Annotated in this window: 47 protein-coding genes and 3 pseudogenes (2 of these 50 only partly in view); 31 read left to right on the top strand and 19 right to left on the bottom strand. The window is 63.1% G+C overall.

Going from position 1 to position 57,671, the window contains the following annotated elements; all coding sequences use genetic code 11:
* Together accB and JQ632_RS00545 are read right to left on the bottom strand one after the other, a co-directional pair.
* On the bottom strand, window positions 1-294 hold the 5' portion of the coding sequence (gene accB / locus JQ632_RS40210; protein ID WP_212400271.1) for an acetyl-CoA carboxylase biotin carboxyl carrier protein. The gene continues 177 nt to the left of window position 1, outside the view; 294 of the gene's 471 nt are visible here — the first part of the coding sequence; its start codon is at window positions 292-294; its stop codon lies off the left edge, out of view.
* 47 nt (window positions 295-341) lie between these two features.
* Complete coding sequence (locus JQ632_RS00545) at window positions 342-1,100, bottom strand: SDR family oxidoreductase (protein WP_212400272.1); 759 nt, start codon at window positions 1,098-1,100, stop codon at window positions 342-344.
* 185 nt (window positions 1,101-1,285) lie between these two features.
* Between JQ632_RS00545 and JQ632_RS00550 the strand changes: the two genes are divergently transcribed.
* From JQ632_RS00550 to JQ632_RS00560, 3 genes are all read left to right on the top strand, one after another.
* Window positions 1,286-2,239 (top strand): LysR substrate-binding domain-containing protein, encoded by a 954-nt coding sequence (locus JQ632_RS00550; protein ID WP_212400273.1) that lies wholly within the window; start codon window positions 1,286-1,288, stop codon window positions 2,237-2,239.
* Window positions 2,240-2,335: 96 nt separating this feature from the next.
* Window positions 2,336-3,007, top strand: coding sequence for a 4-carboxy-4-hydroxy-2-oxoadipate aldolase/oxaloacetate decarboxylase (locus JQ632_RS00555; protein ID WP_212400274.1), 672 nt, complete (start codon window positions 2,336-2,338; stop codon window positions 3,005-3,007).
* Window positions 3,008-3,046: 39 nt separating this feature from the next.
* On the top strand, window positions 3,047-4,033 hold the full coding sequence (locus JQ632_RS00560) for a peptidyl-alpha-hydroxyglycine alpha-amidating lyase family protein (protein ID WP_212400275.1): 987 nt from the start codon (window positions 3,047-3,049) through the stop codon (window positions 4,031-4,033).
* A 30-nt stretch (window positions 4,034-4,063) separates the two neighbouring features.
* Here JQ632_RS00560 and JQ632_RS00565 read toward each other — a convergent pair.
* The 5 genes and pseudogenes from JQ632_RS00565 to JQ632_RS00585 form a co-directional block, all read right to left on the bottom strand.
* Window positions 4,064-4,968, bottom strand: a pseudogene (locus JQ632_RS00565) (Gfo/Idh/MocA family oxidoreductase).
* A 15-nt stretch (window positions 4,969-4,983) separates the two neighbouring features.
* Complete coding sequence (gene nagA / locus JQ632_RS00570; protein WP_212400276.1) at window positions 4,984-6,153, bottom strand: N-acetylglucosamine-6-phosphate deacetylase; 1,170 nt, start codon at window positions 6,151-6,153, stop codon at window positions 4,984-4,986.
* Complete coding sequence (locus JQ632_RS00575) at window positions 6,153-7,166, bottom strand: SIS domain-containing protein (protein WP_249151178.1); 1,014 nt, start codon at window positions 7,164-7,166, stop codon at window positions 6,153-6,155. The genes nagA and JQ632_RS00575 overlap by 1 nt, the downstream gene beginning before the upstream one ends.
* Window positions 7,167-7,174: 8 nt before the next feature.
* Window positions 7,175-7,930, bottom strand: a complete 756-nt coding sequence (locus JQ632_RS00580; RefSeq protein ID WP_249151179.1) for a GntR family transcriptional regulator — start codon at window positions 7,928-7,930, stop codon at window positions 7,175-7,177.
* On the bottom strand, window positions 7,921-8,799 hold the full coding sequence (locus JQ632_RS00585; protein WP_212400278.1) for a BadF/BadG/BcrA/BcrD ATPase family protein: 879 nt from the start codon (window positions 8,797-8,799) through the stop codon (window positions 7,921-7,923). The genes JQ632_RS00580 and JQ632_RS00585 overlap by 10 nt, the downstream gene beginning before the upstream one ends.
* A gap of 93 nt (window positions 8,800-8,892) precedes the next feature.
* On the opposite strand from JQ632_RS00585, the gene JQ632_RS00590 reads away from it, so the two are divergent.
* The 7 genes and pseudogenes from JQ632_RS00590 to dinB all read left to right on the top strand — a co-directional run bounded on the left by JQ632_RS00590 (window position 8,893) and on the right by dinB (window position 16,192).
* Complete coding sequence (locus JQ632_RS00590) at window positions 8,893-9,837, top strand: N-acetylmuramic acid 6-phosphate etherase (RefSeq protein WP_212400279.1); 945 nt, start codon at window positions 8,893-8,895, stop codon at window positions 9,835-9,837.
* A gap of 1 nt (window position 9,838) precedes the next feature.
* On the top strand, window positions 9,839-11,101 hold the full coding sequence (locus JQ632_RS00595; protein ID WP_212400280.1) for an ABC transporter substrate-binding protein: 1,263 nt from the start codon (window positions 9,839-9,841) through the stop codon (window positions 11,099-11,101).
* A 173-nt stretch (window positions 11,102-11,274) separates the two neighbouring features.
* Window positions 11,275-12,192: a carbohydrate ABC transporter permease gene (locus JQ632_RS00600; protein WP_212400512.1), complete on the top strand. Its 918-nt coding sequence runs from the start codon at window positions 11,275-11,277 to the stop codon at window positions 12,190-12,192.
* An 8-nt stretch (window positions 12,193-12,200) separates the two neighbouring features.
* A complete protein-coding gene (locus tag JQ632_RS00605) occupies window positions 12,201-13,034 on the top strand; it encodes a carbohydrate ABC transporter permease (RefSeq protein ID WP_212400281.1) in 834 nt (277 codons plus the stop codon).
* A 9-nt stretch (window positions 13,035-13,043) separates the two neighbouring features.
* Complete coding sequence (locus JQ632_RS00610) at window positions 13,044-14,132, top strand: ABC transporter ATP-binding protein (protein WP_212400282.1); 1,089 nt, start codon at window positions 13,044-13,046, stop codon at window positions 14,130-14,132.
* Between the two features lie 171 nt (window positions 14,133-14,303).
* Window positions 14,304-14,765, top strand: coding sequence for a histidine phosphatase family protein (locus JQ632_RS00615; RefSeq protein ID WP_312015550.1), 462 nt, complete (start codon window positions 14,304-14,306; stop codon window positions 14,763-14,765).
* 180 nt (window positions 14,766-14,945) lie between these two features.
* Window positions 14,946-16,192 (top strand): annotated as a pseudogene (gene dinB, locus JQ632_RS00620) (DNA polymerase IV).
* 56 nt (window positions 16,193-16,248) lie between these two features.
* Here dinB and lipA read toward each other — a convergent pair.
* Window positions 16,249-17,217 (bottom strand): lipoyl synthase, encoded by a 969-nt coding sequence (lipA, locus tag JQ632_RS00625; protein WP_212400284.1) that lies wholly within the window; start codon window positions 17,215-17,217, stop codon window positions 16,249-16,251.
* A gap of 601 nt (window positions 17,218-17,818) precedes the next feature.
* Between lipA and aceE the strand changes: the two genes are divergently transcribed.
* From aceE to dusA, 15 genes and pseudogenes are all read left to right on the top strand, one after another.
* Window positions 17,819-20,506: a pyruvate dehydrogenase (acetyl-transferring), homodimeric type gene (aceE, locus tag JQ632_RS00630; RefSeq protein WP_409363459.1), complete on the top strand. Its 2,688-nt coding sequence runs from the start codon at window positions 17,819-17,821 to the stop codon at window positions 20,504-20,506.
* A 24-nt stretch (window positions 20,507-20,530) separates the two neighbouring features.
* Window positions 20,531-22,099 carry a dihydrolipoyllysine-residue acetyltransferase gene (locus JQ632_RS00635; protein ID WP_212400286.1) on the top strand — a complete coding sequence of 523 codons (1,569 nt, stop codon included), beginning with the start codon at window positions 20,531-20,533 and terminating at the stop codon, window positions 22,097-22,099.
* 16 nt (window positions 22,100-22,115) lie between these two features.
* Window positions 22,116-23,861 carry a dihydrolipoyl dehydrogenase gene (gene lpdA / locus JQ632_RS00640; protein ID WP_212400287.1) on the top strand — a complete coding sequence of 582 codons (1,746 nt, stop codon included), beginning with the start codon at window positions 22,116-22,118 and terminating at the stop codon, window positions 23,859-23,861.
* A gap of 47 nt (window positions 23,862-23,908) precedes the next feature.
* Complete coding sequence (locus JQ632_RS00645) at window positions 23,909-25,237, top strand: dicarboxylate/amino acid:cation symporter (RefSeq protein WP_212400288.1); 1,329 nt, start codon at window positions 23,909-23,911, stop codon at window positions 25,235-25,237.
* A 42-nt stretch (window positions 25,238-25,279) separates the two neighbouring features.
* Window positions 25,280-26,452, top strand: a complete 1,173-nt coding sequence (locus JQ632_RS00650; RefSeq protein WP_212400289.1) for an acetyl-CoA C-acetyltransferase — start codon at window positions 25,280-25,282, stop codon at window positions 26,450-26,452.
* 111 nt (window positions 26,453-26,563) lie between these two features.
* A complete protein-coding gene (gene phbB / locus JQ632_RS00655; protein WP_212400290.1) occupies window positions 26,564-27,289 on the top strand; it encodes an acetoacetyl-CoA reductase in 726 nt (241 codons plus the stop codon).
* 9 nt (window positions 27,290-27,298) lie between these two features.
* A pseudogene (locus JQ632_RS00660) lies at window positions 27,299-27,571 on the top strand (acyl-CoA thioesterase); the annotation flags it as partial.
* A 95-nt stretch (window positions 27,572-27,666) separates the two neighbouring features.
* On the top strand, window positions 27,667-29,943 hold the full coding sequence (locus JQ632_RS00665; RefSeq protein ID WP_212400292.1) for an NADP-dependent malic enzyme: 2,277 nt from the start codon (window positions 27,667-27,669) through the stop codon (window positions 29,941-29,943).
* A 50-nt stretch (window positions 29,944-29,993) separates the two neighbouring features.
* A complete protein-coding gene (locus tag JQ632_RS00670; RefSeq protein WP_212400293.1) occupies window positions 29,994-31,316 on the top strand; it encodes an NAD(P)/FAD-dependent oxidoreductase in 1,323 nt (440 codons plus the stop codon).
* A gap of 50 nt (window positions 31,317-31,366) precedes the next feature.
* The gene (locus tag JQ632_RS00675; protein ID WP_249151181.1) at window positions 31,367-32,758 is read left to right on the top strand and encodes a cytochrome ubiquinol oxidase subunit I; all 1,392 of its coding nucleotides are present in this window, start codon (window positions 31,367-31,369) and stop codon (window positions 32,756-32,758) included.
* Window positions 32,755-33,759 carry a cytochrome d ubiquinol oxidase subunit II gene (locus JQ632_RS00680; RefSeq protein WP_212400295.1) on the top strand — a complete coding sequence of 335 codons (1,005 nt, stop codon included), beginning with the start codon at window positions 32,755-32,757 and terminating at the stop codon, window positions 33,757-33,759. Before JQ632_RS00675 ends, JQ632_RS00680 begins: the two co-directional genes overlap by 4 nt.
* Window positions 33,752-35,647, top strand: a complete 1,896-nt coding sequence (locus tag JQ632_RS00685) for an ATP-binding protein (RefSeq protein WP_212400296.1) — start codon at window positions 33,752-33,754, stop codon at window positions 35,645-35,647. Before JQ632_RS00680 ends, JQ632_RS00685 begins: the two co-directional genes overlap by 8 nt.
* Window positions 35,637-37,013, top strand: coding sequence for a sigma-54 dependent transcriptional regulator (locus tag JQ632_RS00690; RefSeq protein ID WP_212400297.1), 1,377 nt, complete (start codon window positions 35,637-35,639; stop codon window positions 37,011-37,013). Before JQ632_RS00685 ends, JQ632_RS00690 begins: the two co-directional genes overlap by 11 nt.
* A 138-nt stretch (window positions 37,014-37,151) precedes the next feature.
* A complete protein-coding gene (gene phaC, locus JQ632_RS00695; RefSeq protein ID WP_212400298.1) occupies window positions 37,152-38,870 on the top strand; it encodes a class I poly(R)-hydroxyalkanoic acid synthase in 1,719 nt (572 codons plus the stop codon).
* Window positions 38,871-39,285: 415 nt separating this feature from the next.
* Window positions 39,286-40,281 (top strand): tRNA dihydrouridine(20/20a) synthase DusA, encoded by a 996-nt coding sequence (gene dusA, locus JQ632_RS00700; RefSeq protein ID WP_212400299.1) that lies wholly within the window; start codon window positions 39,286-39,288, stop codon window positions 40,279-40,281.
* Window positions 40,282-40,286: 5 nt separating this feature from the next.
* Here the strand turns inward: dusA and JQ632_RS00705 are convergent, their stop codons facing one another.
* From JQ632_RS00705 to JQ632_RS00725, 5 genes are all read right to left on the bottom strand, one after another.
* On the bottom strand, window positions 40,287-40,799 hold the full coding sequence (locus tag JQ632_RS00705) for a TIGR02281 family clan AA aspartic protease (protein ID WP_212400300.1): 513 nt from the start codon (window positions 40,797-40,799) through the stop codon (window positions 40,287-40,289).
* Between the two features lie 25 nt (window positions 40,800-40,824).
* Window positions 40,825-41,022: a DUF1289 domain-containing protein gene (locus JQ632_RS00710; protein WP_212400301.1), complete on the bottom strand. Its 198-nt coding sequence runs from the start codon at window positions 41,020-41,022 to the stop codon at window positions 40,825-40,827.
* Window positions 41,023-41,065: 43 nt separating this feature from the next.
* A complete protein-coding gene (locus JQ632_RS00715; protein WP_212400302.1) occupies window positions 41,066-42,661 on the bottom strand; it encodes a HAMP domain-containing sensor histidine kinase in 1,596 nt (531 codons plus the stop codon).
* A 151-nt stretch (window positions 42,662-42,812) separates the two neighbouring features.
* A complete protein-coding gene (gene nhaD / locus JQ632_RS00720) occupies window positions 42,813-44,090 on the bottom strand; it encodes a sodium:proton antiporter NhaD (RefSeq protein WP_212400303.1) in 1,278 nt (425 codons plus the stop codon).
* A gap of 22 nt (window positions 44,091-44,112) precedes the next feature.
* Window positions 44,113-44,985, bottom strand: coding sequence for an NAD(P)-dependent oxidoreductase (locus tag JQ632_RS00725; RefSeq protein ID WP_212400304.1), 873 nt, complete (start codon window positions 44,983-44,985; stop codon window positions 44,113-44,115).
* 214 nt (window positions 44,986-45,199) lie between these two features.
* On the opposite strand from JQ632_RS00725, the gene JQ632_RS00730 reads away from it, so the two are divergent.
* From JQ632_RS00730 to JQ632_RS00755, 6 genes are all read left to right on the top strand, one after another.
* Window positions 45,200-45,634 carry a VOC family protein gene (locus tag JQ632_RS00730; RefSeq protein WP_212400305.1) on the top strand — a complete coding sequence of 145 codons (435 nt, stop codon included), beginning with the start codon at window positions 45,200-45,202 and terminating at the stop codon, window positions 45,632-45,634.
* A 55-nt stretch (window positions 45,635-45,689) separates the two neighbouring features.
* Window positions 45,690-46,811 carry an Mrp/NBP35 family ATP-binding protein gene (locus JQ632_RS00735; RefSeq protein WP_212400306.1) on the top strand — a complete coding sequence of 374 codons (1,122 nt, stop codon included), beginning with the start codon at window positions 45,690-45,692 and terminating at the stop codon, window positions 46,809-46,811.
* Between the two features lie 190 nt (window positions 46,812-47,001).
* Window positions 47,002-48,093: a TRAP transporter substrate-binding protein gene (locus JQ632_RS00740; RefSeq protein WP_212400307.1), complete on the top strand. Its 1,092-nt coding sequence runs from the start codon at window positions 47,002-47,004 to the stop codon at window positions 48,091-48,093.
* Window positions 48,094-48,257: 164 nt separating this feature from the next.
* Entirely contained in the window at window positions 48,258-49,346 is a 1,089-nt protein-coding gene (locus JQ632_RS00745) for a TRAP transporter substrate-binding protein (protein WP_212400308.1), read from the top strand.
* Window positions 49,347-49,468: 122 nt separating this feature from the next.
* Window positions 49,469-50,143 carry a response regulator transcription factor gene (locus JQ632_RS00750; protein WP_212400309.1) on the top strand — a complete coding sequence of 225 codons (675 nt, stop codon included), beginning with the start codon at window positions 49,469-49,471 and terminating at the stop codon, window positions 50,141-50,143.
* Between the two features lies 1 nt (window position 50,144).
* Window positions 50,145-51,479, top strand: coding sequence for an ATP-binding protein (locus JQ632_RS00755; protein WP_212400310.1), 1,335 nt, complete (start codon window positions 50,145-50,147; stop codon window positions 51,477-51,479).
* A 114-nt stretch (window positions 51,480-51,593) separates the two neighbouring features.
* On the opposite strand, the gene JQ632_RS00760 is transcribed toward JQ632_RS00755, so the two are convergent.
* From JQ632_RS00760 to JQ632_RS00785, 6 genes are all read right to left on the bottom strand, one after another.
* Window positions 51,594-52,883 carry a M20/M25/M40 family metallo-hydrolase gene (locus JQ632_RS00760; protein WP_212400311.1) on the bottom strand — a complete coding sequence of 430 codons (1,290 nt, stop codon included), beginning with the start codon at window positions 52,881-52,883 and terminating at the stop codon, window positions 51,594-51,596.
* A 121-nt stretch (window positions 52,884-53,004) separates the two neighbouring features.
* Window positions 53,005-54,606, bottom strand: coding sequence for a TRAP transporter large permease subunit (locus JQ632_RS00765; protein WP_212400312.1), 1,602 nt, complete (start codon window positions 54,604-54,606; stop codon window positions 53,005-53,007).
* On the bottom strand, window positions 54,603-55,142 hold the full coding sequence (locus tag JQ632_RS00770) for a TRAP transporter small permease subunit (RefSeq protein ID WP_212400313.1): 540 nt from the start codon (window positions 55,140-55,142) through the stop codon (window positions 54,603-54,605). The genes JQ632_RS00765 and JQ632_RS00770 overlap by 4 nt, the downstream gene beginning before the upstream one ends.
* A gap of 395 nt (window positions 55,143-55,537) precedes the next feature.
* Window positions 55,538-56,572, bottom strand: a complete 1,035-nt coding sequence (moaA, locus tag JQ632_RS00775; protein ID WP_212400314.1) for a GTP 3',8-cyclase MoaA — start codon at window positions 56,570-56,572, stop codon at window positions 55,538-55,540.
* A gap of 97 nt (window positions 56,573-56,669) precedes the next feature.
* A complete protein-coding gene (locus JQ632_RS00780; RefSeq protein ID WP_212400513.1) occupies window positions 56,670-57,143 on the bottom strand; it encodes a hypothetical protein in 474 nt (157 codons plus the stop codon).
* Window positions 57,144-57,288: 145 nt separating this feature from the next.
* Window positions 57,289-57,671, bottom strand: partial view of an HAD family hydrolase gene (locus JQ632_RS00785; protein ID WP_212400514.1) — the 3' portion only. 304 nt of this gene lie beyond the right edge of the window; the window shows 383 of its 687 coding nt (coding positions 305-687); its start codon lies beyond the right edge, outside the window; the stop codon is at window positions 57,289-57,291.

A 57,671-nucleotide genomic window follows, 5' to 3' on the forward strand; every position in this document is an offset into this window, starting at 1 on the left:
GACAAGCGGCGGCTCGTCCGGCGCTGCGGCCCGGTAGAACACACCGTGCATCGGTGCGGGCACGACAATGTCGGCGATGGCCGAAGCGGTAGCATCGCGAGGAGGGCTCTCTTGGTGATTGGGGGTGGGGGCCTGCGCACTGCCTCCACTTGTGGGATGGGCCGGGACTGGCGGCGCTCCCGCAGACGTGCGCTTGAGGATGCGGATGCGGGTTCCGTCCTGCGTCAGGTCCAGCTCCGCGATGGCGGAGCGCGCAACCAGATCCACGAGTTGTTCGATTTTGGGGAGGTCCACAGTCACGTTCCGCGTTGACGGCCTATCGAGTTCGGGGCGTTCATGCGTCACTCTGCCGGCGGCCGGCTCTTCTGTGCGAAATTGAGGCCGCCGACGACTTGCTGGGTCGGCAGGACTTCCATGAAGGCGACATTCATGCGCGCCGGCGATCCAACCGCAAATGCGATCGAATTGGCGATGTCCTCGGGTTGGAGTGAATCATAGTCGTCGAAGAAGCGGCGCTTGGCTTCGGCCAGATCGCCCAGCAGCCGTCCGAAGACTTCAGTCTCGACCCGGGCCGGCGATATCTCGGTGACGCGAACCCGGGTTCCGAAGAGGTCGACGCGCAGTTGCTGCGACAGCGAGTGAATGCCCGCTTTCGTGGCATGATACACGGTGTTCCCGCCGCCAAACGCGTAGTGGCCGGCGATGGAGGAGATGTTGACGACATGACCGCGGTCGCGGCGCGCCATGCCCGGCACGATGAGCCGCGTCAGATGCAGCACCGCGCGCAGATTGACGTCGACGAGCGCGTCGACATCCTCCGGCGTCGTGTCCAGGATATTGCCACGCCGCGACTGTCCGGCGTTGTTAACGAGGACGTCGAACTCGGACGACTTCGCCAGGGCCGCAAGTGCGTCGAGGTCGCTGATATCAACGGCGCAGGGGCGGCACCCGGTTTCCGCGGACAAGGCGCTCAGGCGGGCCGCGTCGCGGGCCACAGCGTGGACTTCAAGCCCTTCCGCACTCAGGCGGCGAACCGTCGCAGCCCCGATCCCCGAGGACGCGCCCGTCACGAGGGCCGTTCGATAGTCCGAAAATCCCATCCACAGGGCTCCTCTGCTACCGTCCAACCACCCAATGGCGTCGGCTGCAACGCGAGCGGCGGACGAGTCCAGCACTACCTATAGGCCCCTCAGGTTCCAAGTGGTAAGAACATTTCCTTCTGATCCCATAGCTTCAGCCTATTGCTGCTGCATTGCTCCCTGTCTGGATATCCGGAGGCGCCGTATTGGATACGAAACGTTTGGAGGCATTCATCAAGGTCGTGGATCTCGGCAGCATGACGAGCGCGGCAAAGGTGCTGAATGTCGCGCAGCCGGCGCTCAGCCAGCACATTGCGAGCCTGGAAGCGGATTTCAAGTGCAAGCTGCTCGATCGCAGCGCCCGCGGCGTCAAGCCCACTGAGGCCGGACGAATCCTCTATCGCTATGCCAAGTCGATCCAGCGGCAGATTGAAGAGGCCCGGCGCACCATTCTGGACAACAAGCCGGAGTTGACCGGTAACGTGACGATCGGCCTCGCCCCGCTCAGCTCGGCGGCATTGCTCGCGACCCCGCTCCTGATGCAGATTCGCGAACGCTATCCCGGCGTCGTACCACACATTTACGATAGCTCCGGGGTCATGCTCAGCGAAATGATGCTGAAGGGAAGCATGGATATGGCCGTCCTCTACGGCGAACGCCCGGTGACCGGTCTCGATTACAAGCCGCTGATGCGCGAATATTTTTACCTTGTCGCGCCTCGCAGCATGTATCCGGAGCAGATGCCTCCGGAGGAAGTTTCGGCGGCGGAGGTCGCGCAATTCGACCTGCTTCTTCCATATCGGGAATCCTTCCTGCGACAGACGGTCGAGCGGGTCTGCGCCGAGGTGGGACTCCGCCCGCGCATCGTCGCCGAGATCCATTCCCAATCGACCCTGTCTTCGGCGATTGCAGCCGGAGTGGGGGCGGCCGTGCTGCCCATGTCGATCGCAAAGGAGTTGCCGAACCTCGACGAGCTCTGCATTCGGCGGATCAATGCGCCGTCGGCCTCGCAGCAGCTGTCGCTATGCATTTCCGATAACGCTGCCTTGTCCGATGCCGCATTCGCTGTCTACAAGATATTGCTTGAGATCATCGTCAAGACCTGGGGGCCGTTCGATTTCCCTCCCGGCGTGGTTGCGATCGCGAAGGATGAGCCATAACGAAATGCGATGCGGCAATCCTAAAATCTGAATTTGCCGCCTCAAGGCGGTTGGTTATGGAGGTGTAACGGCGATCGCGGCCGCAAGGAGGATATCATGGTGCATGTGATCAGGACATTCGATCGGCCCGCCGCCGACCTTGTCGAGCGCATCAAGAAGTTTCCTCCGTCCACCCTGCACGAGGCGCAGGGGCGATCGGGCGCACTGACCTCCCGGATCAAGCCGATCTATTCCGGGATGCGCGCCTGCGGACCGGCGCTGACGGTGAGCTGCCATCCGGGCGACAATATGATGCTGATCACGGCGATTTCGCTGGCCAAGCCGGGCGACGTGCTCGTGGTGAGCGCAGGCGATCATCCCGAGCAGGGCGGCTTCGGCGAGGTGCTGGCGACGGCCTGCGTCGCCAAGGGCATCGTCGGCCTGGTCACGGATGCCGGCGTTCGCGACGGACTGGCGGTGCGTGACACCGGCTTCAACGTCTTCTCCTACGGCCTGTGCATGAAGGGCACGGTCAAGGAGACCCTCGGCTACATCAATCAGCCGATCGTTATCGGCGGAATTTCCGTCCGCCCCGGCGATATCGTGAGTGCCGACGACGACGGTGTCGTCATCGTGCCGAAGGAGAACATTGCCGACGTTTGCGTCAAGTCCGCGGCGCGCGAGGAGAAGGAAGCCGGCGTGATGAAGGCGCTCAAGGCCGGCGGGGACATCCTCGAACTCTCCGGCATCGGCAAGGTGCTGGAGTCCAAGGGCTGCACCTTCGCCTGAGCGGTCACGCGCCGCAAGCAGGCAATGACGGGAGATCAGGTGTCAGCCATTCTGGGCACGGGGGAGCATCGCTACCGCGTCGTAGACAACTGGGCAAAGCTGCCGGACGGCTGGCAGCTGACCGACGTCGCTTCCGTCGCCGTCGACAGCAAGGACCGGATCTACGTCTTCAACCGCGGCGCCCATCCGATGGTGGTGCTCGACCGCGACGGCAACTTCTTGCGGAGCTGGGGCGAGGGACTGTTCAACCGCGCACACGGCCTGGATATCGATGCCGACGATAATCTCTACTGCACCGACGACGGCGACCACACCGTGCGCAAGTGCACGACCGACGGCAAGGTTTTGCTGACTATCGGCGTTCCCGAAAAACCCGTGCCTTTTATGAGCGGCGATCCCTTCCATCGCTGCACCCACACCGCGCTGTCCCCGAAGGGCGAGATCTACGTCTCGGACGGCTACGGCAACGCCCGTGTTCACAAATTCACGCCCGATGGCAAGCTGATCAAGAGCTGGGGCGAGCCCGGCACCGACCCTGGCCAGTTCAATATCGTGCACAATATCGTCACTGATGCGGATGGCTGGGTCTATGTCGCCGACCGCGAGAATCATCGCGTGCAGGTGTTCGACGGGAACGGCAAATACGAGACGCAGTGGAACAACCTGCACCGGCCGTGCGCGCTGTGCTGTTGCGGCGGCGGCAAGAGCCCGACCTTCGTGATCGGCGAGCTGGGTCCCGCCATGCCGGTCAACCGCAAGGTGCCCAATCTCGGCCCGCGGCTGTCGATTGTGGACGCCAAGGGCAAGCGCCTCGCGCGGCTCGGCGGCGAGGATGGCCCCGGTCTTGCGAGCGGCAAATTCCTCGCGCCGCACGGCATCGCGCTGGATTCGAGGGGCGACATGTATGTCGGCGAGGTCGGCGTTACCGACTGGAAGACGAATTTTCCGGACGAGGACATGCCGGCCGTGGTTCGCACTACGCGTTGCTTGCAGAAGCTGGAGCGCGTGGCGGACGATCCGCGCTAGAGGCGCGCGGCGCATTCGATCGGTGCAGATTTACAGGCGGACGACTTCCCCGCTCCGAACGCTCTCATCGGCGGCAAAGACGATGCGGAGTGAGTTGATCGCGTCCTCGTGATGCTCGGATAGGTCGATCTCGCCACGGATCGCGCTCAGAAACAGCCGCTGCTCGCGCTCGCACAGCTCCTGATGGCCGGGTTCGTCTGCTGTCGAGATCAACTCGTCCGGCTTCGCAAAGCGGTCTTCGGTGTCGCGCGCCGCGTGATGGATGCGAAGGGCGTTGGTCCGCGTATGCGTGTCATGGTCCGCCGAATGCGCGCCCGCATCGGTGCTCTCCTTCGCGACGATCGACACACTGCCGTTCGGGCCGATCAAGTCCTTCACGAAATGAGCGGTCTCGCTCATCATCGGACCCCAGCCGACCTCGTACCAGCCGACGGATCCATCGTCGAACGTGATGTGAAGATGGCCGTAATTGTACATGGCCGGCGCGATCTCGCTCGTCAATCGCGCCCCGACCGCGTGGACCGCGACAGGACGCGCTCGCGTCACCTGGCACATGATGTCGACGTAATGGACGCCGCAATCGACGATCGGCGAAGTCGACCGCATGAGCTTCTTATGAACCTCCCAGAAGGAGCCCGCAGACTGCTGGTTGAGATTCATGCGCATCACGAGCGGCTTTCCGAGCGTCCGGCCGATCTCGACGAAGCGCGACCGGGACGCAAGCTCGTGAGCGCCTCGTCGAAGCTTTCGAAGCGCGGAAGAGCGGGAAACTCGGCCTCGAGATCGTCGCGATCCGCTGCGCGGGAGGTGCAAAGACCGACGAGCTCAAATCCCTCGACCGATCTGTAGGCGTGAGCATGGCTGGTTCCCATGGTGCCGAGGCCAACCACGAGAACGCGAACATTCTGTGCGGTCGAAATGGAGGGCGAGGACATTGCTCGATCGGTCCCTCAGTCAGGTGTTGCCTGCCAGCTCGTCGCGCTTGGAGCGTCGGCGGTTGCACGGCCCTCGATCCAAGTTTCGAGCACGCGCAAACGGTCGTCGAGATGTACGAGGCTCGCGAGATAGCCTGGTGCGATACGGCCAAGTTCCGCGTCGCGCCGGAGAAACGTCGCCGGAACGCGCGACGCCATCGCGAGGGCGTCGGTGAGATCGAGTCGCACGACGTTGACGGCATAGCGTACGGCTTCGTCCATGGTTAGAACCGAGCCTGCGAGCGTTCCATCCTCGAGCCGCAGGCAGCCGTCTGCACGAGACACGCGGCGGCCCTGTAGATCGAATTGATCGGGCCCGCCGGCCGCCGGTGGCATTGCATCCGTAATCAGCATGAAACGATCGTGGCGCTTGGCGGCGAAGGCGATACGCAAGTTCGCCTCGTGCACGTGATGACCATCCGCGATGATTCCAACGAAAGCCTCGGTGAGATCGAGCGCGGCGCCGACCATGCCTGGCTCGCGCCCGGCGGGCGCACTCATGGCATTGAACAGATGGGTAAACGCCTGTGCGCCGGCTTCGACAGCCGCGCATGCCTCCGCGTAGCTTGCATCGGAGTGGCCGAGCGAGACGAGCACACCATGCCGCGCGAGTTCGACAATACTCTCGACGCGGACCCGATTGGGCGCGAGCGTCAGCATGACCGCCCCGCAATTCGCATTGGCGATGGTCGCGAGGTCGCCGGGCTCGAGGTCGCGGATGTATCGGAGCTCATGCGCGCCCTTGCGGTGCGGGTCCAGAAAGGGCCCTTCCAGATGGATGCCGAGGGTCGCCGGGGTCAGATGCCGCGCCTCGCGCGCGGCGGCGATCGCCGCCGCCATCACCTGCGGCGTGTCGGTCACCAGCGTCGGCAGCAGCCCGACGGTGCCGTGCTTGCGATGGGCAGCTGCAATGCGGGCGATGCCTGCGGCTGTCGGGTCCTCGTTGAACAGGACGCCACCGCCGCCATTGACCTGCACATCGATATAGCCGGGCGCGAGCAGGCCGCCGCCGAGATCGCGCACGGCGCCCTGAGGTCTCTCGGAGTGAGGAACGATTGCCGCGATGCGCCCGCCTTCGACGACGACTGAGTGGTCATCGAGAAAACGCTCACCATCGAAAATCCGCGCGCCGGACAGAATGGTCATTAAACAGTCTCCGTCACCTTGCGCAGGTTGCGCGGGCGGTCGGGATCGCGCCCGAGCCGGAGCGCAAGCGCCTCGGCAAGGCGGTAGAAGCGGTGGATCATGACGATGGGCTCCAGCAGCGTCGCTTCGGCTTTCGCCGTAGCGAGACGATCTGCCTCGTCAGCGCCGCCCGCTTCGATTGCAATCACCGTCGCGCCGGCATTGGCCAGCGCCGTGAGCGTCGGCAGCATGCCTTCGCGGGCTGCGTCGGACGGCAGGAAGGCGATGACGGGAAAGTCCGAGGCCACAAGCTCGGCCGGGCCATGCAGCACCTCGGCCGCGGAATAGGCCTCGGCGTGAATCGCGCAGGTTTCCTTGAGCTTCAGAGCCGCCTCCGCGGCGATCGCAAGCGTCGCGCCGCGACCGAGCACGAAAGCGCTGCGGGCATTTGCGAGCCTCTCGAGCATCGCCGCGGGCGGCGGCGTTCCTTGCCCGCGGAGGAGGTCCGGCAGACCGGTGAGGGCGTCTGCGAGCTGCCGATCCTCGCGCCAGGCCGCGACGAGGCTCGCGCCCGCGGCGAGACCTGCAACCATCGATTTGGTTGCGGCGACGGAACGTTCCGTGCCTGCGCACAACGGCAGCAGCAGTTCGGCCTCTTGCGCGAGCGGCGCGGCCACGTCGTTGACCAGTGCGACGGCCAGCGCACCGCCGCGTCGTGCGGAGCGCTGCATTTCGACGATGTCTGGGCTGCGTCCCGATTGCGAGATCGCGACGGAAACGCCGCCTTCGAGCCGCATCGGCGTACGATAAAGTGTCGCGATGGAGGGGCCGATGGAGGCACAGGGCACGCCCGAAACGATCTCGACGAGGTATTTCAGATAGAGCGCGCAGCAATCCGACGAGCCGCGAGCGATGGTTGCGACGAGCGGCGGATCGAGGGCGCGCAGACGCGCCCCAAGTTCAGCGAGCCGCTCCGCGTTCTGGCCAAGCTGGCGCGCGACCGCTTCGCCTGCCTCGCCAATCTCCTGAAGCATGTGAGTCGTCATCGGTGCGCCTTTCGGGCCGGTGGCGACAGCGTGAGTTCGGAAACGAAGTCATAGGCGTCGGCGCGGTACCAGGATTTCGTGAACTCGACGCAGGATCCGTCGGCGAGATAAGCGATACGCTGGATATAGAGCGCCGGGCTGTCCGGTGCGACGCCGAGCAGTTCCGCATCCGCATTATCGACGAGGGTCGCACGCAAGCGCTGCAGGCCGCGGGTGGGCTTGAAGCCCTTCGCCGAGAGCGCCTCGTAAAGCGAGCCGCCGACCGAATTCTGTTCAGGAAGAAAGCGTATCGGCACGGCGGCGCGCTCGATCGCCATGGGCGAACCGTCGGCCAGGCGCAAGCGTCCCAGCCGGAACACGCGTTCGTTCGGCCTTACGCCAAGCATCATGGCCTCTTCCGGCGTCGGCAGGAACACGCCGCGCTCAAGTTCACGCGAGCTCGCCTCCAATCCGCGCAGCCGCATGTCTTCCGTGAAACTCGTAAGACGCGACGAGGGCTGTTCGACGCGCGGCGTTGCGCGATGGATGAAGGTACCGGCGCCATGGCGGTGAAACAGCACGCCTTCGGCGATCAGATCGGCAATCGCCTTGCGCAGCGTGGTGCGCGATACGTCGAGCAGCTCGCACAATACGCGCTCGGCCGGAAGCAATTGCGTCTCCGCGAAGCGTCCGGTCTCGATCTCGCGCCGAAGCGCGTCGACCACGGCACGATAGAGCTTCTGGCCCGGCGCGGTTTCGACCGTCATGGACATGCCGCGTCCTCCGCGAGCGTTCCGCCAGCGAGCAGGATTGCGCCGTCGACTGCGTCCCGCTGCGGCGGGGCGAGGCGCTTGGCCACATCAGGCGGCAAAAAGGGGCGCAAGGGCTCACCGAAGCCGCCAGCGAGCGCAATGCGCTCGGCGCCAAGCGCAGCCAGCGCATTCGCAAGCGCCGCTATCGCGCTGGCTGCTTCGCCGACAATTTCGCGCGCGCGCATATCTCCGGACCTGGCGACCTCCAGGATCGGGGGTGCGAACGCGCCGTAGTCTCTGGGCCTCGCGTCTGCTGCCCAGCGGCTCATCCGCAATGGGTCGTCATCGAAATGGCGCGCGAGCGCTTGCGCGAGTCCGCTCATCGGTTCGAGGCCATCGATCGCACGCAGCGTCGCGCGTAACGCCGACTCGCCGAGGCGCGCGGCCGATCCGTCGTCGCCGAGCCAGAAACCGCGTCCGCCGATGATAGTCGTTCTACCTCCCACGCGAGCGATGCCCGCCGAGCCCGTGCCAGCGATGATCAGGCCGCCGTCGCTGAGGCCGTTGGCACCGACGCAGGCGGCGATGGCATCATTGACAGCCACGATGCGCGCAAAGCCGGGCAGGGCGGCGGAGACACGCTCTGCTTCCTCGTCGTCCGAAAGCCCGGCAAGGCTAAGGCCGACCGCGATCTCCTGCCTTGGCGCACCGGCGGCGATCGCGGACTCGATCGTTTCACGGACGACCCGCATGGCCTCGTCAAAATCGAGATAGATATTCGAAGCCGGCCCGAGGCCGCGCCCGAGCTCGCGGCCCGACGAGTCCCGCAGTCTCGCGCGGCAACGGGTCGCGCCGCCGTCCACACCGAGGAAGAACTGGGCCGTCGCCAAGGGGCCTCCTAAAAAAATTCTTAACGCCTCTAGACAAGTGGTATGTCACGTGGCTAAAACAAATACAAGAGGTATCTACCATTGGTATTCACGATGTCGGTACTGACGAGCTTGGAGACGGACGCAGAGAGGTGGCGCGACACCGGCGGTGTCGTGGTGGTCGATGAGGCGATGTTCGCGGAGGCGATGCTCGCATCCTACCGCCGGGCGATTGCTTCGGTCGCGGCTGCCTCCGAAGACATCCGCGCGGCCGCGCTTCGCCTCGCCGCGATCTGGCGAGCAGGCGGGCGTCTGGTCTATGCGGGTGCAGGCTCCTCCGGTCTTGCGGCGGCCGAAGATGCTGCCGAGCTTCCCGGAACGTTTGGCCTTGAGCTGAGCCGCATCGCAATTGTCCTGCCCGGCGGGACCGCCGAGCCATTCCGCATTGATGGAGCCGCTGAGGACGACGCCGCAGCCGGTGAGCGGGCCATAACCGCGTTCGGTGATCTCTCCCGCGACGCCGTGATCGCCGTATCGGCGAGCGGCTCGACGCCGTTCACCGTCGCAGCCGCCGCCGAGGCGCGCCGCTGTGGCGCCTTCGTGATCGGCATTGCGCACCGTCCAGGTTCGCCCCTGCTCGTTGGCGCCGACGCCTCGATCATGCTCGAAAGCGGGGAGGAGGCGCTGCGCGGCTCGACCCGACTCGCAGCCGGGGCTGCGCAGAAGGCCGCGCTCGGCATGCTCTCATCATTGATGGGATTCGAGCTCGGTCACATCCATCAGGGCCTGATGGTCAATCTGAAGGCCGATAATGCGAAATTGCGCGAGCGGGCGCGCGGGATCGTCGCAACAATCGCCGGAGTCAGCAATGCCAAAGCAGAAGCGGCGCTGCGTGAGGCCGCCGGCGAGGTCAAGCCAGCGATCCTGATTGCCTGCGGGATCGTCAGCATGAGCGAAGCCGTCACGTGGCTCGCTGCTGCGGAAGGCCGGATAGACGATGCATTGCGCCGCGCAGGCGTCCACGGGATCAAGGGCGAAGGCCCGAATAAGGGAGCGTAGCATGAGACGGACATTCAAGGCTGCAAAGGGAGCTGGGGTTGCCGCGTTGGCGTTGCTTGCGGGGCTTGCGTCGGCCGAGGCAGGCTCGTTGAAGATCGAGAGCTGGCGCAATGACGACGCCGACATCTGGAACTCGAAGATCATTCCCGCCTTCAACAAGCATTATCCCGACATCAAGATCGAGTTCGCGCCTTCGGCGCCCAAGGAATACAACGCCGCCCTCAACGCGCGGCTCGATGGCGGCACTGCCGGCGATCTCATCACGTGCCGTCCTTTCGACGCCTCGCTCGCGCTCTATCAAAAGCGCCAGCTCGACGGGGTCGACGGCCTCAAGGGCATGGACAATTTCTCCGATGTCGCGAAGGCCGCATGGCAAACGGATGACGGCAAAACCACCTTCTGTGTTCCGATCGCCTCCGTCATCGCCGGGTTCATCTACAACAAGGAAGCTTTCGCCAAGGTCGGCGTGTCCGAGCCAAAGACGCTCGATGAATTCCACGCCGTACTCGAGAAGCTGAAGAAGGACGGGACCTACGTCCCACTGGTGATGGGCACGGCTGACCAGTGGGAGGCCGCGACCATGGGCTTCCAGAACGTCGGTCCCGACTATTGGAAGGGCGAGACTGGTCGCGCCAATCTGATTGCCGGCAAGGAGAAGCTGACCGACCCGCAATACGTCGCGGCCTTCAAGGAGATCGCGAGCTGGGCGCCGTATCTCGGATCGGGCTTCCAGGCACAGACCTACGCCGACAGTCAGAACCTGTTCTCGCTCGGCAAGGGCGCGATCTATGCGGCCGGCTCGTGGGATATCTCGACGTTCCGCGGCCAGGCGAAATTCGCCATGGGTGCATTCCCACCGCCCCAGCCGGCCGGCACGACGGATTGCTATATCTCCGATCACACCGACATCGCGATGGGCGTCAACGCAGCGTCGAAGAATAAGGAAGACGCAAAGAAGTTCCTGGAATGGCTGACGACGCCGGAATTCGCAACGATCTACGCCAATGCGCTTCCCGGCTTTTTCCCCCTTGCCAAGACTCCGGTGAAGGTGGACGACGATGTCGCCGCGACGATGGTCGGATGGCGCCAGACCTGCAAGTCAACGATCCGCAACTCGTATCAGGTCCTGTCGCGCGGCACGCCGAATCTGGAAAACGAGCTCTGGAACGTGTCCGCGCAGGTCGTCAACGGCAAGCTGACGCCCGATGCTGCGGGCAAGCAGCTCCAGGACGGCCTCGACAAGTGGTACAAGCCCGCCAAGTGACGCCAGCCCCTCTCTCCGCTTTCGCGAGGAGAGGGACTTTCCTTGTTTTTCGATAGCTATGCATACTCCGCTAACACATGGCGCGAGCCTAAAGAGCGGAGAGGGACGATAACGCACGGTAGGTTCAATCTCTTTCCGTCATGCCCGAAACGGTCTCGAACATCACCGCTCAGATGCCTCGCGCAAAACTCGCGGGCCTTCTGCTGTTCTTTCTCGGACCGGCGGTCGTGATCTACACCCTGTTCTCGATCTATCCGCTCGTCGCGACGATGGCGCTTTCCACCTACACGAGCGATCCGTCCGGGGCCCGGTATTTCGTCGGGCTTGCCAACTTCGAAACGCTGCTCGGTGACGCGCTCTGGTCGAAGCCGTTCTGGAATGCCCTCGGCAACAATCTGATATTCTTCGCAGTGCACATGTGTGTGCAGAATCCGATCGGTATCGCGCTCGCAGGATTGCTGAGCCTGCCAGGCCTGAGGCTCAAGGGCTTTTATCGCACCGTCATGTTTCTCCCGACGATGCTTTCGGTTGTCATCGTCGGCTTCTCCTGGAACCTGATCCTGTCTCCGCTCTGGGGCGTAGCTGCCGGCGCTTTGAAGGCCGTGGGGTTGGGCTCCCTGTTTGCTCCCTGGCTGGGGCTCGAATCGAGCGCGCTCGTAACCCTGTCCCTCATTTCCGTCTGGCAATTCGTCGGCATCCCGATGATGTTGATCTATGCGGCGCTGCTCAACATCCCCGAAGAGTTAATCGACGCAGCACGCGTCGACGGGCTCGGACATTTCCGCATCTTTTTCCACATCAAGCTTCCGCTCGTCCTGCCGACGATCAGCCTGGTCTCGGTCTTGACCTTCGTCGCCAACTTCAACGCTTTCGATCTGATCTATTCGGTCAAGGGCGCGCTTGCCGGGCCGAATTTCGCGACCGATATTCTCGGCACGTTCTTCTATCGCACCTTCTTCGGTAACCAACTGCAGCTCGGCAATCCGACGATGGGCGCCGCAGTCGCGACTGTCATGTTCTTCATCATCCTCGTCGGCCTCTGCCTCTATCTCTTCCTCGTGCAGCGGCGCATCCGCCGTTACGCTTTCTAGGAGGCGGCATGGCGGCGGAGCAGCGCGCAAGGAGCCTTGGCGTCCATCTCGTCCTGATCGCCTACAGCCTGCTTGCGGTAGGTCCAATCCTCCTGGTGGTGATGAATTCGTTCAAGGTGCGCAGCGCCATCTTCGGTAGCCCGCTCGCGCTGCCGGACGCTGCGACCTTCAGCCTCGTCGGCTATGAGAAGGTTTTTCGCTCCTCTCATATCCTGACCTACTATTCGAATTCGCTGATCGTGACCCTCGTCAGCATGGCGCTCGTGCTGCTGTTTGGCGCGATGGCGGCTTGGGCGCTGACCGAATACCGCTTTCGCGGTTCGACGGCGCTCGCACTGTTTCTGTCAATCGGCATCATGGTGCCGATCCGGCTTGGTTCTGTCGCGATCCTCAACATGATGCGGTCTTCGGGCCTCAACGACACACTGACGGCCTTGATCCTCGTCTACGTAGCGCAAGGTCTGCCGATGTCGATCTTCATATTGAGCGAGTTCATCCAGCAGATCCCTAGGGACTTACGCGACGCCGCGCGCTGCGACGGCGTGCCGGAAACTCGCATCTTCTTCGAAGTGGTCGCCCCTCTGCTGCGCCCGGCGATCGCGACTGTGGCCGTCTTCACCATCGTGCCGATCTGGAACGACCTCTGGTTTCCGCTGATCCTGACGTCAAGCGACTCGACCCATACGGTCACGCTCGGCGTGCAACAGTTTCTAGGCCAATACATCACCGACTGGAATTCCGTGCTGGCCGCGCTGTCGATGGCGATCCTGCCGGTCGTCGTGATCTACGTGATCCTCTCGCGCCAACTCATCGCGGGCCTTACCTCCGGCGCAGTCAAATAGGTTGTCAGAATGGCCAATCTGCGCATCGAGCACCTCAACAAGCGCTATGGCGCGACGACAGTTCTCAACGATGTCAACCTGAACATCGAGGACGGTGAATTCGTCGTTCTTGTCGGCCCCTCAGGCTGTGGCAAGTCGACGCTTCTGCGCTTGATTGCCGGGCTCGATGGCGCATCGGGCGGCGACATCCATATCGCCGGCAAGCTGGTCAACACGCTCGCGCCTGCCGAGCGCGGCATCGCGATGGTGTTCCAGTCCTACGCGCTCTATCCGCACATGAATGTGCGTAAGAACATGACGTTCGGGCTGAAGTTCACCGGAGTGCCGCCCGCCGAACGCGAGCGGCGCGTCACGGAGGCGGCCCGCATGCTGCGGCTCGAGGAGTTGCTCGAGCGCTATCCGCGCGATCTCTCCGGCGGCCAGCGTCAGCGCGTTGCGATCGGCCGCGCGATCGTGCGCGAGCCCGCCGTTTTCCTTTTCGACGAGCCGCTCTCCAATCTCGATGCAGCTTTGCGCGTCTCGACACGCGTCGAGATCGCGAATTTGCATAGGCTGCTGAAATCGACGATCGTCTATGTCACGCACGACCAGGTCGAGGCGATGACGCTCGCGGATCGCATCGTCGTGATGAACAAGGGCTGCATCGAGCAGGTCGGCAGGCCGCTCGATCTCTACTATTCGCCCGCCAATCTGTTCGTCGCCGGATTCATTGGCTCGCCCGCGATGAATTTCTTCGAAGCCAAGGTTGGCAGTGTAGAGCGCGGATGCGCACGTGTGGCTGGACCTGGCTTTCGCAGCTTCGAGTTGCCGGCGACCTCATTGAAGGCTGGCGATGTGCTGACGGTCGGTGTCCGTCCGGAGCATCTTGGCCGGGGCGTCGACGGTCCCTTCGCCGTCGAAGGCATCGTCGAGCTGGTCGAACGGCTTGGCGAGGCCTCCTTCGCCTATGTGCGCGGCGTCGACGGCAGGATGTTCGTTGCAGAGGTCCGCGGCCGCCGGACGCCGTCGCCGGGCGAGACGGTGACGCTCGTTGCGGCGACTCCCGACATGCACGTCTTCGACGCCTCCGGCCTGCGTGTTCCAACACAAGCCGATTGACGGAGGCGACACGATGCCGATTGCAAGCAGGCCTGAGAGCGTGATCATTCAATCATGACGAATGTCGTGCGCTATCTGACCCATCCTCAGGTGAATATCGATCCGTCGATTCCCGTTCCGTGCTGGGGCCTCAGTGAGGTCGGGAAAGCGCGTACGGAAGCCGTGACGACCATGGGACGGCTGTCGGGTACCACGCAGGTCATCTCCAGCGGCGAGCGAAAGGCGATCGAGACCGCTGCGATCATTGCCGCAAAGCTGGGCGTCGACATAGAGGTGCGCGAGGAGATGCACGAGAACGACCGATCGGCCACAGGCTTCCTCGTCCCCGACGAGTTCGAGGCGGTGGCCAATCAGTTCTTCGGGCAACCCCACATCAGCATTCGTGGCTGGGAACGAGCGGTTGACGCCCAGCGGCGCATTGTTGGCGAGGTCGAGCACGTGCTGGCGCGCAATAGGCCGGGCGACGTGCTCTTTGTCGGCCACGGTGGCGTGGGTACTCTTTTGTACTGCCATTATTCCGGCTTGGAGATTGATCGCGGCCATGACCAACCCGCCGGCGGAGGTTGCTTCTTCGCGTTCAGCTCGCATGGCCGTCGCGTGCTGCACGCGTGGCGTCGCCTCGAAGAGCTGTGAGTTCGCGAAGATCAATCCCGCTTGGACGATCTGTCGAGGCCGATACACCACTCCTTGAGAAACCAGCCGCGCGGTACGTATTGCTTCGATCGCACTCTGTAGCTTGACACCCGCCACGAATGTTCTCATTATGTTCTTGGTGCTGCAACGTCCTCGAAACGCCACGGGCAAACGATCGGGATGGCTACGACAGCCACCATCCTGCATGCGGACCTGGACGCCTTCTATGCCTCGGTAGAGCAGCTGCTTGACCCGTCGTTGCGCGGCAAACCAGTCGCCGTCGGAAGTGGCGTTGTGCTTGCCGCTTCTTACGAGGCCAAGGCCTTCGGAGTGCGCGGGGGCATGCCGGGACGACAGGCGCGCGAACTCTGCCCGCAACTCATGTTTGTCGGCGGGCATTTTGGGGAATACCAACGGCTGGGCGACGCCGCCATCAAGGTGATCGGCGATTTCACGCCGCTTGTGGAACGCATTTCCATTGACGAAGCCTTTGCTGACGTTGTGGGCTGCACCCATCTCTTCGGTTCACCTGCCGAAATTGCCGGCGCAATCCGCCAGCGGGTGCGCACTGAGCTTGGCCTTCCGATCTCAGTTGGTGTGGCGCGCACCAAGCATCTGGCAAAAATCGCCTCGCAAGTTGCCAAGCCCGACGGGCTAGTGGTCGTCGATCCCGGCACCGAACTGGAATTCCTCCACCGCCTGCCCGTCGAACTCATGTGGGGAGTGGGCCCAGTCACGAGCACACGGCTCGCCGAGATCGGCGTGCTAACCATCGGCCAACTGGCACAGACACCGGGATGGTCGCTTGAACGGCTGCTCGGTCCCGCGGCAGGAGAGAAACTTGCCGCACTGGCGTGGAACCGCGATCCAAGGGAAATCAAGCCTCACCGCCGGGCCCGATCGGCAGGAGCGCAATCGGCAATTGGCAGGAAGCCTGCCGAAGAGGACGTTTTTCGCCCAACCCTGCTTCACCTCGCTGACCGAATCGGCTCCCGGCTCCGTGCTAAATCCAGGCCTGGTCGCACCGTGACGGTCCGCGTTCGCTTCGCAAATCTGAACTCGGCCACCCGGTCGGTCACGCTCGACGCACCAATCTTCGCGACCGTTATCCTTGCCGAGATCGCCGAGGATCTCGTGCGCGCTGTCCTCGCAGAACACCCTGATCAGAAGACGATTTCGCTCCTGGCGATCTCTGTGTCGCATCTCGAAGAGCGCTGGGATCTGGAGCTCGAACTTCCACTTGGACTTCAAGATGAACGCCGCCGCCCCGGAACCAAGATAGGCATGGCACGATTGGCGGCCGATCGTGCCATCGACAAGATTCGCGGTCGCTTCGGATGGGACGCGATTGGATACGGCTCGGTGGCGCTGGGCATCTCTCGCTCCGTTCCCACGAGTTTCGCGAACTCGCCGAAAAGGAGCTGTGACCGTGCGCCGAGTGATTCAAACCGCGCTCCGGTGCTCGGCTGTGCGTCTCCGGTCGTTAACCGCGCCGGCGTTCGCGGAGCTTGCGAAAGTCGTCTCCGGCGTGGTGCGAGGAGCGTGTCAGCGGCGTGGCCGATACCAGCAGAAAGCCCTTGCCATAAGCGACCTTCTCATAGGCTTCAAATTCGTCCGGAGGTACGAAGCGTACGACAGCGTGATGCTTGCGCGTGGGTTGCAGATACTGACCGATGGTCAGGAAATCGACATCGGCGGAACGAAGGTCGTCCATCAATTGCAGCACCTCGCTCCGGCCTTCGCCGAGGCCGACCATGATACCAGACTTGGTGAATATCTGCGGATCGAGCTCCTTCACGCGTTGCAGCAGCCGGACCGAATGGAAATAACGTGCGCCGGGCCGCACCGTCAGATATTTCGACGGCACCGTCTCCAGATTGTGGTTGAACACGTCGGGCTTCGCAGCAACGACCTCTTCGAGTGCGCTGCTCTTGCGCAGGAAATCCGGAGTGAGGATTTCGATCGTCGTACCCGGACTCGCTGCGCGAATGGCCGCAATCGTCGCAGCGAAATGCGCTGCGCCTCCGTCAGCGAGGTCGTCGCGATCGACTGAGGTGACGACCACGTGTTCTAGCCCAAGCTTGGCGACCGCTTCGGCAACCTTGGCCGGCTCATCGGCGTCGAGCGGGCCCGGCAGGCCGGTGCGCACGTTGCAGAAGGCGCAGGCGCGCGTGCAGGTGTCGCCCATGATCATGAAGGTCGCGTGCTTCTTCGCCCAGCACTCGCCGATGTTGGGGCAGCCAGCTTCCTCGCAAACGGTCACGAGTTTGTTCTCGCGCACGATGCGCCTGGTCTCGGCCCACTCTGCCGAGCCAGGAGCCTTCACCCGAATCCACGTGGGCTTGCTCTGTATCGGCGTATCGGGGCGGTTCGCCTTTTCGGGGTGACGCGGCACCTCGGGCCGTCCCTTCGCCCGTGGATCGTTGCCGAGGAGATCAAGTATGACGGTCATTTGGTCAAGCCCTGTGATGTGCGAGAGCCGAGGATGATGCGTAGCGAAACCACTTGTAATCGCACCGCTCGCGCCGCTGCGCGCTCGAAAATGCAAGAGAATGCCGGTCGCGGACATTCGCGGTCCGAATGAAGCTAGTCAACTCGATTTGTCACACTCGCGCTTGTGCTCGCGGCACGGCGCTTTCGGCCGGGCTGTTGGAAGTTCAAGCGGTCGACACGCGGCGTCATTTGGTGCTCCGCCTGATGATCCGATCTTTCGGGCGGAACCTGTTGGCTGTTTTCCGGAGGGCCAGACAAGTCGCGGGCCGAATATGCCAGATGCCTCGATCAGATGCCCGACAAACCGCAGCAAAATGAATGGCATGGGCATGAACGGCTTGCCCTTCCGGTGGATGGCACGAATGCTGCTTAACAAGCTGCAAAAGAAAAGCAGTTCTTAGAAGCAATGCGAGGGGACGTTCAGATGCCAGCCAACACTCAATCTTTCACCTAGAGCGACGAGCGATATCGCCTGCGCGACATTGCGCGCTTCCGCCTGACCGCGGGGCGCAATGATCAGTGACGTCTGGACTTCGGCTTGGCATGCAATGGAGAGGGTAATGAAAGTTGCGGACGCGCACGATCTGGATCCGCAGGAGACCCGGGAATGGCTCGACGCGCTATCTGCCATCCGGGGTCACCGCGGCAGCGAACGAGCCGAATTCGTCGTCAATACGATGATTGACGCCGCCCGTAGCGGCGGCCTCAATATTCAGCAGACGCTGACGACGCCTTATTGCAACACGATTCCTCTGGACCAGCAGCCGCCGTTGCCCGGCGACCGTGCCATCGAGCACAAGCTGCGCTCGATCATCCGCTGGAACGCGCTTGCCATAGTTCTGCGCGCCAACAAGGAGAGCTCGGAGCTCGGCGGCCACATCGCGAGCTTCCAGTCCGCTGCCACGCTCTACGACATCGGCTTTGGCCATTTCTGGCATGCGCCGACGGAAGATCATGGCGGTGATCTGATTTTCGTCCAGGGCCACTGTTCGCCCGGCATTTACGCGCGCGCCTTTCTCGAGGGCCGGCTGAGCGAGGAGCAGCTTCTCGGCTTCAGACAGGAGACCGGCGGCCAGGGCCTGTCGAGCTATCCGCACCCCTGGCTGATGCCGGATTTCTGGCAGTTCCCGACGGTGTCGATGGGACTGGGGCCGCTGATGGCGATCTATCAGGCGCGTTTCCTGAAGTATCTCCAGAACCACAAGCTGGCCGAGACTTCCAATCGCAAGGTCTGGGCTTTCATGGGCGACGGCGAAACGGACGAGCCGGAATCGCTCGGCGCGATTTCGCTCGCCGGTCGCGAAAATCTCGACAATCTGATCTTCGTCATCAACTGCAACCTGCAGCGGCTCGACGGGCCCGTTCGTGGAAATGGCAAGATTGTCCAGGAGCTCGAAAGCGTTTTTCGCGGTGCCGGCTGGAACGTCATCAAGGTGCTCTGGGGGGCGGGCTGGGACCGCCTGCTGCAGAAGGACAAGAGCGGGCTCTTGCTGAAGCGCATGGAGGAATGCGTCGACGGCGAGTACCAGGACTTCAAGAGCAAGAGTGGCGCCTATATCCGCGAGCACTTCTTCGGCAAGTATGACGAGCTGAAACAGCTCGTCGCCGACATGAGCGACGACGAGATCTGGCAGCTGGCACGCGGCGGTCACGATCCGGAAAAGGTCTTCGCGGCCTATGCAGCGGCGGTGAACCACAAGGGCCAGCCGACAGTGATCCTGCCGAAGACCGTCAAGGGCTACGGCATGGGGGAATCTGGCGAAGGTCAGATGATTGCGCATCAGGCCAAGAAGATGACGCAGGACGCGCTGCGCGGCTTCCGCGATCGCTTTCAGGTGCCGGTCGCAGACGCGGAACTGGCGAAGGTTCCCTTCATCAAGCTGCCGGAAGACAGTCCGGAGATGAAGTACTTCCGAGCCCAACGCCAAAAGCTGGGGGGAAGCCTGCCGCAGCGCCGGCGCAAATCCGCCTCGTTGCAAATTCCGCCGCTGTCGACGTTTCAGCGGCTGCTCGACGCCACCGGCGAGCGTGAAATCTCGACCACGATGGCGTTCGTGCAGATGCTAGGCGCCCTCGTGCGCGACAAGGCAATCGGCAAGCACATTGTGCCGATCGTGCCGGATGAATCCCGCACCTTCGGCATGGAGGGCATGTTCCGCCAGCTCGGCATCTACTCGTCGGTGGGCCAGCTCTACCGGCCGCAGGACGCCGATCAGCTGATGTACTACCGCGAAGACAAGAGCGGTCAGGTGCTTCAGGAAGGCATCAACGAAGGCGGCGCGATGTCGAGCTGGATCGTCGCGGCGACGTCCTACAGCACGAGCAACGTGCCGATGATCCCGTTCTACATCTACTATTCGATGTTCGGCCTGCAGCGCGTCGGCGATCTCGCCTGGCTCGCGGGTGACATGCGTGCCCGCGGATTCCTGCTCGGCGGTACGGCCGGCCGCACCACGTTGAACGGCGAAGGCTTGCAGCATGAGGATGGCCACAGCCACGTGTTGGCCGGCACCATCCCGAACTGCATCTCTTACGATCCGACCTTTGCCTATGAGGTCGTGACGATTGTGCGCGAAGGCATGCGCCGCATGTACGAGGCGCAGGAGGACGTCTACTACTACATCACCTTGATGAACGAGAATTATCCGCATCCCGCGCTCGCCGACGCCGGCGAGGGCGCGGAGGAGGGTATTCTCAAGGGACTCTATCTCCTCAAGAATGGCGGCGAAAGCGCGAAGAAGGGGCTGCGCGTCCAGCTCGTCGGTTCGGGCACGATCCTGCGCGAAGTGATCGCGGCCGCCGATCTGCTCAAGGCGGACTTCGGCGTGACGGCGGACGTGTGGAGCGCGACCAGCTTCAACGAACTGCGCCGTAATGGCATGGCAGCGGAGCGCTGGAACCTGCTGCATCCAACCGAGCCGCGTCGCAAGAGCTGGGTCGAAAACCAGCTTGAGGGCCATGCGGGTCCGGTCGTGGCATCGACCGACTACATGCGCAACTACCCTGATCAGATCCGGGAATACGTCCAGGCGGCCGGGCGGCGCTACGTCGTGCTCGGCACGGACGGGTTCGGCCGGAGCGACTACCGGGTGAAGCTGCGCAAGTTCTTCGAGGTCGATCGGCACTACGTCGCCGTCGCTGCGCTCAAGGCGCTCGCCGACGAAGGCGCAATCAAGCTGGCGGTCGTGGCCGAGGCCATCGCCAAATATCAGATCGACGCCGGGCGCGCTGCGCCCTGGACCGTGTAAGGCAGCGGAGCCGAGGGCAGAGCGATGAGCGGTGTGATCGACATCAAGGTTCCAGATATCGGCGACTTCAAGGAAGTCCCGGTGATCGAGATATTCGTCAAGCCGGGCGACAAGGTGAAGGCTGAGGATCCCCTCGTTGCGCTGGAGTCCGACAAGGCGACCATGGAGGTGCCGTCGCCGCGGGATGGCGTGGTGAAGTCCGTGGTCGTCAAGGTGGGCGACAAGGTGAGCGAAGGCGCCGTGATCGTGCAGTTCGTGGGCGCTGGCGCCGAGCAGGCCGAGGCTCGCCCGGTCGTCAGCGCGCCGCCATCGCCTGTCAGCGCGCCGGCTGGTGTCGCCGAGGTACGCGTCCCCGACATCGGTGACTTCAAGGACGTTCCGGTGATCGAAATCTTCGTCAAGCCCGGCGACAGCGTCAAGGCCGAGGATCCGCTGATCGCGCTCGAGTCGGACAAGGCGACCATGGAAGTGCCGGCGCCGCTCTCGGGCACCGTGCGCGAGATCAAGGTGAAGACGGGCGACAAGGTCAGCGAGGGCGCGATCATCCTCCTGCTCGCGACCAGCGATACATCGGCGGCGGCCAGCTCGGTGGCGCCTTCGCCTGTAGCCCCGTCGTCGGCGCCCGCCGCGGCTCCTGTGGCGCACCCCGGTGGGGTCGACGAAAAGGCGTTCGCGCTCGCCTATGCCGGACCGGCTGTCCGCAAGCTGGCGCGCGAGCTGGCTGCGGATCTCGGCAAGATCAGGGGCAGCGGCAATCATGGCCGCATCCTGCGCGAAGATGTCGAAGCCTTCATCAAGGGCGGGGCGGCAGCTGCCAAGCCGCAGGCCGCGGCTGCAAGCGGAAGCGGAGTCGGCGGCATCGATCTCTTGCCCTGGCCCAAGATCGATTTCGCGAAATTCGGCCCGGTCGAGCGCAAGGAACTCGGCCGCATCAAGAAGATTTCCGCCGCCAATCTTCACCGCAACTGGGTCGTCATTCCGCACGTCACGACCCACGACGAGGCCGACATCACCGATCTCGAGCAGTTCAGGGTGAAGATGAACAAGGAGCTGGAGAAGAGCGGCGTGAAGCTCTCGCTCCTGCCGTTCATGGTGAAGGCCGCTGTCTGTACGCTGAAGAAATTTCCGGAGTTCAACGCGAGCCTCGATGGCGACACGCTCGTCTACAAGAACTACTGGCACATCGGCTTTGCCGCGGACACCCCGAATGGGTTGATGGTGCCCGTGATCCGGGACGCCGACAAGAAGTCGGTGCCGGAGATCGCCAAGGAGATGAATGAGCTCGCCAAGCTGGCGCGCGAAGGCAAGATCAAGCCCGACCAGATGCAGGGGGGAACGTTCTCGATTTCCTCGCTCGGTGGCATCGGCGGCATCTACTTCACGCCGATCATCAACGCGCCAGAAGTCGCGATCATGGGTGTCTGTAAGGGCCATTGGAAGCAGCATTCGGCTGATGGCAAGACCTGGGCCTCGCGTCTGACTCTGCCGCTATCGCTGTCCTGGGATCATCGCGTCATCGATGGCGCGGCGGCCGCGCGTTTCAACGTCCATTTTGCCAACGTGCTCGCCGATCTGCGGCGCGTGCTGTTCTGAGAGGGGAGGGAGCAGCATGGCTCAGCAGATCGAAGTGAAGGTCCCGGATATCGGCGACTTCAAGGACGTTGCGGTGATCGAGGTCATGGTGAAGGCGGGCGAGACCGTCGCGGTCGACACCAGCCTGATCATGGTCGAGTCCGACAAGGCATCGATGGAGATTCCATCCTCGCACGCGGGCGTGGTCAAGGACGTGAAGGTCAAGACCGGCGACAAGGTCAGCGAAGGGACGATCATTCTCGTGCTGGAAGCCACGGGAGAGGTTGCCGCCCCCAAGCCCGCGTCTGCAGCTCCGGCCAAAGCCGCTCCGCCCGTCGCCGCGCCCTCGGCATCATCCTATTCGGGCAAGGCGGATCTCGAATGCGATATGGTGGTGCTGGGTGCTGGGCCCGGCGGCTACTCGGCTGCCTTCCGTGCCGCCGATCTCGGCATGAAGACCGTACTCGTCGAACGTTACGACACGCTCGGCGGGGTCTGTCTCAACGTCGGTTGCATCCCGAGCAAAGCGCTCTTGCATACGGCATCGGTGATCGATGAAGTCAAGCATCTGCCTGATCACGGCATTTCCTTCGGTGCGCTGCAGGTCGACCTCGGCAAGTTGCGCGGCTTCAAGGATGGCGTAATCAAGAAGCTGACCGGCGGCCTTGCCGGGATGGCCAAGGCCCGCAAGGTCGAGGTCGTGAACGGCGTGGGTGCCTTCCTCGATCCGCATCATCTCGAAGTGGTCTCGGCGGGCGGGAAGAAAACGATCAAGTTCGCCAAAGCCATCATCGCAGCCGGCAGCCAGGCCGTGAAACTGCCATTCCTGCCCGAGGACCCGCGCATCGTCGATTCGACCGGCGCATTGCAGCTGAAGTCGATCCCCAAGCGCATGCTGGTGATCGGCGGCGGCATCATCGGGCTCGAAATGGCAACGGTGTATTCGACGCTCGGCGCGCGCATTGATGTCGTCGAGATGCTCGACGGCCTGATGCAAGGGGCCGACCGCGACCTGGTCAAGGTCTGGGAGAAGACGAACGCAGGCCGTTTCGACAAGGTCATGCTGAAGACCAAAACGGTGGGTGCAAAGGCAACCGAAGCCGGGATCGAGGTGAGCTTCGAGGGCGCGCAGGCGCCTGCCGGGCCGCAGGTCTATGACCTCGTTCTCGTGTCGGTCGGCCGCAGCCCGAATGGCAAGAAAATCGGCGCGGAAAGGGCCGGTGTCGCGGTGACCGATCGAGGCTTCATTGACGTCGACAAGCAGATGCGCACCAACGTGGCACACATCTTTGCGATCGGAGACGTCGTGGGGCAGCCGATGCTGGCGCACAAGGCCGTGCATGAAGGCCATGTCGCGGCGGAAGTCGCCCACGGCGAAAAATCCTGTTTCGATGCACGGCAGATTCCGTCCGTCGCCTACACCGATCCCGAAGTCGCCTGGGCCGGCAAGACCGAAGACCAGTGCAAGGCCGAGGGCATCAAATTCGGGAAGGCGGTCTTCCCCTGGGCAGCCTCCGGCCGCGCCATCGCCAATGGTCGCGACGAGGGATTCACAAAGCTGCTGTTCGACACGGCAACGCACCGCGTCATCGGTGGCGGCATCGTCGGCACGCATGCGGGCGATCTCATCAGCGAGATCTGCCTGGCGGTCGAGATGGGATGCGAGCCCGCCGACATCGGCAAGACCATTCATCCACATCCGACGCTCGGTGAATCCATTGGCATGGCGGCCGAGGTGTTCGAGGGCCACTGCACGGACCTTCCGCCGCAGAAGAAAAAATAGTCCCTGCCGCCGACACGGGCAGATGCAACGAGATCAAGGAGGAGACGATGTCTGGAACGATCGCTGTGACGACGACGCAGAAGAAACCTTTCTACCGGATTTTGTATGTCCAGGTGATCGCGGCGATTGTGCTCGGCATTATCGTAGGCTGGATTTCCCCCGAACTCGGCAAGAACGAGTGGATCAAGGCGATGGGCGACGGCTTCGTCAAGCTCATCAAGATGGTGATTGCGCCAATCATTTTCTGCACCGTCGTCTCCGGCATCGCCCACATCTCCGAAGTGAAGAAAGTCGGCCGGGTAGCGATCAAGGCGCTGATCTATTTCGAGATCGTGTCGACGCTTGCACTGGCACTCGGCTTGATCGTCGGCAACGTGGTGCAGCCTGGAGCAGGCTTTCAGGGTCAATCCAACGCCGCTGCTGTCGCGGGCTATGCCAAGCAGGCGAGCGAAATGAAGTCGGTCGATTTCGTCCTGCACGTCATCCCGGACACCGTTGTGGGTGCGTTTGCACAGGGCGAAATCCTGCAGGTCCTGCTGTTCGCAATCCTGTTCGGCTTTGCGTTGATGGGGCTCGGTGAGCGCGCTCATACCGTGCGCGCGTTCATCGATGATGTGGCTCACGCAATGTTCGGCGTCATCTCGATCATTGTGAAGGCGGCCCCGATCGGTGCGTTCGGTGCAATGGCCTATACAATCGGGCGGTATGGTCCGCAGGCACTGGGCAATCTCGCCGGGCTTATTGCAACCTTCTATATCACCGCGCTCCTGTTCGTCTTTGTGGTGCTTGGTCTGATCGCCCGCTTCGCCGGATTCTCGATCTTCAAGTTCCTCAGATATCTGAAGGATGAATTGCTGATCGTGCTTGGCACGTCATCCTCGGAGAGCGCGCTTCCGCAGATGATGGAGAAGCTCGAGCGCCTCGGCTGCTCTAAGCCGGTCGTCGGCCTCGTCGTGCCGACCGGCTACTCCTTCAATCTGGACGGCACCAACATCTACATGACGCTGGCGACGCTGTTCATTGCGCAGGCGATGAACGTGCAGCTCAGCTTCGGCGAGCAGTTGACGATTCTCATCGTCGCCATGCTCACCTCGAAGGGCGCATCGGGCATCACGGGTGCCGGCTTCATTACGCTCGCAGGCACGCTCGCCGCCGTCAGGCCGGAGCTGCTTCCCGGCATGGCGATCGTGCTCGGCATCGACAAGTTCATGAGCGAATGCCGCGCTCTGACCAATCTCTGCGGTAATGGCGTCGCCTGCGTGGTGGTGGCCTGGTGGGAGGGCGAACTCGACCGCGAGAAGCTGCGTGTCGGACTCCAGCGCGAAATTGACCCAACGGACTTCGAGACCGCCGTGGCGGAGGGCAGGGGCTTCTGACAATCGGATTGCGAGAGAACGAACGTAAAAGAGGAATTGGTCATGACTGATGTAGTGATTGTGTCCGCCGCGCGGACGCCGGTTGGCTCTTTTAATGGGGCGTTCGGATCGCTGACCGCCCATGAGCTCGGGGCCGTGGCGATCAAGGGCGCCCTTGAGCGCGCCAAGGTCTCGCCTGAAGATGTCGACGAAGTCATCCTGGGCCAGGTCCTGGCCGGTGGCGAGGGGCAAAACCCGGCGCGCCAGGCTGCGATGGCGGCCGGCATTCCGCAGGAGAAGACGGCGTGGGGCATGAATCAGCTTTGCGGGTCGGGCCTGCGCTCGGTCGCCCTGGGCTTGCAGCAGATCGCCAACGGCGATGCGAAGGTCATCGTCGCAGGCGGCATGGAGTCCATGTCGATGGCGCCGCATCTCTCGCATTTGCGGAACGGCACCAAGATGGGCGACGTCAAGTTCGTCGACTCCATGTTGAAGGACGGCCTGATGGACGCCTTCCACGGCTATCACATGGGGGTCACTGCGGAGAACATAGCCGCCAAATGGCAGATCACCCGTGCGGAGCAGGATGCGTTCGCCACCAGCTCGCAGAACAAGGCCGAGGATGCGCAAAGGGCCGGCAGGTTCAACGACGAAATCGTTCCCGTCACCGTCAAGACCCGGAAGGGCGACGTCATCGTCGACCAGGATGAATACATCCGTCCGGGGACGACGCTCGATGCGCTTGCGAAGCTCAAGCCTGCCTTCAACAAGGAGGGTACGGTCACCGCCGGCAACGCCTCGGGGATCAATGATGGCGCGGCCGCTCTCGTACTGATGAGCGCGGACGAAGCCAAGAAGCGCGGCCTTACCCCGCTCGCGAAGATTGTCTCCTGGGCCACGGCGGGCGTCGATCCCGCCGTCATGGGCTCAGGGCCGATCCCGGCCTCCCGCAAGGCCCTCGAAAAGGCCGGCTGGAAGGTTGGCGATCTGGATCTGGTCGAAGCCAATGAAGCGTTCGCGGCGCAGGCGATCGCCGTCAACAAGGACATGGGCTGGGATCCGTCGATCGTCAATGTCAACGGCGGCGCCATCGCCATCGGCCATCCGATCGGTGCGTCAGGCGCGCGCGTTTTGACGACACTCCTGTTCGAGATGCAGAAGCGCGGCGCGAAGAAGGGCCTCGCCACGCTCTGTATTGGCGGCGGCATGGGCGTTGCCCTGACGGTCGAGCGCTAGGGGGCAATCGCTGCGACCAAAGCATTGGCGTGGGCGGCACCAGCCGCCTGCGAGGAACGCCGGCTCCCGAGAGCCGGCGAATACAAGGTCAATCCAGTTCAGGAGGAGAGCATGTCCAGGGTTGCAGTGGTAACTGGCGGAACGCGCGGCATCGGAGAAGCCATCTCGATCGCGCTCAAGGCGGCCGGCTATAAGGTGGCCGCGAGCTATGCCGGTAATGATGAAGCCGCCGCGAAGTTCAAGAGCGAGACCGGAATCAATGTCTACAAGTGGGACGTCTCGAAATATGAGGCGTGCGTCGCAGGCCTGAAGCAGGTCGAAGCCGACCTGGGGCCAGTGGATGTACTGGTCAACAATGCGGGCATCACCAAGGACGGCATGTTCCACAAGATGACGCCCGACCAGTGGTACGCGGTCATCAACACTAATCTGAACTCGCTCTTCAACATGACGAGGCCGGTGTGGGAGGGCATGCGTGAGCGCAAGTCCGGCCGCGTGATTTGCATCTCCTCGATCAACGGCCAGAAGGGCCAGATGGGTCAGGTCAACTATTCCGCCGCCAAGGCGGGTGATATCGGCTTCGTGAAGGCGCTGGCGCAGGAGGGCGCGCGTGCGGGCATCACCGTCAACGCGATCTGCCCCGGCTATATCGCCACCGAAATGGTCAAGGCGATCAACCCGGAGGTCGTGGCCAAGAGCATCCTGTCGCAGATTCCGGTCGGGCGTTTGGGCGAACCTCACGAGATTGCGCGCACTGTCGTCTTCCTGGCCTCGGACGATGCCGGCTTCATCACGGGTTCGACGATTTCGGCGAATGGCGGCCAGAGCATGATCTGAGCCACCGCCATGTCGATCCAACCACGAGGCGACCTCACGACACGGACACTCGCCATGTCGGCGGATGCGAACCCGAGCGGCGATATCTTCGGGGGCTGGGTGCTTTCGCAGATGGATATCGCCGGCGGAATCCATGCCAGACAGCACTCACAGCGGCGCGTTGCGACGGTTGCAGTCGAGGTGATGCATTTCATCAAGCCGGTCTATGTCGGGGATGTTCTGTGCGTCTACGCAGCGCCCGAGCGGGTGGGACGCGTCGAGATATTGCGCCGGCGTTTCGAAGACAGAACGGCACGCGATGCGCACGCGTGGCGGAAACACCTGACAGGCGAGCGGCGCATCCGCCGCCCGAACAAAGATTAGAATCGGGGAATACGATGGACCAGGATCTGAGGGAAGCCGCACTCGAATATCACCGTCTGCCGAGGCCGGGAAAGATTTCCGTGGTGCCCACCACGGCCATGGCGACGCAGCGCGACCTGTCGCTGGCGTATTCGCCCGGCGTGGCCGAGCCTTGCCTGGTCATCGCCAAGGATCCACTCAAGGCCGATGAGTTGACGGCGCGCAGCAACCTCGTGGCTGTCGTGACCAACGGTACCGCGGTGCTTGGTCTTGGCAACATCGGCCCGCTGGCGGGCAAGCCCGTCATGGAAGGCAAGGCGTGCCTGTTCAAGAAGTTCGCGGGGATCGACGTCTTCGATATTGAGCTGGCCGAGGAGGACCCGGACGCATTGGTCGAAACCATCGCGAGGATGGAGCCGACGTTCGGCGGGATCAATCTGGAGGATATCAAGGCGCCGGAATGCTTCTACATCGAACAGAAGCTGCGCGCCCGAATGAAGATTCCGGTCTTTCACGATGACCAGCACGGGACCGCGATCATCGCCGCGGCTGCGATCCTCAACGGGTTGAAGCTGGTCAAGAAGGACATCGCGGACGTCAAGCTGGTTTGCTCCGGCGCCGGCGCCGCGGCGCTGGCTTGTCTCGACCTCATCGTCAGCCTTGGCTTGCGCCACGATCGAATCATCGTGACCGACGCAAAGGGCGTCGTTTATGCCGGCCGTACGGACGGCATGGACGACAACAAAGCGCGCTATGCGGTGAAAACGGAGGCACGAAAGCTCGACGAGATCATCCAAGAGGCGGACATCTTTCTGGGCCTGTCGGCGGGCAATGTGCTGACGCAAGACATGGTCAAGAAGATGGCGCGCGATCCCTTGATCTTTGCGATGGCCAACCCGATCCCGGAAATCATGCCTGAAGACGCGCTGGCGGTTCGCCCCGATGCAATCATCGGCACGGGACGGTCGGACTATCCCAACCAGATCAATAACGTCCTCTGCTTTCCGTTCATCTTCAGGGGCGCGCTCGATTGCGGAGCCACCACAATCAATGAGGAGATGAAGCTCGCGACAGTGCGCGCACTGGCCGATCTGGCCATGGCGGAAGTGCCCGAGGTGGTGGCCGCTGCGTATAAGGGCGAGAAGCTCCGCTTCGGTCGCGACTATCTCATTCCAAAGCCGCTCGACCCGCGTCTCATCGAGGTCGTGGCACCCGCGGTCGCCAAATCTGCGGCCGACAGCGGCGTCGCCAAGCGTCCGATCGCGGACATGGAAGCCTATCGGCAGCAACTGAGCCGGTTCGTCTATCATTCCGGCAACGCGATGCAACCGGTCTTCTCGGTGGCGAAGGGAAGCGGAAAATCATTGCTGCTGGCGGAGGGCGAGGACGAGCGCGTGCTGCGCGCCGCGCAGGTGGTCGTTGACGAGAGGATTGCAAGACCCTTGCTGGTCGGTCGGCCCTCGGCGATCGAGGAGCGGATCAAGTCTTTCGATCTTCGGCTGAAGCCTGGCAAGGACTGCGAGATCGTTGATCCACATGATGCGGAAATCTATTCCAAATGCGCGGAAGTGTACCATTCGCGGCGGAAGCGCGACGGCGTATCGGCCTCGCTGGCGCTCTCCGAGACCCGGAGCGATGCGACCGTGCTCGCCTCGCTTCTCCTCGAAAGAGGTATCGGCGATGCGATGCTGTGCGGCGTCATCGGCAGGACTGCCGACCACCTGACCGCGATCCGCAACGTGATCGGCACCCGCGATGGCGTGCGGACGCTGGCCGTGATGCAGATGCTCATCCTGCAGCAGCATCAGCTGTTCATTTGCGACACCCATTGCCACATCAACCCGACCGCACAGCAGGTCGCCGACATCGCCTTGCTGGCGGCGGCGGAGGTCAGGCGGTTCGGCATCACGCCGCGGGTAGCGTTGCTGTCGCATTCGAGCTTCGGCAGCTCTGCGGTCCCGGAAGCGAGCAAGATGCGGGAGGCGCGGGCGATCATTCGCGAGCGAGCGCCCGATCTGGCGATCGAGGGCGAGATGCGCGGTGATGCGGCGCTATCGCCATCCGTGCTTCACCACGAGTTTCCCGACTCCGGTTTCGAGGGACCGGCGAATGTGCTTGTCATGCCGAATCTCGACGCCGCCAATATCTCCTACAATCTGCTGCGGATGGCGGCGGGGCAGGGACTGACTGTCGGCGGCATCCTGCTCGGGGCGGCAAAGCCGGCTCACATCCTCACGCCATCGTCCACGGTGCGGCGCATCGTGAACATGGCGGCGGTCGCGGTCGCCGACGCCGTCTCCGAGAGAGCCTGATCAGGGGGATGCGCTCGGACGGTTTGTGAACTTGATTGGTCGAGGCCATCATGGGTAAGCCGCAATTGGGAACACCCCGGATCGTGATCGTCGGAGGCGGAGCCGGCGGCCTGGAGCTGGCGACCCGCCTCGGCGACAAATACGGGCGTAAGGGTAAGCTCGACGTCACGCTGATCGAGCGCAATCGCACGCATGTGTGGAAGCCAAAGCTGCACGAAATCGCCGCCGGCAGCATGGACATCTCCGCCCACGAGGTTGACTACCTCGCGCAATCCTACTGGCATGGGTTCCGCTACCGCATTGGGGACATGATCGGGATAGATCGGGATCGGCGTCAGGTGCAGGTGGCACCGTATTTCGACAGCGAAGGTCGTGAAGTCACGCCGAAGCGAACTTTCGACTATGACGCCCTCGTCGTGGCCATCGGAAGCCAGAACAACGATTTTGGCACGCCTGGCGTCGTGGACCACGCAATCAAGCTTGAATCACAGGCCGATGCGAGGCGGTTCCATGAACGCATGGTCAATGCCTGTATTCGCGCGCATGCCCAATCGGCGCCTCTGGGGGCGCACCAGTTGAAGGTCGTGATCATCGGTGCCGGCGCGACCGGTGTCGAACTTGCGGCCGAACTGCACAGAACGACGCGCGAGGTCGTGGCGTATGGCCTCGATCAGGTCGATCCTCAGAAGGACATCAGGATCACGCTGATTGAAGCCGCTGACCGTGTGCTGCCCGCGCTACCAGAACGTGTTTCAAAAGAGACGGAAAAACTGCTCGCCAGGTTGGGGGTTAATGTTCTGGTCGGCGCCAAAGTTGCCGAGGTCGGTCCCGACCGCGTGAGCCTGACCGACGGCCGGACCATCCCTGCCGAACTGATCGTCTGGGCAGCGGGCGTCAAGGCGCCCGATTTCCTGAAAGATATCGCCGGGCTGGAGACCAACCGCATCAATCAGCTCGTCGTCAAGCCAACGCTGCAGACGACGCGCGACGATAGCATCTTCGCTATCGGCGACTGCTCGGCCTGCCAGTGGGGCGAACGCGGCAACGTTCCGCCGCGCGCGCAGGCGGCGCATCAGCAGGCCTCCCATCTCTATCTACAGATTCCGCGCCATCTGCGCGGCGAGCCGCTCAAGGACTATCGTTACAGGGACTTCGGATCCCTGGTCTCGCTCGGTGAATTCAGCACGGTCGGCTCGATGATGGGAGCGCTCGTGGGTGGCAGCCTCGTTTTCGAAGGCCTCTTTGCACGGATGATGTACCTGTCGCTCTACAAGATGCACGAACACGCGCTGCACGGTTCGGTGAAGGTAGCGCTCGACACGCTGGCCCGCCTGATCACCCGGCGCACCGAGCCGCACGTGAAGCTGCATTGATGCGCATTTGAGTCACGCTGGAGGTGCTGCGTGAACCCGGAGGAATGATGATGGACGCCGTGTTCCTTGCGCGCATGCAGTTCGCCGCCAACATCACGTTCCACATCCTGTTTCCATCGATCTCGATTGCACTGGGCTGGGTGCTTCTGTTCTTCCGGCTGAAGCACCTGCGCGCGACTGATCCCCAGCAGAAACTCGATTGGCTCCGCGCCTACCGCCTGTGGACCAAGGTGTTCGCCCTGACGTTCGCGCTCGGAGTGGTCAGCGGCGTCACCATGAGTTTTCAATTCGGTACGAACTGGCCGGGCTATATGGAGCGTGTGGGCAACATCGCCGGCCCTCTGCTCGGTTATGAAGTGCTGACCGCGTTCTTTCTGGAAGCGGGCTTTCTCGGCGTGATGCTGTTCGGCCATCGCCGCGTCGGCGAGATGGTTCACCTTGGGGCGACCTTTCTGGTGGCGCTGGGCACGCTGATGAGTGCGTTCTGGATCCTCGCGCTCAATTCGTGGATGCAGACGCCGGCGGGATACGAGATTGTCGATGGCCAGTTCCACGCACGGAGTTGGCTGGAGATCGTCTTCAATCCGTCCTTTCCCTACCGCTTCGTCCACATGGTGCTTGCGTCGTCGCTGACCTGCGCGTTCCTGCTGATCGGGATCAGCGCCTGGCAGCTCCTGAAGGGCGTCGCGACGACGAACGCCTCGCGGGTCTTGCGAACCGGGCTCGTGCTCGCGGCCCTGGCCGCGCCCGCCCAGATGGTGGCCGGTGATTTCCACGGGCTCAATACGCTCAAGCATCAGCCGCAGAAGATCGCGGCGGTTGAAGGCATCTGGGAGACGACGCGTGGCGCGCCGCTGCTCCTGTTCGCGATTCCGGACGATGCGACCCGGTCGAACCGTTTCGAACTGCCGGTGCCGAAACTCGCGAGCCTGATCCTCCGCCACGATCCTGACGGGGAACTCAAGGGGCTGAACGAGTTCCCGTCGGCGCATCCGCCGGTGCTGCCGCTATTCTGGTCGTTCCGGATCATGGTGGGAACGGGCATTCTGATGTTGCTCGTCAGCTGGGTCGGCCTCTGGAGGCATTGGCGCGACGGTTGGGAGTTTTCCCTTATGCCGCGACCATTGCTCAAACTGTTCGCGGGAATGACCTTTGCCGGATGGGTTGCAACCATCGCGGGATGGTACGTCACGGAGATCGGACGGCAACCGTTCATCGTTTCCGGCCTTATCCGAACAAGCGAGGTCGCTTCGCGCGTTCCATCGGCGAGTATCGCGCTGACCCTGGCAATCTACGTGACCCTCTATGTGGGCTTGCTGGTGGCCTATGTCGGCGTGCTGAAATACATGTCGGAGAAGCCGGAAAAGAGCTCGGCGGCCGTCACGTCGGAGGATCTTGCACAGGACCCGCTTCGCTATCAGAGCCGCGGAGAGTTCGCATGATGTTGATGTCCTTCGACGAGCTTTTGCCGCTGATCTTCATCGGGCTGATGGGCGTATCTCTCCTCGTCTATGTCGTGAGCGACGGCTACGATCTCGGGGTCGGCATGCTGATGCATCGGGCGACGCCTGACGAGCGGGATACCATGGTCGCCTCGATCGGCCCCTTCTGGGACGCGAATGAAACCTGGCTCGTTCTCGGCGTCGGCCTTCTCCTCGTCGCCTTCCCCAAGGCGCATGGACTGGTCCTGTCGGAATTGTACTTGCCGACCGCCCTCATGCTGGTCGGCCTGACCCTGCGCGGAGCTGCCTTTGATTTCCGGGTCAAGGCGAAGGCCGACCGGAAGGCGATGTGGGATCGCATGTTCATTGCCGGATCGATGCTGGCGTCCGTATGCCAGGGCTGGATGCTCGGTCGCTATATCAGCGGTTTTGGCGAGGGTTGGAATTATCCGATCTTCGCCGGCGCTATCGCGATCGCGTTGCCGACGGCCTATGCGCTGCTCGGCGCGACATGGCTCGTTATGAAGACGCATGGCGAGCTGCAGGAGAAGGCGATCGAGTGGAGCAAGATCGCCTGGGCACCCATGGTCCTGGGCCTGATCCTGATCTCGATGGCAACGCCGTGGATCAGCGAGACGGTCCGCCTCAGGTGGTTCACCCTGCCGGCGATGATCGCGGTGGCCTCGATCCCGATCACGACCAGCGTTGCGCTGCTGACAGTCCGCCTTTTGCTGGGGGCGCCGGCCGTGCGCGGCGCGCTGTGCTGGCTGCCCTTCGCATTGCTGGTTCTCGTGTTCTTCCTGAGTTTCCTGGGTCTCAGCTACAGCATCTACCCCTATGTCGTGATCGACCGGCTCACGGTCTGGCAGGCCGCCAGCAGTCCGGAGTCGCTCCGAGTCATATTGATCGGGGTCTGCGTGACGCTGCCGGTGATCATCGCTTACACCGGATTTTCCTATCGCGTATTCCGGGGCAAGACCATAGAGTTGGACTATGCGTGAGTGGCCTGCCGCGATTGCCGGCGCTCCCGGGTTTGTGCTGGTTCACAAGATGACGGAGCTTTCATCCCTGGTGAACGTCAAGGAGCCTGCCAAGGTCGGTTCGGTGGCGCCTTCTTCCACGCGTTGGTTCATCCGCGGCGCATTTGCCCTTGCGTTGGTCGCGGCGGCAGCGTGGCTCGGATATGCGGTCACGTTCCGCCGGGGACTGGACCATTTGCACGCTGCGGCCCAGCAGCGGTTGGCCGTCGAGGCCGCCAGGCTCGACGGCCATCTTTCGAGATTTGAATATCTTCCGTCTCTCCTGGAGACGTCACCCGGTGTGTTCCGGTTGCTCGAGGCGCCCAGCGATCCCGCACTGCAACAAGCCGTCAGCCTCTATCTGAAATCGATCAACCTGCTGGCGGGGGCCGACAACCTCTATGTTCTCGGGGTCACCGGCGCGACGCTGGCCGCGGCTGATTTCGACCAGCCCGGGACACCCTTCGGCGAAAACCTGTCGTATCGTCCCTATGTGAGCGAAGCTCTCGCGAATGGTCGCGGCGCATTCTTCGGTGTCGGTATCACCACCGCGCGTGCCGGCTATTATCTGTCCTATGCCCTGAAGGACAGCGGGACGACGAAGGGGATCGCGACCGTCAAGGTCAATCTGGATTCGTTCGAGCGGGCGTGGCGCAACACCGACAACGACATTCTACTGGTCGACGAGCGCAAGGTGACGATACTCGCCTCCCGCGACGAGTGGCGCTATCGCCCGATGGCGCCGCTGTCGGTTCAAACACGCGATGACATTGCGCGATCCAAACCTTATGGAAACCACGATCTCGCGCCGCTCGGATGGACCTTCGTCGCCCAGTCCGACAACGGCACTGCACGGATCACCGTGGAAAACGGCACCGCCTATACCGTCAGCGAGCTTCCAATCAACCGCGGTCTGTGGAAACTCGTGCTTCTCGACGACGAGGCGCCCACGCGGGAGACCGCGCTCGTCATCGGGGTCATATCGGGACTCGCTGCCCTCGTCGCGCTGCTGGCGCTTGGTCTTGTCGAGCAACGCCGTAGAGAGATCAAGCAGCGGTTGGCGAGCCAAGCCGCGTTGCAGGCGGCGAACGACATGCTCGAAACCAGGGTGCAGGAGCGCACCGCCGAATTGCGCGCTGCGCAGGATGAGCTCGTTCATGCCGGCAAGCTGGCCGCGCTCGGCCAGATGTCGGCGGGCATCGTGCACGAACTGAACCAGCCGCTGGCGGCCTTGCAGACCGCCGCCGACAATGCAGTTTTGCTGGTCGACCGCGGATCAATCGGCGATGCCCGTGGAAATCTCACCCGAATTGGCGAGCTGGTGCGGCGGCTCGGACGCTTGACCGGCCAGTTGCGGGTGTTCGCATACAAGTCGAGCAGCCCGCTCGGCGCGGTTTCCGTTGAGCAGGCCGCCGCTGAATCGCTCAAAATACTTTCCGGGCGCGTCAAGGAAGGCGGGGTCGCCGTCGCGACGGACATTGACGCGAAGCTCTGCGTCGTTGCCGATCAGACGCGGCTTGAGCAGCTGCTGTGCAACATCGTGGCAAATGCGCTGGATGCCGTGGAGAGCGTCGAGCGAAAGTCGATCCTGATCCGGGCGACCCGGGAGCAGGGACAGGCGGCCCGCTGCCGCATCGCCATCAGCAACAGCGGTCCGGCGATCGCGTCCGATGTTCTGCAGCGGATGTTCGAGCCATTTGTGACGACCAAGCCTGCGGGCAAGGGGCTCGGCCTCGGCTTGATGCTCTCCAACCACATTGCGCGTTCCTTTGGCGGCGAATTGCGTGCGCGAAACCTTCCTGATGGCGCCGAATTTGTCGTGATCCTTCCATTGGCTGAGATGACAGAGGTGGCTTCGCATGGGCGATGACCAATCTATTGGTGTGATCTATGTCGAGGACGACGAGGATGTTCGCATTGGTGGCGTTCAAGCCCTCGAACTTGCAGGTTTTTCGGTCTCGGGATTTGCTTCCGTCGAGACTGCTGGCGTGTCCGTACGCTCGGACATGCCCTTCGTCGTGGTTTGCGACGTGCGCCTGCGCGGCAAGAGCGGCCTTGAGTGGCAGGCCGACCTGCGCAGGTTGGATCAGGATCTGCCGGTGATCCTCATCACCGGGCATGGTGATATCTCCATGGCCGTGCAAGCGATGCGCAACGGTGCCTATGATTTCATCGAGAAGCCGTGCTCCTCGGAACAGCTGATCTCGGTGGTGCGCAGAGCCGCGGAGAAGAGGCGCCTCACACTGGAAGTCCGCTCGCTGCGGTCGGCCTTGGCGGACCGCCAGGGAATCGAGGCGAGCCTGCTCGGCCGATCGCCGCAGATTCAGGAGGTGCGTCGGCTCGTTTCCACGTTGGCTGCGACCAATGTCGACGTCACGATCTATGGCGAGACCGGAACCGGCAAGGATGTCGTCGCGCGCTGCCTCCACAATCATAGCGGTCGCCGCGCCGGCAATTATGTCGCGGTGAACTGTGGCGGCCTGCCGGAGTCGCTGGTCGAAAGCGAGTTGTTCGGTCACGAGGTCGGCGCATTCACCGGCGCCACCCGCCAACGTATCGGAAAGATCGAGTATGCCAATGGCGGAACGCTGTTCCTCGACGAAATCGAGAGCATGCCGCTGAGCGTCCAGGTGAAGTTGCTGCGATCGCTGCAGGACCGGTCCATCGAGCGCGTCGGAACCAACAAGCCGATCTCAGTGGATTGCCGCGTCGTGGCCGCGAGCAAGACCAATTTGTTCGAGTTGAGCGAAAAGAAGCTGTTTCGCGCCGATCTCTACTATCGCCTCGGCGTCGCATTCATAGAACTGCCGCCGCTTCGAGAGCGACGTGAGGACATTCCTCTCCTGTTCGAGCACTTCACGCTGGACGCCGCGAGACGCTTCGAGCGCGATGCGCCGATACTGGACGATCAGACGATGTCGGCCCTGCTGGCTTACTCCTGGCCGGGAAACGTGCGCGAGCTCCGCAACGTCGCCGACCGCTTCGTGCTGGGCGTTCTCGACGGCAAGGCGATCAACAAGTCCGGATTTGGCACGTCGGACCTGTCGTTGCCCCGGCAACTTGAAAATATCGAGCGATCGATCATCGCGGACGCACTGCGGCGCAAGCAAGGCGACGTCCAGGCAACGGCGGCGCTGTTGGGCGTCCCGAAGCAGACGCTGTACGACAAGATAAAGCGTCTTGCCGTGAACGTTGACGGGATCCGTGAAGGTTCGGTCGTTCGCTCCGGAACTTGACGAAGGCAAGCGAACGCTTGTGACTCTCCGGGCGACGCGGTGCAGCCGGCCGGGTATGAAGCGAAGGGCGCCAGATAGAAGCTGCCCGGACCTGGAAACGCGACCCATCATCTTATTTTGCTGAGTGAGGGAAATCTGATGAATCGGCCATTCAATATGCCGGACGAGTTTGTCGAAGGGTTCATGAAGGCGGGCGCGAGCCTGTGGCGGTCGCTGGGATGGCCGGCGGATAGCGATCGCGATGGCGCGAAGGCGAGCTCAGCGCACAGCTCGTCGGCGCGTATCGCTGAACTACAGGCCGAGCATCTAATGCGTCTGTACCAGCTCACAGAGCACCTCATCAAATCAACGGCAGGCATGCAGAGCGAAGGAGGTCTCGAGCCCGCGCGCGGCGACCGCAGGTTCAATGCCACGGAATGGCGGGACAACTCGCTCTACAGCATGCTGAAGCAGTCCTATCTGTTGAACTCGCGCTATTGCACCGACTTCGTGGAAGCCCTGGATCTGGACGAGAAGGAAAAGCACCGCCTGCGCTTTTTCACGCGCCAACTCGTCGAAGCGATGAGCCCAACCAATTTTATGACCACAAACCCTGATGTCATCAAGCTTGCGACCGACACCGAAGGTCAGAGCCTCAAGGCCGGTTTCGACAATCTGATCGCGGATCTGGGCAAGGGCAATTTGACGATCACGGACGAGAACGCATTCGAGGTCGGAAAGGACGTCGCAACTTCGAGGGGCGCGGTGGTGTTCGAAAACGACCTGTTTCAGCTCATTCAATATGAGCCGGCGACGGAGCAGGTGGCTGCGCGGCCTCTGCTGGTCGTTCCGCCCTGCATCAACAAGTTCTACATCCTTGATCTCCAGCCGGCCAATTCCTTCGTCCGCTTCGCGGTCGAGCACGGCCTGACGGTCTTCATGGTGTCCTGGCGCAATCCGGATGCCTCTTGCGGGCATTTTGGCTGGGACGATTACGTCGAGCACGGTGCGATGCGCGCCATTGAGATCGCTCAATCGATATCAGGCGCCGATAAGATCAATGTCGTGGGCTGGTGTGTCGGAGGAACCATTCTGTCGTCGGCGCTGGCGATCCTGCGGACACGAGGCGACGAGTCGGTCGCCAGCGTGACCCTGCTGACGACGATGCTCGATTTCCGAGAGCCCGGCGATCTCGGCGTGTTCGTGGATGAAGGGAGCGTGCGACAGCGCGAACAGACGATCGGCCACGGCGGCATCTACCGCGGCGCCGAGTTGGGATTCGTCTTCCAGACCCTGCGGTCGAAAGAGCTGATATGGCCGAATGTGATCAACAATTATCTGAAGGGAAAATCGCCCGAGCGTTTCGATCTTCTTTTCTGGAACGCCGATGTGACCAATCTCCCCGGTCCGATGTATTGCTGGTACATCCGCAATATGTACCTGGAGAACAATCTCCGGGAGTCCCGCAAATTGACGATGTGCGGCACACCCGTCGATCTGGGACGGGTCGATTTACCTGCCTACGTTCTGGCGACCGTCGAGGACCACATCGTGCCATGGCGATCCGCCTATCGAACGACGGGCCTGTTCGCGGGCGAGACGCGTTTTGTGCTCGGTGCGAGTGGGCACATTGCCGGCGTGATCAATCCAGCATCGAAGAACAAGCGGAGCTATTGGGTTTCGGACAACCGCTGCGATGATCCGGCGACATGGCTCGCGAGCGCTGAGGAGAAGCCCGGCAGTTGGTGGAATAACTGGATCGAGTGGCTCAAGCCATGGGCGGAAGACCAGGTGCCCGCGCGCAGCCAACTCGGAAGCAATCTCTACCCACCCGGCGAATCCGCGCCCGGCCGGTACGTGAAGGCGAGGGCAGGTTGACGGCACTGTCGGGATTCGCGCTCGCCCGGCGCAAGCTCCATTAGTTGCGTGTTCCGGAGGTTTGCGGAGTGCGGTGCTTGATATCGCGCGGGCGGTAACTATTGGAAGTAGCCAGCGATCGCACAAGGCACGGCACAGACATGGGCGTTATACTCAAGTTGCGGGATGAGTATAACCGATGCCGATTTCCTGACCCGAATGCCGAGAAGATCGCTGATACTCGCTGTGCGAGTGGCGTGTGCAGTCTCGCTCTCGTGTGCGTGACGTGTGCACTGAGAATCGAAGAAGTGATTTTCGCTTCCAATTCATGCCTATATGGCCCTAGAACAGCCAGGCGGCGGAAGCCTCGTCAAACCAGATTTCTCAATCGGTCCAATCGCACAAAGGTCGATCAGACGAAGAATCTCTTAGTAAAATGAATAGCTTAGACCACAAGTTTGCCGTGGCGCCCATGATGGACTGGACCGACCGGCAGTGTCGCGTCTTCCATCGCCATCTGACGCGGCGGGCGCTGCTCTACACGGAGATGCTGACCACCGGCGCAATCCTCCATGGCGACCGGGCGCGGCTGCTTGGGTTCGATGCGTGCGAGCATCCCGTGGCGTTGCAACTCGGCGGCTCCGATCTGCGTGACCTCGCGGAAGCCGCGAAGATCGGCGAAGAGTTTGGCTATGACGAGATCAATCTCAACGTCGGCTGCCCATCGGACCGTGTGAAGGACGGCCGCTTTGGCGCCTGCCTGATGGCGGAGCCGGCGCTGGTTGCGACCTGCGTCGCTGCGATGAAGCGCGCCGTGCGCGTTCCCGTCACCGTGAAGTGCCGCATCGGCATCGACGACCAGGATCCGGAATTGGCACTCGATGCGCTGGCGCGCGGTGTCGTGGAGGCGGGCAGCGATGCCCTCATCGTGCACGCCCGCAAGGCCTGGCTCAACGGGCTGTCGCCGAAGGAGAACCGCGACATCCCGCCGCTCGACTACGACCGCGTGTACCGGCTCAAGCGCGCGATGCCGCAGGTGCCTATCATCATCAATGGCGGCATCCTGAGCATCGACGAAGCGAGGGCGCATCTCGCCCATGTCGACGGTGTGATGCTCGGCCGGGCCGCCTATCAGGAGCCGTGGCGGCTGCTCGCGGTCGACCCCGAGATCTTTGGGGAAGCGGCTCCGCACGCGACCATGCAGGGCGCGTTCGAGGCGATGATGCCCTATATCGAGGCGCAGCTTGCGCAGGGGACGCGGCTGCATGCCATCACGCGACATTTCGTCGGTGCTTTCCATGCGGTGCCGGGGGCGCGCGCGTTCCGCCGTCATCTCGCGGAGAACGGCGTCAGGGCGGGGGCGGGCATCGACGTGCTGCGCGAGGCGATCGCGTGCGTCACGCAGCGCGTGCCGGTTGAGGCCGCGGCGTAGTCGCCCTACTGATAGCCGTGCAGCTTCAGCCGGTCGGCGCGCACTTCCAGGCGCTCCAGCCGGTCGAGGAAGCTCATGCCGAGCAGGTTGGTCTTCATCGTGCCGTGCGGCACCACCAGCGCGGGCACCGAGCGTTCGACCAGCTTGCCGACCGCGAGACGGTCGAGCGTGAGCCGCGCCGCCTTGGTGTGACCGCCCGCGGTCTCGACGTCGACATTGTAGTCCAACAGTTCCAGCGGCAGGCCGGCGGCCTTCGCCGTCTCGTAGGTGAGCACCACGGAGGTCGCACCGGTGTCTACCACCATCGGCGCGTTGACGCCGTTGATCCGTGCGAGCAGCGCGAACTCGCCGCCGCGGCCGCGCTGGATCTCGACGGCCTGCGTCTTCACGCTGGTGCGCTTGCGCAGGAAATCGGACACGGTGTCGGTGGCGCGCGCCACCTGCTCGGGATCGTTGTAGGCGACGACCGCGCCTGCGGTTGCGGTCAGAAGCAGCAGGACGAGAATGAGGCGGCTCATCGGACGCCTCCAAAGGCCCGCGCCGTCAGGCCTTCGAACTCGCCAGGGGCTGAAGCCCGGCTTCCGCCATGCGCGCGGGCAAGAGAGACATTACCGCGAGCCGTTCGCTGCGCTCCATCGCATGCCAGCGCGCGATCTCGGGCAGCGTGCGGCCGCAACCGAAACACAGCTTGGTCTTGGGATCGATCATACAGACGGCGATGCACGGCGTGTCTTTGCTCATTCAGACATAGTGACGGATGATCGGGCAGGTCTGCAAGCATCTCTTACGAACCCGTTCCCGCGCTCATGATCGGCTTGTTGCGCGGCCGGCGTTTCTCGTCGGTGACAGCCATGTTGTCCGGCTGAAGGGGCGGAGCTTCTTCCGACATGGGCGCAAGCGCCGACATCACGCGCTCCGGCGGGAAGGTGACGATCACCTCGGTGCCGATGCGCAATTTGGATTTCAGCGTGAAGGTGCCGCCGTGCAGGTCGATCAGGTTCTTGGCGATGGGAAGTCCAAGGCCCGCGCCCTGTTCCGCCGACTTGATCGAGTTGGAGCCCTGGCCGAACGAGGCCAGCACGATGGGGATCTCTTCCTCGGGAATTCCCGAGCCGGAATCCTTGACGCTGAGGTATTGCCCGCCGGAGGCGGTCCAGCCGACCTTCAGCCAGATCTCGCCGCCTTGCGGGGTGAACTTGATCGAGTTGGACAACAGATTGAGCACGACCTGCCGGATCGCTCGCTCGTCGGCCCACAACCGCGGCATGTCCTGCTCGAACACCTCGTGGATGGTGATGCCGCGGTTCGACGCGCGCAGCTTCATCAGGTGATGGCAGTCGGCGACCACGCCGAGCAGCGAGACCGCTTCCTCGTTGAGTTCGTACCGGCCTGCCTCGATCCGCGACAGATCGAGGATCTCGTTGATCAGGTTGAGCAGGTGCACGCCGGAATTATGGATGTCGGCGGAATATTCCTTGTAGACCGGCACCGCATGCGCGCCGAAGATCTCGCTCTTCATCACCTCGGAGAAGCCGAGGATGGCGTTGAGCGGCGTGCGCAGCTCGTGACTCATCTGGGCCAGGAATCGCGACTTGGCCACGTTGGCGGATTCGGCGCGGTGGCGCGCCTCGTCGGAGATCGCCTTGGCCTGTTCCAATTCCCCGATCAGCGCGTCCTTCTCCGCGCGGGCTTCCAGCGTCGCGAAGGTCGAGGAATGCAGCTGGCGCGCCAGCAGCACGAAGTAGAACTCGGCCGCGAGCGCCAGCGCCGCGAGGATGTAGTTGTCGATCGTTCCCGTCACCACGAAGCTCAGCGCCATCGCGACCGCGACGGGCGCGGTGGCCGCAAGTGCCGCGATCGGCAGGTTCGCCGCCAGCATGCTCGACACTGCGATCACCAGCAGCATCAGGAACATCATCAGCGTTTCCGTGACCATGTCGAGCACGGGGTGGATCAGGATCGCCATCCAGCACAGGCCGTAGAGCAGGTCGAGTACGACGAAGCGCGTGCGCCATTTGCGCGTCGCGGCGGGCGTCGCCGGCTCGGCCAGGAAACGACGGCAGCTCTTGATCATTGCGGCATGGATGCAGAGCATGCCGCAGGTCCAGACCGCCGCCCCGATCGGCCGCATCCAGAACCCGAACAACAGGCCGGTTGCGACCACCAGCAGCATCACGACATAGGAAGCCGACAGCCGCGTCTGGGCATATTGCCGGAGCATTTCGCTGTCGAAGGCGGGCCGGGTTCCGCTCGTGGACGTTAACTTGTCGCGAGCCTCGCGCACCCGCTTCGCTGCGGCCTTTCGGCTGCTCGCCGACGGCGGAGGCACCGGCTCGGCCGGAACCTGCACAACCTCGGGCTTTTCAGCGGGGTTACTCATGAAGCAACACAATTCCTGCCCGCGCGCAGACGGGCCTTCTGCATTCTCTATCTCTGGCAACAAATCCTTAAGAGCTGACTTAAGGAGCTAAAGAATTACGTTAACGGGGGGTTAATTTGGTCGCGCGAGGGCAGGCGGCCGAACCTGCCAATCACTGCGTCAGCGCATACTGCGCGATATAGACCGCCGCGCCCGCGAGATACCCGATCAGCGCCGGCCCCGCGATCCGCCGCGCGTACCAGAAGAACTCGATCTTTTCGAGCCCCATCGCGGCGACACCTGCGGCGGAACCGATGATCAGAATCGATCCGCCGGTGCCGGCGCAGTAGGCGATGAACTCCCAGATAAAGCTGTCGGGCGGATAGTGCGCGAGGTCGTACATGCCCATCGTCGCGGCGACGAGCGGCACGTTGTCGATCACGGCGCTGAAAAGGCCGAGCAGGATCACGATGACATCCTGTCGGCCGACGGTCGTCTCGAGCCATCGAGCGAGCATCGCCAGGAGGCCGGCATGGTCGAGGCAGGCGACCGCGAGCAGGATGCCGACGAAGAACACGATCGCGCTCATGTCGATGCGGGTCAGCGCATGCGCCAGCGTGAGCGGGCGGCGGACATGTTCGTCCTTGTTGCGATGAACGAGCTCGCCGACCAGCCAGACGATACCGAGCCCGAGCAGCACGCCCATGAAGGGCGGCAGATGTGTGATCGTCTTGAAGGCGGGCACGGCGATCAGCGTGCCGAGCCCGAGGTAGAACATCAGGTTGCGTTCAAGCAATGCGACGTTCCGCAGGCCGTCCTCCCTCGGCGGAGACGCGATGGTCTTGCCCTTGAGGGAGATGCTGACGAATGCCAGCGGTACGAGCAGGTTGACCAGCGAAGGGAGGAAGACGGCGCCCATGATGTTCAGCGGCGTTATTTGTCCGCCGATCCAGAGCATGGTCGTGGTCACATCACCGATCACGGTCCACGCACCGCCCGCATTCGCGGCGATGACGATCACGGAAGCGAACAGCAGGCGGTCGTCGCGCCTTGCGAGCAGCCGCTGGATCAACGAGACCATCACGATGGTCGTCGTGAGATTGTCCAGGACGGCGCTCAGGAAGAACGCGACGAAGCCGACCAGCCACAATAGCCGGACCTGGCTTGTCGTGCTCATGCGCGAGGTGATGACCTCGAATCCGTCATGCGCGTCGATCACCTCGACGATCGTCATCGCGCCGATGAGGAAGAACACGATCTGCGCGGTGGAGGCGACGGATTCATCGATCTGGCGGCCGACCATGGCGTGGTCGCCGATCGCGATCGCATAGACAGCCCACAGCAGCCCTGCGCCGATCAGCGCCGACGCGCTCTTGTTGACGCCGAGCGGATGCTCCAGCGCGATCGCCGCATAGGCCAGAACGAAGATGGCGGTGATCGCGATGAGCAAGATGCGGCCGGAGCTTCCGGGGTCAGCGCGACAGGCGCGCGAGCAGGCTCGACGTATCCCAACGCTTGCCGCCCATCTTCTCGACCTCCGAATAGAACTGGTCGACCAGCGCGGTCACCGGCAGGTTGGCGCCGTTGCGGCGGGCTTCGGCTAGCGAGATCGAGAGATCCTTGCGCATCCATTCGACGGCGAAGCCGAAATCGTACTTGCCCTCGTTCATGGTCTTGTAGCGATTCTCCATCTGCCAGGACTGCGCGGCCCCTTTTGAGATGGTCTCGATCACGGCGGCGACGTCGAGACCACTCTTTTTGGCGAAATGGATGCCCTCAGAGAGCCCCTGAACGAGTCCGGCGATGCAGATCTGGTTGACCATTTTTGTCAGCTGGCCGGAGCCGGCGGGCCCGAGCAGTTTGCACATCCGCGCATATGAACCTGTGATGATCGGCTCAGCACCGGCGTACGCATCCGCGGCACCGCCGCACATCACCGTGAGCACGCCGTTCTCCGCTCCGGCCTGGCCGCCGGAGACGGGCGCGTCGACGAATTTGAAGCCGGCCTTGGTGGCGGCGGCGTCGAGTTCGCGCGCGACCTCAGCCGAAGCAGTGGTGTGGTCGACGAAGGTCGCGCCCTTCTTCATGCCGGCAAAGGCGCCGTCCGCGCCGATCGTCACCGCGCGGAGATCGTTGTCGTTGCCAACGCAGCACATCACAAAATCCTGGCCTTCGGCGGCGGCCTTCGGCGTCGCCGCGGTCTTGCCGCCGAACTTGTCGGCCCATTCCTTCGCCTTGGCCGCGGTGCGGTTGTAGACGGTGACCTCATGGCCGCCCTTTTTCACGAGGTGACCCGCCATCGGGAAGCCCATCACGCCGAGACCGAGGAAAGCGACTTTAGCCATGTGTGTAACCTTGTTTTGACCCTGGGATTTTGCGGTTTTGCCGGGCCTGGAGCCGGCCGGGCCGTGTTCTGAAGAGGGGTTCCGCCGCGCGGGGGCGGAACGGGCGCACCATAAACCCTAGAGCGAGGAGGGCAACGGCTTCGTTTGGTGACCTCCTGTGCTAGGATGCAAGGACAAGGACAAATAAGGACTTCAAGAAAAGGGAGTGAGCGACATGGGTGTGAGCGTGGGTGTCCTCGATCATTTCAACATCAGGACCCGGAAACTCGCCGATACGGTCCGCTTCTATGAGGACGTGCTGGGCCTCGAGAAGGGCGCGCGGCCGAATTTCGCCTTTCCAGGCGCCTGGATGTACAGCGAGGGCAAGCCGGTGGTGCACCTCGTCGATATTTCCGCGACCTCCGAACCACAAAAGCCCGATTCCGGCGTTGTCCACCATGTCGCCTTCGTCAGCAGCGGCTTCGACGGCATGAAGCAGCGGCTGGCCTCCAAGGGCATGGCGTTCGAGGCCCGGCAGGTGCCTGGCGGCGATCTCTGGCAGATCTTCGTCAACGACCCGAACGGGGTCATGATCGAGCTGAATTACGAGGCGGCCAGGGAGCAGGGAGCTGCGCCTATCGAGGCTGTTGGCGATATGTTCAGGCAGTAGCCTTTTGGGCATTTCCGCTCTAATGGGTCGCATCAAGAATTTTAGGAGATGCGCCTTGAGCGTGACGCAGCAGCAGGTTCTCGAGGTCCTCGGCCGGATCAAATCGCCGCGCGGGGTCGCGCTCACCAATGCCAATGTGCTGAGCGCGATCAGCGCCTCCGACGGCAAGGTCTTCTTCTCGATCAATGTCGATGCCGCGGAAGCTCGGGCCTGGGAAGCCGTCCGCGCCGAGGCCGAAGCCGCCGTCCGCGCCATTCCCGGGGTAACCACGGCCATGGTGGCGCTCACCGCCGAGCGCAAGCCGGGCGCTGCACCGGCGGGCCGCGGCGCGCCTGGCGTCCAGCCCGTGCATGCCCACAAGCCTCCGCAGGGTGGGACGTCGCCGATGTCGCGCCAGGCCGAGATTCCGGGCGTTGCCGCCGTCATCGCGGTCGCCTCCGGCAAGGGCGGGGTCGGCAAGTCCACGACCGCTCTCAACCTGGCGCTGGGCCTGCGCGACCTCGGCCTGAAGGTCGGGCTGCTCGACGCCGACATCTACGGCCCCTCGGTCCCGCGCCTGACGGGCCTGCGCGACAAGCCGGAACTGAACGCCGAGCGCAAGATGATTCCGCTTCGGCGTTTCGGCCTCGCCATCATGTCGATCGGCTTCCTCGTCGAGGAGGAGACGGCGATGATCTGGCGCGGCCCCATGGTGATGTCGGCGGTGACGCAGATGCTGCGCGACGTCGACTGGGGCAGGCTCGACGTGCTCGTCGTCGACATGCCGCCCGGCACGGGCGATGCCCAGCTCACGCTCGCCCAGAACGTTCCCCTCAAAGGCGCGGTGATCGTCTCTACTCCGCAGGACCTGTCCCTGATTGACGCGCGGCGGGGCCTTGCCATGTTCAAGAAAGTCAACGTGCCCGTGCTCGGCATCGTCGAGAACATGAGCTACTTCCAGTGCCCCCATTGCGGAACCAAGTCGGACATTTTCGGCCATGGCGGAGCGCGACACGAGGCCGACAAGCTCGGGGTGCCCTTCCTGGGCGAAATTCCACTGCACATGGCGATTCGCTCGACCTCGGACGCCGGAAATCCGGTGGTCGACAGCGAGCCGGACGGCCCCCACGCAGCGATCTACCGCGCGATCGCCGGGGGGGTCCGCGACCAGCTCAAGGGCGCGATTTCCGCAGGCTAGGCCGGCCCGTCCGGCATGCGACTTTCGTACAGTCCAGTCATGCCATTGTCGCGTTTCGTAACCGGGGCATCCATGTTAAACGCCCCCGGCAGTCAAGCACCTTCGGTTCGATGCGGCTTTCGCAGCGCATCGCCGGAGCGGCAGCAAAAAGAGAAGTCGGGGGAGCGCCCCAGCAAGGAGAGACCTGAAGATGAAGCGTCGTGATTTTCTGAAAGTGTCGGCAGCAGGCGCGGCCGCGACCGCCGCGGTAGCCTCGCCGGCGATTGCGCAATCGATGCCCGAGGTGAAGTGGCGTCTGACTTCGAGCTTCCCGAAATCGCTCGACACCATCTATGGCGGCGCCGAGCAGGTGGCCAAGTACGTCTCCGAAATGACCGATGGCAAATTCCAGATCCAGGTCTTCGCCGCCGGCGAAGTCGCCCCGGGCCTGCAGGCGCTCGACGCGACCTCGAACGGCACGGTCGAGATGTGCCACACCGTCGCGTACTACTATGTCGGCAAGGACCCGACCTTCGCGATCTACTCCGCGGTGCCGTTCGGCCTCAACGCGCGCCAGCAGAACTCCTGGCTCTTCCAGGGTGGCGGCAACGAACTCGCCAACGAGTTCTTCAAGAAGTCGAACGTGATCGGCTTCCCCTGCGGCAACACCGGCACCCAGATGGGCGGCTGGTTCCGCAAGGAGATCAAGACCGTTGCCGACCTCTCCGGCCTGAAATTCCGCATCGGCGGTATCGCCGGCCAGGTTCTCCAGAAGGTCGGTGTCGTGCCGCAGCAGCTCGCCGGCGGTGACATCTATCCGGCGCTGGAGAAGGGCACTATCGACGCCGCCGAGTGGGTCGGTCCGTATGACGACGAGAAGCTCGGCTTCGCCAAGGTCGCCAAGTACTACTACTATCCGGGCTTCTGGGAAGGTGGTCCGACCGTGCACGCCATGGTCAATCTGGACAAGTGGAACGCGCTGCCCAAGAACTACCAGGCGATCCTCACCAACGCGACCGTCAACGCCAATACCTGGATGGCGGCGCGCTACGACATGGTCAACCCGACCGCGCTGAAGCGCCTGGTTGCCGGCGGCACCCAGCTTCGTCCCTTCACCAACGAGGTGCTCGAAGCCTGCCTCAAGGCGACTAACGAGCTGTGGGCGGAGCTCTCGGCCAAGAACGCCGACTTCAAGAAGTCGATCGACGCCATGCAGGCCTACCGCTCCGACGAATATCTGTGGTGGCAGGTCGCCGAATATACCTATGACAGCTTCATGATTCGCTCGCGGACCCGCGGTTGATCAAAGCTTAGGCGTTTACGCCTTAAGTCGTAAGACCGGAAAGCCCGGCCTCGCCAGCGAGGCCGGGCTTTTTGCGTCTGGCAATCGGGAACCGGATGTTCCATTCTCCGGTCGAAGCCTCACCAAGAAGGCGCCTGACACAATCACCAGAGGGAAGGATTCCAATGAAGCGACGAGACTTTATCAAGGTAACCGGCATCAGCGCCGTCGGCGCGGCGACGCTGGCTACGCCGGCCATCGCGCAGTCGATGCCGGAGATCAAGTGGCGGTTGACGGCGAGCTGGCCGAAATCACTCGACACGCTCTGGGGCGGCGTCGAGTTGTTTGCCAAACTCGTTGGCGAAGCCACCGACAACAAGTTCCAGATTCAGACCTTTGCCGGCGGCGAGATCGTACCGGGCTTGCAGGTACTCGATGCGGTGCAAAATGGCACGGTCGAGATGGGGCATACGGCCTCCTATTACTACTTCGGCAAGGATCCGACCTTTGCCTTCGCGACGGCGGTGCCATTCGGCCCCAACCAGCGTCTCAACCAGGCTTGGTACATGCTGGGCGGTGGCAGGGAGCTGATGAACGAGTTCTACAAGGGCTACAACGTCACCTCGTTCCTCGCCGGCAATACCGGTTGTCAGATGGGCGGCTGGTTCCGGAAGGAGATCAACAGCGTAGACGATCTGAAGGGATTGAAGATGCGCATCGGCGGCTTCGCCGGGAAAGTCCTGCAAAAGCTCGGCGTCGTGCCGCAGCAGCTTGCGGGCGGCGACATCTATCCAGCGCTGGAAAAGGGCACGATCGACGCTGCCGAATGGGTCGGGCCGTATGACGACGAGAAGCTCGGCTTCAACAAGGTCGCGCCGCACTATTACTATCCCGGATGGTGGGAGGGCGGCCCGATGTTGATGGGGCTCGTCAACCTGGACAAGTGGAATACGCTGCCGAAATCCTATCAAGGCGTCATCGAGCAGGCCGGCCAGGCGGCCAATAATTGGATGATGGCGAGATACGATCAGGCCAATCCCACGGCGCTGAAGAAATTGCTCGCCGGTGGCACAAAGCTGCACGCGTTTTCGCCGCCGATCATGCAGGCCTGCCTGAAGGCGACCAAGGAGCTGTACGCCGAAACCGCTGCCACCAATCCGAACTTCAAGAAGGTACTGGATTCCATGAACAGCTTCACCGGCAACGGATATCAGTGGTTCCAGGTCGCCGAGCTCGGCTACGACAGCTTCATGGCGCGCAATCCGCAGATCTGATCGTGGCAAGCCACGAGACGGAAAGCCCCGGAGCGAAAAACTCCGGGGCTTTTGCCTTGAACCCGTCCGACCCGTGGGTCAGGATTTCCCGCTCTATCGGAAGCAGCCGGACCTGACGTGACATGCGCCTTCTAATCGTCGAGGACAATTTCGAGCTGTCGCAGCTCGTCGCAAATGGACTGATGGCGGCGGGTTACGAGAGCGACATCGTGAACAGTGCTGCGGAGGCACGCGACGCCGCGCGCAATGTCAGCTATGCCGCCATGGTCCTCGATCTCGGCCTGCCGGACGGCGACGGACTGTCGGTGCTACGCGAGCTGCGCCGGCACGCTGATCCGCTGCCGGTGCTGGTGCTGACAGCACGTGGGGGCCTCCAGGACCGCCTCACAGGCCTGCGCAGCGGTGCCGACGACTATCTGGTGAAACCGTTCGCGCTCGAGGAATTGGTGGCGCGGCTGGAGGCCATCCTGCGCCGTCCCGGCCAGTTGCTCGGCCGCTCGCTGCGGCTGGCCAACCTCATCTACGATACGGAAAGCCGGCAGATCTTCGTCGACGATGCGCCGCGCATCATCTCGTCGCGCGAGACATCCGTGCTGGAGATCTTGCTGCGCCGGCAGGGCAGGGTGGTGCCGAAGAAGAACGTCGAGGATCATATCTTCGGGCTGGAAGGCGAGGTCGCCTCCAACGCCGTCGAGGTCTACATCTCGCGCCTGCGCAAGCAGCTTGCGGAGTGCGGCGCGAGGGTTGTGATCCACACCATTCGCGGCGTCGGCTATCTGATGGCCGAGGAGAAATAGCGTGTCCAATCCGCGGTCGCCGACCTTCAAATCGCTGATCTCGCGGATCGTGTTCCTGCACATCGTCGCGGTGGCGGTCGCCGCGATCTTCCTGCCGCTCGTGCTGTTCTGGCTGCTCAACTCCGAGATCGCGCAGCTGCACCGCGACGCCATGGGCGCGCAGGCCGAAGCGCTGGCCGAGCGGATCGCGGTTCAGGCCGACGGCACAATGACGCTGAACCTGCCGGAGAGCCTCAAGGACCTCTATTCGGAAGCCTATGGCCGCTATCAATACGATATTCGCGATGCCGACGGCCGCGTGCTGTTCTCCTCGCATCGCAAGTCCGGCGCGCCGGTCACGCGGTCGGAAGCGATCTCCGGCGCCAGCGTCAGCCGCACGATCGACGGGAAGGCGGTGCGGATCCGCGTCGCCGAGGACCTCTCGCACCGCGACGTCATCATCGACGACATCGTCGCCAACTTCTTCCGCCGCGTCGGCTGGATCACGATCCCGATCCTGCTCGTCCTGCTCGCAACCGACATCATCATCTTCCGCCGCGCGATCGCGCCGCTCGTGAAGGCGTCGGAGAAGGCGAGCAATATCGGCCCGGCGCGCACCGACATCCGCCTGCCGACCGAGCAAATTCCGCGCGAGATCATGCCGCTGGTGACGGCTGTGAACCAGGCCCTCGATCGGCTCGAGGATGGTTTTCGCGTGCAGCGCCAGTTCACGGCCGATGCCGCGCATCAGCTGCGCACGCCGCTGGCGATCCTGCGCACGCGGGTTGAAACGCTCGGCGACGGCGCGGCAAAAACGGCGCTGCTCACCGACATCGAGGGCATGAGCCGGATCGTTGCCCAGCTCCTGGAGATCGCCGAGCTCGACATGCTGGTGCTCGATCCCGGCGAGACTGCCGATTTGCGCGCGGTCTGCGCCGAGGTGATCGGATCGATCGCGCCGCTTGCACTTGCCCAGCACAAGGACATCGCGCTCAGGGGCACGGATGCTGCCGTCAATATCCGTGGCAATTCCGAGATGCTGCAGCGGGCGATCTTCAATCTCGCGGAAAACGCCATCAAGTTCACGGCGCGCGGCACCGCCGTCGATGTCGAGGTGCGCGACGATGGCTCGGTGCGGGTGCGCGACTGCGGTCCCGGCATTGCGGAAGCCGAGCGCGAATTGATCTTTCAGCGCTTCTGGCGCGCCGACCGTCAACGCTCGGACGGTGCGGGCCTCGGGCTCTCGATCGTGCGCGGCGTCGCCGATGATCACGCCGCGACGGTCGCCGTGGAAAACCTGCCCGGGGGCGGCGCCGAGTTCACGCTGCGGTTCAGATTGGCAGAGGCAGCCGCTTGATGGCCCTTCTGCTGGTCAAAGCCGACCGCCGAGCAAAGCAACGGCAAGAAAAACCCCGGTTCGCAAGCTCCGGGGTATTTCGCTTGTGAATCGGGAAGACGCGGCGAGCGGCGACTATTTCAGCTTCCCGGTCGACAGGTCCATGATCATGCGCGTCGCCAGATACAGGCGCGGCACGATGCTGTTGAGCTGCACATATTCGGCATCGTTGGAGTGCGCGCCGAAGCCCGACAGTCCCATGCCTTCCACCACGGCTCCCTTCGTCTTGAGTGCGGCAAACGCAGCGTCGGTGCCGCCGCCGGTCGCCTTCTCGTCGACCTTGAGGGACATTCCGAGCTCCTGATAGATCGTCCTGCCGTGGGCCGCCACGCGGCGCGAGGCGTCGTTGGCTTCGAGCGGCGGGCGACGCACCTCGAATTTCAGGTCGACCTTGGAGACGGGCAGCAGGCGATTGCTGATCTTGTCCCGTAGCGCCTTCTCCAGCTCGTCGAAATCCGCAACCTTGAGCGCACGCGCATCGGCCTGGGCGGTGGCCTCGGCAGGGATCACGTTGCGGTTGGTGCCGGACTTGGAGACCGTCCAGTTTAGCTTCAGGCCCTGCTCGGGTTTGGACAGGTCCTTCATCTGCAGCACCTGGTGCGAAAGCTCATACAGCGCATTGACGCCGCCCTCGGGCCTTGCGCCTGCATGTGACGACTTGCCCTGCACCGTGAGATAGGCCGAGCCGATGCCGCTGGTGGCAAGGCGCAAGGTGCCGTCGGTGCCGCCGCCTTCAAATGAGAACACTACGTCCTGATCCGAGGCGAGCTTGGTGATGGCGCTGCGCCATCCGGGCGAACTGATCTCCTCGTCGCCGTTGGTGAGCACCGTGAGCGTGCCGTAATCCCTGAAATTCAGCTTCTGTAGCAGCGCCACGGTGTGGAGGATCAGGGCGACGCCCTGCTTGTCGTCGGAAATGCCGAGGCCGTAGGCCTTGTCGCCGTCGATGCGGAAGGGTTGGTCCTTCAACATGCCCTTCAGGTACACCGTGTCCATGTGGGCGATCAGCATGATCTTCTTGCTGCCGGTACCCTTGAAGACGGCGTGCACGGCCGGGCCGATCTTCTCGGGCGTGTCGTCGAGGCGATAGATGTCGGTGGGCTGCAGGATCTCGACGGTGCCGCCGAGTTGCTTGAGCTGGCCGGCGACGCGCTCGGCAATCTGGTTCAGGCCTTCGATGTCCCGGCTGCCGGATTCGATGCTGACGAGATCGCGTAGCGTGTCGAGCAGCGGCTGCTGCTCCTTTTGCGCCAGTGCATGGACATCGGCTAGCGGCTCGGCATGCGCCACGGTTGCGGCACATGCCAGCCAGAGCGACGCGATCAACGGACGAATGAGCGATGGAGCGGGGTACGATCGGGGCATGCGCGGCGGTCCATGGGTTGGAGGATGGTCCGGTATGCCTGTGTTTCCGGCGCCTGTCACCCGCGTCGGCGCGCCCGTCATGCACCGCTTGGGCGGAACATGACGGGGCGGGCCATGGCCGCTACTTCTGCGGCGGTCCCAGATCCAGCGGCGGCAGCTCGATCTGCGGCACCTCGATCTTGACCTTGCTGAGGTCGACATCGACCGGCTTGTCGAGCAGGGCAGTTACGACGATCGGGAAGGCGATCACGATCGCTACCATGATCGCTTGCAGACCGATCCAGGGCAGGGCACCCCAATAGATGTCGGAGCTCTTGACCTCCTTCGGCGCAACGCCGCGCAAATAGAACAGCGCAAAGCCGAATGGTGGATGCAGGAACGACGTCTGCATGTTGACGCAGAGCATGACGCCGAACCAGATCAGCGCGGCATCCGGCCCCACGACCGGCCCCAGCACCTTCTGCGCGATCGGCGCGACCATCGGCAGGATGATGAAGGCGATCTCGAAGAAATCGAGGAAGAACGCCAGGAAGAAAATGAAGAGATTGATGAAGATCAGGAAGCCCCAGACGCCGCCGGGAAGCGAGGTCAGATGGTGCTCGAGCCAGACGCCGCCAGAGACGCCGAGGAACACCACCGAGAAGCAGGTCGATCCGATCAGGATGAAGACCACCATGGTGGAGAGGCGCATGGTCGATTGGTAGCCCTGCTTGATCAGGTCGCGCAGGTCGGGGATGCGGACGGCTTCGAGACATAGCCAGACGACGGCGAGATAGACCACCGCGAAGGTCAGCTTGAACAGTTTGCCATCGCCGAAGAGTGTGCCGATGATCGTGCCGATGCCGGTGGCGATGATGCCGACGATGAGCACCTTGTGCCCGTTGCTGCTCAGATCCTTGTGGTGGACGGCAGCGAGGACGATGGCACCGATGGCGCCCATCGCGCCGGCTTCGGTTGGCGTCGCCAGACCCAGCATCATGGTGCCCAACACCACGAAGATCAGCACGGCCGACGGAATGATACCCATCAGGCATTTGCGCCAGAGCGGCCAGCCTGTCAGCGTCCGCGCTTCCTTCGGAACCGCCGGGACGTGACTTGGCTTGAAGATGCCGAGGAGGAATGTGTAGCCGGCGAACAGCGCGATCTGGAGCACCGATGGCCCCCAGGCGCCGAGATACATGTCGCCGACCGACTTGCCGAGCTGGTCGGCCATCACGATCAGCACCAGCGAGGGCGGCACCAGCTGGGTGATGGTGCCGGATGCAGCGAGCACACCGGTGATGTAGCGCACGTTGTAGCCGTAGCGGAGCATCACCGGCATCGAGATCAACGCCATCGCGATGACTTGCGCCGCCACCGTGCCGGTGATCGCGCCGAGGATGAAGCCGACGATGATAACGGAATAGCCGAGGCCGCCGCGGATAGGCCCGAATAGCTGGCCCATGGAATCCAGCATGTCTTCGGCCAGGCCGCACCGCTCCAGCACCGATCCCATGAAGGTGAAGAAGGGGATCGCAAGCAGCAATTCGTTGGAAAGCACGCTGCCGAAGATGCGCCCGGGGATCGCCTGGAGGAAATTCATGTCGAAGAAGCCGAGATGAATCGCCAGGAAGCCGAACGACAGCCCGAGCGCGGCGAGCGTGAAGGCCACCGGGAAGCCGATCAGCATGGCCAGGATCAGACCGCCGAACATCAGCGGCGGCATCATCTCCAGCGTAATCATTGCAGCGGCCTCTCGTATTTCGCATCGATCATGACGTAGCCCTTCAATGCCGCCATGCGCTTGATCACCTCGGAGACGCCTTGCAAGGCCAGGAACACGAAGCCCACAGGAACGACGGCCTTGATCGGCCAGCGGATCAGGCCTCCGGCATTGCTGGAGATTTCACCGACGGAGTAGGCCTGCATGAAGAACGGCCACGACAGATAGGCCAGCAGCAGGCAGGACGGGATCAGGAAGAACAGCGTTCCGATGAGGTCGAGCCACAGTTGGCCGCGCTCGGACAGCAAGAGATAGAGAATTTCGACGCGAACGTGCTCGTTCTTCTTGAATGTATAGGAGGCGCCGAACATCACGAAGACGGCGAACATGTACCACTGCAATTCGAGCCAGCTGTTGGAACTGTAGCCGAACGCGTAGCGGATCATGGCGTTGGCGGCGCTCACGACGCAAGCCGCCAGAACGAGCCAATTGCAGATGCCGCCTAGTTTCTCATTGATAAAGTCGATGGCGTTACTCACCGCCAGCAATGGACGCATCTTACTTTTCTCCGCCGCGGCCTTGATTCATGGGGCGCATTTGCGCGCATCGCTCGGCCGGCGTGCACGAAGCACGCAGCCCTTACGGCTCGTCGTCCGGAGCGATTGCAGCGACAGTCCTCCCCTCGTGCCCTGCTGTCTTGTTCACGCCCGCAATCGGGCGCGCCGGCTTATTGCTGCCGGGCACGCAAAGGCGCCTGCACCATTTCAGCGGGTTGCGGCGCCGTCAATCGGAAAATGGACAAATTGACGCGCGGCCAGCGGCTTAGGTTAGCGTGGGCGACGTGTGCGATTCCCCCGAGCATGATCCGGAAAAGTCTGCAGCGGGCTTTCGAAAAGATCATGCTCAAACAAGGAGTAAAGTGCGGGATGATTTGAGCCGAATTGGCCGCGCGCTAGCCGCCGGTGACGCTCATATGCCGGCTGACGCTCGGGCGGTTGTGGCGGCGGTCGATGATGAAATCGTGGCCCTTGGGCTTGAGACCGATCGCGCGGTCGATCGCAGCCGAAAGTAGTGCATCCTCGCTCGATGCTCGCAGCGGTTTGCGCAAATCGGAAGCGTCCTCGTGGCCGAGGCAGGTGTGCAGCGTGCCGGTGCAGGTAATGCGCACCCGATTGCAGGACTCGCAGAAATTATGGGTCATCGGCGTGATGAAGCCGAGCTTGCCGCCGGTTTCGCTGACGCTGACGTAACGTGCCGGGCCGCCGGTGCTCTCCTCCAAGTCTGTCAGCGTGAACTGCTGAGCGAGGCGCGCGCGGACCAGCGACAGCGGCAGATACTGGTCGATACGGCCTGTGCCGATCTCGCCCATCGGCATCACCTCGATCAGCGTCAGGCCCATGCCCTTGCCGTGGGCCCATTGCATCAGCGCAGGGATCTCGTCCTCGTTCAGGTTCTTCAGCGCCACCGCGTTGATCTTGACGGCAAGACCGGCGGAACGGGCCGCCTCGATGCCCTCCAGCACCTTGTCGATCTCGCCCCAGCGGGTGATGGCCCGGAACTTCTGGGGATCGAGCGTGTCGAGCGAGACGTTGATGCGGCGGACGCCGCATTCGGCGAGCTCTTTGGCATGTTTGGCGAGCTGCGTGCCGTTGGTCGTCAGCGTCAGCTCGCGCAGTGCGCCGCTTTCGAGATGGCGCGACAGCGAGCGCACCAGCGACATCACGTTACGGCGAACCAGCGGCTCGCCGCCGGTCAGACGCAGCTTCTTCACGCCCTTGGCAATGAACGCGGAACAGAGGCGGTCGAGTTCCTCCAGCGTCAGCAGATCCGCCTTGGGCAGGAACGTCATGTCCTCGGACATGCAATAGAAGCAGCGCAGATCGCAGCGATCGGTGACGGACACCCGCAAATAGGTGATGGTCCGGCCGAACGGGTCGGTCATCGGTCCGGTCAGCGAGGAGAGGGGACTCACGGCTGGTCCGTTCATTCAACAAGGCCTTGTCACTGGCCGCTTGTGCAGCAGGAATACTTTAAAGGCAATCTAAGCATCGCCAATTGCAAGGACAATCTTGCGCTGCACGCGGTCAGAGTTTTGGTGCGGGAGCGGCCGGCGGGGGAGGCGCGGCGTTCGGATCGGGGAACGGCGAGGCGGCCGCGGGCGCGGCGGCGGCCGGCTTCTTCGGCTTCGGCCGGTGCGGTTTCCTGACCTGCTTCGGGATGGCGGGCGCCAGCTGTGCAAACACCGGGTTCGGATCGGTTGTAACGGTCGCGGGCGTCGAGAAGTCGCCGGGATTCTTGATGACGTTCACGGGCACGCTGGCCGGCTGGTGCTTGTTCAGGGCGTAGCTCACCGTGAAAGGGGCGTCCGGTGCCGGGATCGTCACCGAGCAGGGAGTCTTGCAGCCCGGTCCGAGCGAGGTGACGGCGTCGGCACCTGGCGGGCTCGATTCGAGCTGGACCTGGACGGTCGGGGGTGTCGACTTGAACATGTCCCACGAGACCGAGGAACAGCCGGCGAGGCTGACTGCTGCAATGGCGCTCGCGAGCACACGACGCATGACCATCCACTCACCTGCGGCGAACCGCCACAATCCCCGGGCCCGACCATAGGGGCCTGGGTTGGGCGGTGCAACGGGCCGGGTGGTTATAGTTAATCGATGGTTAACGGCGGGTGGATGATAATTTGTTTATATTATCAGTCGGTTACTGAGGCGGCCTCGGTGGCATCAGGCTGCTTGCGGCCTCCGGCAGGTCGCGCATGTGATGGATCAGGCGGTCCGGCTTGAGCTCCACGATGGGCACATCGGTGTAGCCGAAGCTCACGCCAATGACGGGAACCCCAGCTCGCCGGGCGACACCGACGTCGGTTCCGGCGTCCCCGACCATGATGCTGGCCGCGACTTGCCCGCCGGCCCGGGCCACGGTCTCGCGCAAAATGGTCGGGTCGGGCTTTTGCACCCCAAATGTGTCGGCGCCACAGATCGCGGCGAAACGTGGGGTGAGGCCGAGCTGGTCCAGAAGCCGCTTGGACAGCCATTCCAGCTTGTTGGTGCAGACCGCGAGGCGGTGGCCGCGCGCCGAGAGAT

The organism is Bradyrhizobium liaoningense (assembly GCF_018130955.1).
In the GTDB taxonomy this organism is placed as follows: Bacteria; Pseudomonadota; Alphaproteobacteria; order Rhizobiales; family Xanthobacteraceae; genus Bradyrhizobium; species Bradyrhizobium liaoningense_C.

Coding starts and splice junctions, on each gene's coding strand:
- JQ632_RS00665 (WP_212400292.1), top strand. CDS start 27,667: ATGGACCAGGATCTGAGGGAAGCCGCACTCGAATATCACCGTCTGCCG.
- JQ632_RS00545 (WP_212400272.1), bottom strand. CDS start 1,100: ATGGGATTTTCGGACTATCGAACGGCCCTCGTGACGGGCGCGTCCTCG.
- moaA (WP_212400314.1), bottom strand. CDS start 56,572: ATGAACGGACCAGCCGTGAGTCCCCTCTCCTCGCTGACCGGACCGATG.
- JQ632_RS00580 (WP_249151179.1), bottom strand. CDS start 7,930: ATGTCCATGACGGTCGAAACCGCGCCGGGCCAGAAGCTCTATCGTGCC.
- JQ632_RS00595 (WP_212400280.1), top strand. CDS start 9,839: ATGAGACGGACATTCAAGGCTGCAAAGGGAGCTGGGGTTGCCGCGTTG.
- nagA (WP_212400276.1), bottom strand. CDS start 6,153: ATGACCATTCTGTCCGGCGCGCGGATTTTCGATGGTGAGCGTTTTCTC.
- JQ632_RS00725 (WP_212400304.1), bottom strand. CDS start 44,985: ATGGCTAAAGTCGCTTTCCTCGGTCTCGGCGTGATGGGCTTCCCGATG.
- lipA (WP_212400284.1), bottom strand. CDS start 17,217: ATGACCGTCATACTTGATCTCCTCGGCAACGATCCACGGGCGAAGGGA.
- JQ632_RS00750 (WP_212400309.1), top strand. CDS start 49,469: ATGCGCCTTCTAATCGTCGAGGACAATTTCGAGCTGTCGCAGCTCGTC.
- JQ632_RS00670 (WP_212400293.1), top strand. CDS start 29,994: ATGGGTAAGCCGCAATTGGGAACACCCCGGATCGTGATCGTCGGAGGC.
- JQ632_RS00705 (WP_212400300.1), bottom strand. CDS start 40,799: ATGAGCCGCCTCATTCTCGTCCTGCTGCTTCTGACCGCAACCGCAGGC.
- JQ632_RS00780 (WP_212400513.1), bottom strand. CDS start 57,143: ATGCGTCGTGTGCTCGCGAGCGCCATTGCAGCAGTCAGCCTCGCCGGC.
- JQ632_RS00770 (WP_212400313.1), bottom strand. CDS start 55,142: ATGCGTCCATTGCTGGCGGTGAGTAACGCCATCGACTTTATCAATGAG.
- JQ632_RS00745 (WP_212400308.1), top strand. CDS start 48,258: ATGAAGCGACGAGACTTTATCAAGGTAACCGGCATCAGCGCCGTCGGC.
- JQ632_RS00635 (WP_212400286.1), top strand. CDS start 20,531: ATGAGCGGTGTGATCGACATCAAGGTTCCAGATATCGGCGACTTCAAG.
- phbB (WP_212400290.1), top strand. CDS start 26,564: ATGTCCAGGGTTGCAGTGGTAACTGGCGGAACGCGCGGCATCGGAGAA.
- JQ632_RS00690 (WP_212400297.1), top strand. CDS start 35,637: ATGGGCGATGACCAATCTATTGGTGTGATCTATGTCGAGGACGACGAG.
- JQ632_RS00730 (WP_212400305.1), top strand. CDS start 45,200: ATGGGTGTGAGCGTGGGTGTCCTCGATCATTTCAACATCAGGACCCGG.
- JQ632_RS00715 (WP_212400302.1), bottom strand. CDS start 42,661: ATGAGTAACCCCGCTGAAAAGCCCGAGGTTGTGCAGGTTCCGGCCGAG.
- JQ632_RS00675 (WP_249151181.1), top strand. CDS start 31,367: ATGGACGCCGTGTTCCTTGCGCGCATGCAGTTCGCCGCCAACATCACG.
- JQ632_RS00610 (WP_212400282.1), top strand. CDS start 13,044: ATGGCCAATCTGCGCATCGAGCACCTCAACAAGCGCTATGGCGCGACG.
- JQ632_RS00615 (WP_312015550.1), top strand. CDS start 14,304: ATGGGACGGCTGTCGGGTACCACGCAGGTCATCTCCAGCGGCGAGCGA.
- JQ632_RS00740 (WP_212400307.1), top strand. CDS start 47,002: ATGAAGCGTCGTGATTTTCTGAAAGTGTCGGCAGCAGGCGCGGCCGCG.
- JQ632_RS00605 (WP_212400281.1), top strand. CDS start 12,201: ATGGCGGCGGAGCAGCGCGCAAGGAGCCTTGGCGTCCATCTCGTCCTG.
- JQ632_RS00685 (WP_212400296.1), top strand. CDS start 33,752: ATGCGTGAGTGGCCTGCCGCGATTGCCGGCGCTCCCGGGTTTGTGCTG.
- lpdA (WP_212400287.1), top strand. CDS start 22,116: ATGGCTCAGCAGATCGAAGTGAAGGTCCCGGATATCGGCGACTTCAAG.
- JQ632_RS00710 (WP_212400301.1), bottom strand. CDS start 41,022: ATGAGCAAAGACACGCCGTGCATCGCCGTCTGTATGATCGATCCCAAG.
- aceE (WP_409363459.1), top strand. CDS start 17,819: ATGAAAGTTGCGGACGCGCACGATCTGGATCCGCAGGAGACCCGGGAA.
- JQ632_RS00680 (WP_212400295.1), top strand. CDS start 32,755: ATGATGTTGATGTCCTTCGACGAGCTTTTGCCGCTGATCTTCATCGGG.
- JQ632_RS00645 (WP_212400288.1), top strand. CDS start 23,909: ATGTCTGGAACGATCGCTGTGACGACGACGCAGAAGAAACCTTTCTAC.
- JQ632_RS00760 (WP_212400311.1), bottom strand. CDS start 52,883: ATGCCCCGATCGTACCCCGCTCCATCGCTCATTCGTCCGTTGATCGCG.
- JQ632_RS00650 (WP_212400289.1), top strand. CDS start 25,280: ATGACTGATGTAGTGATTGTGTCCGCCGCGCGGACGCCGGTTGGCTCT.
- dusA (WP_212400299.1), top strand. CDS start 39,286: ATGAATAGCTTAGACCACAAGTTTGCCGTGGCGCCCATGATGGACTGG.
- JQ632_RS00590 (WP_212400279.1), top strand. CDS start 8,893: ATGTCGGTACTGACGAGCTTGGAGACGGACGCAGAGAGGTGGCGCGAC.
- phaC (WP_212400298.1), top strand. CDS start 37,152: ATGAATCGGCCATTCAATATGCCGGACGAGTTTGTCGAAGGGTTCATG.
- JQ632_RS00600 (WP_212400512.1), top strand. CDS start 11,275: ATGCCTCGCGCAAAACTCGCGGGCCTTCTGCTGTTCTTTCTCGGACCG.
- JQ632_RS00765 (WP_212400312.1), bottom strand. CDS start 54,606: ATGATTACGCTGGAGATGATGCCGCCGCTGATGTTCGGCGGTCTGATC.
- JQ632_RS00555 (WP_212400274.1), top strand. CDS start 2,336: ATGGTGCATGTGATCAGGACATTCGATCGGCCCGCCGCCGACCTTGTC.
- JQ632_RS00575 (WP_249151178.1), bottom strand. CDS start 7,166: ATGCTTCAGGAGATTGGCGAGGCAGGCGAAGCGGTCGCGCGCCAGCTT.